This window comes from Pseudomonas sp. USHLN015, assembly GCF_037153275.1.
In the GTDB taxonomy this organism is placed as follows: Bacteria; Pseudomonadota; Gammaproteobacteria; order Pseudomonadales; family Pseudomonadaceae; genus Metapseudomonas; species Metapseudomonas tohonis.
The window spans coordinates 1-55,141 of the sequence record NZ_JBBCKP010000002.1 but is presented as its reverse complement, the minus strand read 5'-3'; the positions used below and the strand labels follow the sequence as shown (position 1 = coordinate 55,141).

Sequence of the window (55,141 nt, the reverse complement as noted above, 5' to 3'; positions counted from 1 at the left end):
CAACGGCCAGCTGCTGATCGGTGTCGATGTCGAGGAAGGCGATACCGAGTACGCCAACCTGCTGCTGCGCCCGCTGGCGACCAACCTGGTCAGCCTGCAGCTGGAGATGGAGCCGGCCGATGCCGGTGATGACGACGAGGACGGGCATGTGCATGGCCCGGACTGCAACCACGATCATTGAGGACGCGCGGATGTTGGCCCTTGGCAAACTGCTTGAACTGACCCTGGCCGGCCGCGAGCCGACCGAGAAAATTCAACTGACCGCCGAGGGCGCCCGCCTGCACTGGCTGGGCGAGGGGGCGCTTGAAGTCACCCCGCCCGTCCATGCCGACAATGGCATGGACCTGCTGCTCTCCGCCGGCATCCATGGCAACGAGACGGCGCCGATCGAGCTGCTCGACCGCCTGTTGCAGGGTGTCGCCCGGGGCGAGCTCAAGCCCCGCTCGCGCATTCTCTTCCTGCTCGGCAACCCCGAGGCCATGCGTCGCGGCGAACGCTATGTCGAGCAGGACATCAACCGCCTGTTCAATGGCCGCCACGAGCAGACCAGCGGTTTCGAGGCCATGCGCGCCAACGAGCTGGAGCGCCTGGCCGCGGCGTTCTTCATCAAGCCGGGCCGTACCCGCCTGCATTACGACCTGCACACCGCCATCCGGGGCTCGAAGATCGAGCAGTTCGCCCTCTACCCTTACAAGGAAGGGCGCGAGCATTCCCGTCGCGAGCTGGCGCGCCTGGGTGCCGCCGGCATCGAGGCGGTGCTGCTGCAGAACAAGACCGGCATCACCTTCAGCTCCTACACCTATGCCAGCCTGGACGCCGAGGCGTTCACCCTGGAGCTGGGTAAGGCGCGCCCGTTCGGCCAGAACGGCCAGGTCAACCTCGACCTGCTGGAGGCACGTCTGCGCCTGCTGGTGGAGGGCGCGGAACCGGAAGGCGAGGGCGAGGACCTCGGCCCATTGCAGCTGTTCGCCGTGTCCCGCGAGGTGATCAAGCACAGCGATGCCTTCCAGCTGCACCTGCCGACGGACATCGAGAACTTCAGCGAGCTGCCGGTCGGCTACCTGCTGGCTGACGACATCGCCGGCACCCGCTGGGTGATCGAGGAGGAGGGCGCGCGCATCATCTTCCCCAATCCGAAGGTGAAGAACGGCCTGCGCGCCGGCATCCTCATCGTTCCCGCCGAGGTCGACTGACGGGCGCCTGCTTCCCTCCCGTGCTGACACCCGGGCTACCGCTTCGCCGGCTCTTTCCGAGCTTCGACATTTGCCTACTTGCTCGCCTCGCCGCGCTCCTTTAGGGTCGTTCCCTTACCCAGCCAAGGAGCCCCGAGATGGCCGTCATAGACCTGCGCAGCGATACCGTCACCCAACCCACGCCCGGCATGCGCGATGCCATGCAGGCGGCGCCGCTGGGTGATGACGTCTATGGCGAAGACCCCACCGTCAACCGCCTGGAGGCCACGCTCGCCGAGCGCCTGGGCTTCGAGGCCGCGCTCTTCGTGCCCACCGGCACCATGAGCAACCTGCTGGGGCTGATGGCCCATTGCGAACGCGGCGACGAATACATCGTCGGCCAGCAGGCCCACACCTATAAGTACGAGGGCGGTGGTGCGGCGGTGCTCGGGTCGATCCAGCCGCAGCCCATCGATGGTGAAGCGGATGGCTCCCTCGACCTGGCGAAAGTCGAGGCGGCGATCAAGCAGGACGATTTCCACTTCGCCCGCACCCGCCTGCTGGCGCTGGAGAACACCATGCAGGGCAAGGTCCTGCCCCTGGAATACCTGGCGGCGGCCCGCGAGATGACCCGCCGTCGCGGCCTGGCGCTGCACCTGGACGGCGCCCGCCTGTACAACGCGGCGGTGAAGCAGGGCGTGGATGCCCGCGAGATCACCCGTCACTTCGATTCGGTTTCGGTGTGCCTGTCCAAGGGCCTGGGCGCCCCGATCGGCTCGGTGCTCTGTGGCAGCGCGGCACTGATCGCCAAGGCCCGGCGCCTGCGCAAGATGGTCGGTGGCGGCATGCGCCAGGCCGGGTTGCTGGCCGCAGCCGGCCTCTACGCCCTGGATCACCAGGTGCAGCGCCTGGCGGACGACCATGCCAACGCCGCGCGCCTGGGCGCCGGGTTGGCCGAACTGGGCTACGGCGTGGAGCCGGTGCAGAGCAACATGGTCTATGTTGATCTGGGCTCGCAGGCGCCGGCGCTCAAGGCGTTCATGGCCGAGCGGGGCATCGTCCTCAGTGCGGCGCCGCGCCTGCGCATGGTCACCCACCTGGACGTCGACGCCGCCGGCATCGAGCGGGTTATCGAGGCGTTCGCCGAGTTTCGTCGCAGCTGATTACCCGATAGCGTTCGATAGTCGCTTTCTATCGCATAAAGGCACTATCCCGCCGGCACAGGGCCTATATAATGCGGCCCTTTGCCGGCGATTCGTGGCCGCAGTTTCCGTGGAAGAACCTATGAAAAGCGCTCAAATCCGTGAAGCCTTCCTGAGCTTCTTCGAAGAGAAGGGGCACACCCGTGTGGCCTCCAGCTCCCTGATCCCGGGCAACGACCCGACCCTGCTGTTCACCAACGCCGGCATGAACCAGTTCAAGGACTGCTTCCTCGGCCTGGAAAAGCGCGCCTACACCCGTGCCACCACCAGCCAGAAGTGCGTACGCGCCGGCGGCAAGCACAACGACCTGGACAATGTCGGCTACACCGCGCGCCACCACACATTCTTCGAGATGCTGGGCAACTTCAGCTTCGGCGACTATTTCAAGCGTGACGCCATCACCTACGCCTGGGAATTTTTGACCTCGGACAAGTGGCTGAACCTGCCCAAGGAGAAGCTCTGGGTCACGGTCTACGCCAGCGACGACGAGGCCTACGACATCTGGACCCAGGAAGTCGGCGTCCCCGCCGAGCGCATGGTCCGCATCGGCGACAACAAGGGCGCGCCGTACGCCTCCGACAATTTCTGGGCGATGGGCGACACCGGCCCCTGCGGTCCCTGCACCGAGATCTTCTACGATCACGGCCCGGACATCTGGGGCGGCCCGCCCGGTTCCCCGGAAGAGGACGGCGACCGCTACATCGAGATCTGGAACAACGTCTTCATGCAGTTCAACCGCACTGCGGACGGCGTGATGCACCCGCTGCCGGCACCGAGCGTGGACACCGGCATGGGCCTGGAGCGCGTCAGCGCCGTGCTGCAGCACGTGAACTCGAACTACGAGATCGACCTGTTCCAGAGCCTGTTGAACGCTGCGGCCAAGGCCATCGGTTGCGCCAACGAAGGCCAGGCTTCGCTGAAGGTGGTCGCCGACCACATCCGTTCCTGCTCCTTCCTGATCGCCGACGGCGTACTGCCGTCCAACGAAGGCCGTGGCTACGTGCTGCGCCGCATCATCCGCCGCGCCTGCCGCCACGGTAACAAGCTGGGCGCGAAGGGTACCTTCTTCCACCAGATCGTCGCCGCGCTGGTTGGCGAGATGGGCGACGCCTTCCCCGAGCTCAAGCAGCAACAGGAACACATCGAGCGCGTGCTCAAGACCGAGGAAGAGCAGTTCGCCAAGACCCTGGAGAATGGCCTGAAGATCCTCGAGCAGGACCTGGCTCAACTGACCGGCGACGTCGTACCCGGCGGAGTGGTGTTCAAACTGTACGGGACTTATGGCTTCCCTTCGGACCTCACTGCGGACATCGCTCGCGAGCGCGGGCTGACGATTGACGAGGAAGAATTCAATCGTCTGATGCAGAAGGAGAAGGAACAGGGGCAGCAGAACTCCAACTTCGGCATGGACTACAACAGCCTGGTCAGGGTTGACGGCGATACCCGCTTCCTCGGCTATCAGGGCACCAGCGCCAGCGGCCAGATCGTTGCGCTGTTCAAGAACGGCCAGGCGGTCGACAGCCTGCAGGAAGGCGAGGAGGGCGTCGTCGTCCTCGACCAGACCCCGTTCTATGCCGAATCCGGTGGCCAGATCGGTGACTCCGGCTACCTCGAAGGCGCCGGCGTGCGCTTCGACGTGCGCGACACCACCAAGGCTGGCGGTGCCTTCCTGCATCACGGCGTGGTCGCCCAGGGCAGCCTGAGCATCGGTGCTTCGGTCAAGGCCGAAGTGGCAGGTGAAGTGCGCCAGGCCACCGCGCTCAACCACTCGGCCACCCACCTGCTGCACGCTGCGCTGCGCCAGGTGCTGGGCGAGCACGTACAACAGAAGGGCTCCCTGGTGGACAGCCAGCGCCTGCGTTTCGACTTCAGCCATTTCGAGGCGATCAAGCCCGAGCAACTGAAGGCGCTGGAAGACATCGTCAACGCCGAGATCCGCAAGAACAGCGCGGTCGATACCGAGGAAACCGATATCGAGACCGCCAAGGCCAAGGGCGCCATGGCGCTGTTCGGCGAGAAGTACGGTGACCAGGTGCGCGTGCTGAGCATGGGCGACGGCTTCTCCGTCGAGCTGTGCGGCGGTACCCACGTGTCCCGCACCGGCGACATCGGCCTGTTCAAGATCACCAGCGAAGGCGGCGTGGCCGCCGGCGTGCGTCGCATCGAGGCGGTGACCGGTGCGGCAGCGCTGGCCTACCTGAACGGCGCCGAGGAGCAGCTCAAGGAAGCGGCCGGCCTGGTCAAGGGCAGCCGCGACAACCTGCTGGACAAGCTCTCCGCCCTGCTGGAGCGCAACCGCCAGCTGGAGAAGGAGCTGGACCAGCTCAAGGCCAAGGCGGCCAGCGCTGCCGGCAACGACCTCGCGGCTTCGGCCGTCGACGTCAAGGGTGTGAAGGTCCTGGCTGCACGCCTGGACCTGGACGGCGACGCGCTGCTGGCGCTGGTCGACCAGTTGAAGAACAAGCTCGGCCGCGCGGTGATCCTGCTCGGCGGCGCGCTGGAGGGCAAGGTGACACTGGTCGCCGGTGTCACCCAGGACCTGACCGGCCAACTCAAGGCCGGCGATCTGATGAAGCAGGCCGCGGCTGCGGTCGGCGGCAAGGGTGGTGGTCGTCCTGACATGGCCCGTGGCGGCGGTACCGACGCCGCGGCCCTGGAGCAGGCCCTGGCCCTGGCCGTACCGTTCGTCGAGCAGGGTTTGTAAGACCCCGCCGCCAACGGCCCGCCCCACGCCCGGCGGGCCTTGGCAGTGTTCTGCGTTGATTGTTTAATGGGCGCCCTTCACGGGATTAGGCGGCTTTTGAAATGGCTTTGATCGTACAGAAGTTTGGGGGGACCTCGGTCGGCACCGTCGAGCGCATCGAGCAGGTGGCCGAGAAGGTCAAGAAATTCCGCGAAGGCGGCGACGACATCGTGGTGGTGGTTTCCGCCATGAGCGGCGAGACCAACCGTCTCATCGACCTGGCCAAGCAGATCAGCGATAAGCCGGTGCCGCGCGAACTGGACGTGATGGTTTCCACCGGCGAGCAGGTGACCATTGCCCTGCTGGCCATGGCGCTGATCAAGCGCGGTGTGCCGGCGGTTTCCTATACCGGCAACCAGGTGCGCATCCTCACCGACAGCGCGCACAACAAGGCCCGCATCCTGCAGATCGACGACCAGAAGATCCGCAGCGACCTCAAGGCGGGTCGCGTGGTCGTGGTCGCCGGCTTCCAGGGCGTGGACGAGCACGGCAACATCACCACCCTCGGCCGTGGCGGCTCCGACACCACCGGCGTGGCCCTGGCGGCGGCGCTGAAGGCCGATGAGTGCCAGATCTATACCGATGTAGATGGCGTCTACACCACCGATCCGCGCGTCGTGCCCCAGGCCAAGCGCTTGGACAAGATCACCTTCGAGGAGATGCTGGAAATGGCCAGCCTCGGTTCCAAGGTGCTGCAGATCCGTTCGGTGGAGTTCGCCGGCAAGTACAACGTCCCGCTGCGCGTGCTGCACAGCTTCCAGGAGGGTCCGGGCACCCTCATTACCCTTGATGAAGAGGAATCCATGGAACAGCCGATCATCTCCGGCATCGCCTTCAATCGCGACGAAGCCAAGCTGACCATCCGTGGCGTACCGGATACTCCCGGCGTTGCCTTCAAGATCCTCGGGCCGATCAGCGCCGCCAATATCGAAGTGGACATGATCGTGCAGAACGTCGCGCACGATAACACCACCGATTTCACCTTCACCGTGCACCGCAACGACTACCAGAACGCGCTGCAGGTGCTGGAGCAGACCGCTCGCGAGATCGGCGCCCGTGAAGTCAGCGGCGACACCAAGATCGCCAAGGTCTCCATCGTCGGTGTCGGCATGCGCTCCCACGCAGGCGTCGCCAGCCGCATGTTCGAAGCCCTGGCCAAGGAAACCATCAATATCCAGATGATCTCGACTTCCGAGATCAAGGTGTCCGTGGTGATCGAGGAGAAGTACCTCGAGCTGGCCGTGCGCGCCCTCCATACCGCCTTCGAGCTCGACGCACCCGCCCGACAGGGCGAGTGAGGCATATAACGAAAGGCGCGGCTCACCCCGCGCCTTTTGTCGTTTTTGGTCAGTACTGTTGGAACTTTCCTTTTGCCAGTGCTGGTCAATACTTGGGTGGAGGCCCCTTGATAACGCATGGGGTCGATACCATTTCTTTTTTGCAGACTGTTTTGTCCCTGAACATTAAATCCGTGAGGAGAAAGGAATGCTGATTCTGACTCGCCGGGTCGGAGAGACCCTGATGGTGGGTGACGACGTCACTGTCACCGTGTTAGGCGTGAAAGGTAATCAGGTGCGCATTGGCGTCAACGCCCCGAAGGAGGTAGCCGTGCACCGTGAAGAGATTTACCAGCGCATACAGAAAGAGAAAGACCAGGAACCAAGCCACTAATTTTTCTGCATTTTTTGCTTTGCAAACGGGGAAAACATGGATATCATGCGCCCCGTGTTGCGGAGAGGTGGCCGAGTGGCCGAAGGCGCTCCCCTGCTAAGGGAGTACACCTCAAAAGGGTGTCGGGGGTTCGAATCCCCCCTTCTCCGCCATTATTCAGCGTTATAGAGATGTCAGCGGTTAGTTCGGTAAGTTGTTGAAAATTATCGAAAAAGCAGTTGACGAAGGTTTGAGATTCTCTATAATGCGCGCCCTACACGCACTCATAGCTCAGCTGGATAGAGTACCCGGCTACGAACCGGGCGGTCGGAGGTTCGAATCCTCCTGAGTGCGCCATACAGGATGCGACGATCAAGGTCGGCGCATCGGGCAGTAAACCAGTGGTGACCTGGTCTAAAACCACCGAAACGCACTCATAGCTCAGCTGGATAGAGTACCCGGCTACGAACCGGGCGGTCGGAGGTTCGAATCCTCCTGAGTGCGCCATACAAGAGAAGGGCCTGCAGCAATGCAGGCCCTTTTTCTTTGTGTCTGAAAAAGGCTGGCCATGATCTGCGGTCGGGTCGGATGATCTGGCAGCTGCAAGCTGCAAGCTGCAAGCTGCAAGCTGCAAGCTGAAAGCTGAAAGCTGAAAGCTGAAAGCTGAAAGCTGAAAGCTGAAAGCTGAAAGCTGAAAGCCGAAAGCTGAAAGCCGAAAGCCGAAAGCCGAAAGCTACAAACCCTCCCTCCTCTTGGCCTCCAGGGCTCTCTGGGGCACGTTGCTGCGTGGGCTGATGGGGCAGGGCCCGGTAATGAAAAAAGCCCGGCATTCGCCGGGCTTTGCGTAAGAGGGAGGGGGGGCTCAGAGCAGCACGGAGTACCAGAACACCCGGCCGATGATGTTGATGTGCTCGTTGGCTTCGCTGGCCTCGTAGCGTTCGTCGGGGTGCTCGTCGCTGTTGAAGCTGCGCACGCGCAGGCCGCCCCCCGGGAGGCGGTAGAGCAGCTTCACGCGCAGCTGGCCGTCATGGTCGAAGGCGTACATGTCGCCATCCTTGATGGTGCGTGCGCTGGTGTCGACGCCCACGGTGCTGCCGTCGGGCAGGACGGGCTCCATGCTGTTGCCGTTTACCGTCACGCAAGCCGCGCTGGCGGCATCGATGTTCTTCTTGCGCAGCGAGTATTTGCCGAAGCGCAGCTTGCGGCCGGTGGTCTGCAACACGACCGTGCTGCCCTTGCCGCCGGACAGCTCCACCTCCTTGTAGAAGGGCAGCTCGATCTCGTCGGCATCCAGTGGCGTGTCGTCGTCCCAGGACTCCACGCCGCCGAACCAGTCCGCATTGCCAGGTTGTCGATTCATCCGGCCCTCCAGCATCTCTCCACGGCCTTCCGCGAGCCAGCGTGGGCTGACGCCGCAGATGGTGGCGATCTGGGTGGCGAAGCTGGTCGCGCGCGATTTGCCGCGTTCCAGGTCGGATATAGAGGTCTGTGTCATGCCGGCTGCGCTAGCGAGCTGTACCTGGCTCAGGTTGGCGTGCTTGCGGGCGGCCTTGATGCGGTCTTTGAGTTCCATGGGCGCAGAATAAGGGCGGGCCTATGTCAATGCAAGTGCATTAATATAGATACTCCTATATAATTGGCGCCAGGATTCGGCTGTCCCGCAGCGCCGCATCGAGTCCCATTGCGACTCGGGCAAGCGGCGGAGCGGGGCGGCTTTCATCGTTCAGCCGGCCAGGGGTCGGCCCATGGGAAGGGAAAATACAATGTTCCAGACTACAGAACAGGCGCTGGCGGTTGCTTACTGGATGGCTGAGCACAAGGCCGGCCCGCGTTCGTCGACGGCGATGGCCATCGACGTGCTGCGCGAACGTTTCGATACTAGCTTCGTCAGCAAGCTGCCCAGCGGCTTGAGCCCGCACGAGTGGCAGGCGCAGTCGGTGATGACCATCCGCTTCGCCCAGCGCCTGCTGGCCGAACACCCGCTGGAACTGGCGGTGGTGCAGGCCGAGTACGCGCATGGCCGCGATTTCGTGGTGGCGATCGCCGCCCTGCGTGACTGGCTTCGCCCGCAGGCGGACTCGGCCGAACAGCGTGCTGCCCTCGCACTGTTGATGCGCATGTTCCGCCGCCCGCCGCACAGCATTCGCGAGATCGAGCGGCTCACCGGCCTGTCCAAGAGCACCCTGCATCGCTGGGACCAGGACTGGCGCACCAAGGTCGCCGGCAAGCTGCGTGATGCCGTGGCGCGCCTAGAAGCACCCATGTCCAGCGCGGGGATCGTGGTTGCACATTGATGAGGAAAATTTTCTTTTAAAAAATGGCTTTTCCCATATTGACGATATGGGACGCTAAAGGTAAGATAGCTCCAAGATCGAAATCAAACCAACTGAAGCCCGCACATCGCGGGCTTCGGCGTTTCTGGGCCTGGCGAAAACCGCACGGCCTTCAAGAAAGGAGTCTCCCATGACCGAGCCAAGTATTGCGGTCGCCATGGCAGGCGGGGTGGCTGGCGCCGGTGTCGCGATGATCGTGCCCGGTGTCGATGGCAATGCACTGATCGGCGGCTTCGGCGGCGCGATCTTCTTCGTAGTGTTCGCCCGTGACTATCAACCGCTTACCCGTGTGGGCTACCTGCTGGTGTCCTGGGTCGGCGGTTACTACACCGCCGTCGAGGCGGTCAGTCGCGGTATTTCGCAGACCAGCGGGGCGGTCGCCTTCGTCGCCGCGACGCTCTGCGTGACGGCGGGCGTCGGCCTGCTGGAATGGATGCGCGGCGGTCAGCTGCCGTCCTGGTTGCGGACGATCCTGCGGCGCGGAGCGGGAGGCAAGGATGGATGATCCATTGGCCACCGGCACCCTCGTGGTCTGCGCGGCGATCTGCTTGCGACTGCTGACCTACCGGCGGCGTGGCTCACGCTTCCGCCCCGGCGTTTCACTCTGCGCCTACCTGTTGGCGCTCTGCACGGGCTGCCAGGCGCTGACCATCGCCATCGGGCGCTACCAGGGCGAGCACCTCTCGCCCTGGATGCTCGGCGTCCTGCTGATCCTGCTGTTCCTGGTGCTCCGGGCCCGCGGCAATCTCGCGCGGATCCTGCACCTGGGCTGATCGCCCTCAGTTTCCAACCTATCCACCGCGACCCGAGAGGCAGCGGCGCGCCTCCCTGCGCGTCGCTCGCCGGGTCGCGACCATCCACCAGGAGGACTCAATGACCATCACCGCCACGCGGCTGGATGTCGCCGCCCTGCGCGAGGCCTTGCGCGGCCTGCTCGAACTGCCGGTCGGCGCGCTGATCGCGGCGGACCAGGCAGCTGCACCGCCGTCCGGCCTCTACGCCAGCCTGCGTGAAACGCAGTCGGCGGAACAGGGCAAGTCCCGCCGCGAGTTCAACGGCAACAACGAACGGGAAACCGTCGTCACCAACTGCGAGACCACCTTCGGCCTCGTCGGCTTCGGTACCGGCGCCCTCGACCTGATCCACGACGCCCGCTCGGTGCTGCAGTCGAGCCTCGCCCAGGACCGCTTGCGGCGCCTCGGTGTCGCGCTGCTGCGCCTGGCGCCGATCGAAAACCTTTCCAGCGTCGAGGCGGGCGTCGCCCGGGAACAGGCGCGCCTCGACCTCGTCCTCGGCCACGACCACCGCGTGACCCTGGAACAGAAACACATCGCTTCCTCGGTGGTGACCGCCCACACCGATACGGGCCTCACCGCCACCCTTACAGTGAATCCAACGGAGACCTGATATGTCCCTTCCGCTTTCGCAGATCGTAAACGTACAACTCAACGTGCAGCCGGTATCCACCCCGCGCCGCGACTTCGGCCAACTGGCCCTGTTCACCCCCGAGGCCGGCAACGTCTTCATCGACGCGTCGACCCTGTACATCAGCTGCGCCGGCCAGGCCGAAGTGGAGGCCGCCTTCGGCAGCTCCTCGCAGACCGCCATCGCCGCCCGCGCCTTCTTCGCCCAGAGCCCGCGACCCAAGCAACTGCTGGTGGCGCGCTGGCTGAAGTCGACCCGCAACGTGCCGGCGGTCAAGGCCGCCATCAACGGCACCCCGCTGCTGGCCACCCTCGACCAGCTGAAGGCGGTGAGCGCCGGCCAGCTGTCCATCACCGTCGACGGTGTGCGCCAGGACGTCACCGGCCTGAACTTCAGCGCCGCCGCCGACTTCGCCGCCATCGCCGCGCTGATCGACGCCAAGCTGACCGCCCAGGCCGTCAGCTGCCGTTACGACGCCGTCGCCAACCGCTTCATCCTCGACGCCGATGTCGCCGGCGCCGCCAAGGCCATCGGCTTCGCCCAGGACCTCGGCGCCACCGGCACCTACCTCGGCGGCCTGCTGCGCCTGGAGAACGGCATGGCGCAGAAGATCGCCGGTGCCGATGCCCTGGTGCTCGCCGCGCAGTCCCTGCCGCAGGCCTTCGCCGCGCTGCTCGACGCCAACGCCGGCTGGTACGCCGCCACCGTCGCCGCGTCCCTGACCGACGACGAGATCGAGCAGGCCTCCGCCTGGGTACTGGCCGCCGACAAGAAGGTCTTCGGCGTCACCACACAGAACCCGAGCCACCTAGAGAACGTCGCCAGCAACCCCTTCAAGCGCCTGGTGGATCGCCAGAGCCATCGCACCGTAGCGGTCTTCGACAAGAACGACCCCTATGCGGTGAACAGCTGGCTGGCCCGTGCGCTGTCGGTGAACTTCGCCGCCAACAACTCCACCCTGACCATGAAGTTCAAGCAGCTGCCCGGCATCAGCGCCGACAACCTGACCCTCACCGAGGCCGACAAGTGCCGCAAGCTGGGCCTGAACTTCTACACCTACTTCGACGAGTCGGCGATGGTCGCCGAAGGCACCGTCATCGGCGGTCGCTTCTTCGATGAAGTGCACATCCTCGACTGGTACGTCGACGCCGTGCAGAAGGAGGTCTTCGCCACCCTGTACCGCTCCCCGGGCAAGGTGCCGCTGACCGACGCGGGCGTGGCCCGCCTGCTGGCATCCGTGCGCAAGGTCTGCCGCGAAGGCGTGAACAACGGCGCCTTCGCCCCCGGCGTATGGAACGGCGACCCCTTCGGCAACCTCGTCAGCGGCGAGCGCCTCGACGAAGGCTTCTACGTCTGGGCCGACAGCGTCGACAACCTGTCCACCTCCGACCGCGAGCAGCGCAAGGCGCCGCCGATCCAGGTGGCCCTGAAGATGGCCGGCGCCGTGCACTCGGTGGACGTGCTGGTCAACTTCGATCGCTGATCGCTTCGCCAACCCATTTTTCGGCCCCTTCGACGGGGCCTTTTCTTTTCCGGAGATTTTCCATGGCTATCTATGACCAGAACCAACTGTCCGTCCTGATCAACGGCTACGAGATCCGCGACTGGGCCACCGGCGCCGACGCCCTCAAGCTGGCCTTCAACAACGCCGCCGGCACCCTGAAGATGGGCAGCAACGGCAGCGGCGTGTTCGTCGCCAACAACGACCGCTCCGCGACCCTGACCCTGAAGCTCAAGCAGCATTCGGCGGACAACAAGTACCTCAACGGCCTGCGCGCCCTGCAGGACGGCAACCTCAAGGCCTTCGTCCCCCTGACCCTGGAGGTGCGCGACCTGCTCAACGAAGACCTGATCAGCGCCACCAAGGGCTTTTTCACCACGCGTCCCGAAGTGACCCGTGGCAGTGAAGCCAACGACACCCAGTGGGTCATCGTCTTCGAACGCGCCAACGTCAGCCTGGAACAAGGGGTCGCCTGAACATGAACGCCGAACATCGCATCAACCTGGATGGCATCACCTACCTCATGCGCCCGGCCAACGCCATGCCGGCCTGGAACGCCCTGAAGAAGGCTGCGCGCCTGCTGCAGGGCATCGAGATCAAGCGTGGCGAGGGCGGTGAGTCCCTGGCCATCGGCGCCATCCTCGCCAACCTGGGCGATCCGGTGGTGGCGGAAATCGAGGCGCTGGTGATCCAGCAGGTCAACGTGCAGCCCGCAGACGGTGCGGCCTTCCGCCTGGCCGACCGTGCCGACGCGCATTTCAACCAGCATCGCGGCCACCTGCTGCCGCTGCTGATCGAGGGGGTGAAATACCAGTTCGCCGATTTTTTCGCCGCCGCCGTACCCGCCCTGTCGGCGATTCTGCCGGGGCAGGCCAAGGCGGAGTGACCGACTGGTTCCTGTTCACTCCTGTCATGCGCCAGCTCTGCACCCTGCATGAGCTGCGCGCGCTCTACACCCTGGCCGACCTGTGCGACTTCCACGATGCGATAGCGGAGTGGGACGACGCACAGCGTCAGGCCCATGAGAGGCAGGCCAATGGCAAGTGATATCGAACAACTCAGCATGGAGTTCTCTCTGGGCTTGCAGCAGATCAGCAATTCGCTGAGGCAGGAGCTGTTGGTCATCAGCAATACGCTGATGCAAGAGATGAACTTCGTCACCAACCTGAAACAGAAGGTGGAGATCACCAGCAACGCGCTGACCACCAACACCCAGAACAACATTACCTACATCGACACCCTCACCCAGGTGCAGGCCAAGGTCGAAGAGGTTTCGGGCGGCACATCGAAGTTGGCGGGCGGTCTTTCCACCATGGCGTCCAAGCTCTTCGACTTCGTGTCCTCGTCCATGGATAGCCTGAGTGGCCTCAAGGCCGGCCCGGATGCACTGGGCGCGGTGACCGACGAGCAGGCCCAGGTGGCTGAGCGCTACAAGGGCGGCCTGGAGCGTCTCGACAAGGTGCTCGAAGCGGTCCGGGTCCGGGTCGCGCTCGGCGTGGCGCCGCAGCTCACACACCTGGCCGATCGCTTCCTGGCGCTGGTGGACGCCAACAAGGAACTGATTGCCGATGGCCTGCTGAAGACCATGACGCTGGTCGGCGAGGGCATCGACGCGGTGGTGAACTTCGCCCGCGGCGTGGATGCCGTGGTGCAGGCCACCGTCGGCTGGGAATCCGCCTTGACCCTGCTCGGCGCCGCGCTGGGCTGGGTCGGTCGCGCCAGCATCCTGGCCTTCGCCGCCAACCCCATCATGTGGGTCGCCGCCGCCCTGGTGGTGGTGATCGCCCTGGTGGATGACTTCATGACCTACCTCGACGGTGGCGAGTCGGCCCTCGGCGAGTTCTGGTCGCCATTCGCCAAGGGTTTGCGTGCCGTCAACGCGGTGCTGACCGAGTTCAAGGCGCAGTTCGCCGCGTTCTGGGCGGAAAACGGCGAGACCGTCATTGCCTTCGGCGAAGGCCTGATGACGGTGATCGGGGCCAGCATCAGCAATATGCTCAACCTCATCAGAGGGGTTATCGCCCTGTTCAACGGTGACTTCGCCGGCATGAAGAAGGCCTTCGATGGCTGGATCGAGGGTTTGAAGGTGCAGTTCGAGGTGATCGGTGGCGCGATCAAGAAGGTTGCTTCTGCCGTTGGCTTCGGTGGCTCGGAAGAGGAGCCGAAGGAGGGGGCGCCGGCCGAGAAGTCGGGTGGCCTCTTTTCCGGCATCACCGACTTCTTCAGCTCCGGTTCGGACAAGACCGGCGCGCCACAACTGGTTGCCGGTGTACAGGACGCTCAGAGCCGCGCAGCTCTGGGCGCTGGCGTGGGCGCGGTGCCGCTGACGGCCCCGGCGAGCAACAACAGCTACAACCAGACCGTCACCGTTCACGTGAGCGGAGATGACTCGCGTGCCATCGGCTTCGAGGTGGCCGAGCAGGTCGCACGCAACCAGCAACGCCTGACCACCCACAACAACAGCAGCGAAATTAGGCAGTGAGGTGAATCAATGGTCATGCTGATCAACCGTCGCATCGGAACCTTGAGGCTCGATGCGGTGATAAGCGAAACACATAAATCAGAACTCAAGATCACCGAGAACCCGGTGGAGAGCGGTGCCAACATCGCCGACCACGCCTACGTGCAACCCCGCAACCTGGTCATCAAGGGCATCGTGGTCGAGCACTACGACCCGCTGGCCAGTCTGGCCATCGACAGCATGCCGGGGGTACGCAATGGCAAAGGGTTTCTCGACAACATCCTGCCTGGCCTGCTCTCGCCCCGCACCCCGCAGGGCGAGAGCCGTGCCAAGCGCGAACTGAAAAGCTGGCTGGAACCCCTGGCGGATGCCACCAAGGCCCGGCCCCTGGCACCCTGGATGCTGGAGTCCCAGCCCTTGTCGCGCTTCGACAGCTCGCCCAGCCAGTCACGGCTGCAGCAGATCTACCAATGCCTGCTGGACACGCAGAAGGCCGGTGAGTTGCTGCAGGTGCAGACCGGCTTCTACCTGTACAAGAACATGCTGCTGAGCACCATTGCGGCCACACAGACACTCGACGGTGCCATCGAGCTGGACCTGACCCTGCGTGAGGTGCTGGTGGTGGAAACCCGTGTCATCAACGGCGTGGTCACACCGGCTGCCGGTACCGAGCGTTCCGGCCGCAGTGAAAAGCAGGGCGCCGCGAAGAAACCCCAGGGCAAGACCACGCCCAAGGCCGATGCGCGCAATGAGAGCTTTTTGCACGCGATGAAGAGGATCTTGCTATGAAGCGAATCCCCATCAGCAGCGAACCGCTCCAGGAGCAGAGCTTCGACTTCGCCGGGCGGCGCCTGCGCCTGACCCTGCGCTACAACAGCATCGGCGACCATTGGGCCCTCGATCTGCTGGACGAGTCCGACAACACCTGGCTGGCCCAGGGCCTGACCCTGGTGGTCGGCGTGCCGATGCTCTGGCGCACCACCCTCCCGTTCTTCCTCTGGCTCGACGATCTCAGTGGCGTCGGGCTCGATCCCATGGGCGGGAATGACATGGGCAGCCGCTGCCTGCTCTACATCGGCGAGAAGTCGGAGGTGCAGCCATGAGGCAGTTCGGCCGGCAATACCGCCTGGTACTGGGCAGCGAGGAGAACGGCCTGGTGATCGACAGCCTGCGGGTGGCGTTCGAATTCACCAAGGACATCGCCGAGACCCCCAACAAGGCCGAGATCCGCATCTGGAACCTCAACCGCGAGCACCGCGAATGGCTCTACGGCAGCGACTTCCACAAGGTCTGGATGTGGGCCGGCTACAGCGAACTGCGCCTGCTCTATGCCGGTGATATCACCGCCGTGGCGCTGGAGCGCAAGGAGCTGGACAACGTCATCGTCCTCACCTGCAACACCGGTGACACGGACATGCGCCAGGCACGGGTGAGTACCACCCTGGCCGCCGGCAGTACGGCGGACGACCACGTGAAGGTCGCCGTGGCCAGCATGACCGGCACGGCGCCCGGACAGATCGTCCTGCCCAGGCAGCGCCCGTTGCCCCGGGGCAAGGTGCTCTCCGGCCTGAGCCGCGACGTGCTGAGCGAAGTGGCGGCGGAGCAGGGCGCCGACTGGTCGATTCAGGATGGCGACCTGCTCCTGCTTCCCGCCGGCTACGTGCTCGACGACCAGGCCGTGTTCCTGTCCCAGGAGACCGGGTTGATCGGTGCGCCCAAGGAAATCAAGGGCGGCGGGCTGGAGCTGACCTGCCTGATCGACCCCGCCCCCCGGATCGGCGGCACGGTGCGGGTCAAATCCATCGAATCGCGCTACGACGGCGACTACAAGATCGTCGCCATCAACAGCAAGGGCGACGTGATGGAGAAGGACTGGTACTGCGTGCTGTCGGTGATCGGCGGCGAATTCCAGAAGAAGGACGCCGCCAAGACCGGCAAGGGAGGCAAGGGCAATGGGTAACTACGACTGGCAGACCCCGTCGATGGACAAGGCCAACCGCTCCACCATCGACGCCCGCCTCAAGCGCCTGCACACCGCGTTGCCCGGCCGCATCGTCGCCTTCGACGCTGCGCGCCAGGTGGCCAGCGTGCAACCGATGATCGAGCAGCAGCTCATGGATGGATCGCGCCAGGCATTGCCGCTGCTGCCGGACGTGCCGGTGCAATTTCCCCGGGGCGGCGGCTTCGTGCTGACCTTCCCGGTCAAGCCGGGCGATGAGTGCCTGCTGGTGTTCAACGAACGCTGCATCGATGGCTGGTGGCAGTCGGGCGGCTCCTCGGAGCCGCTGGACTATCGCCAGCACGACCTGTCCGACGCCGTGGCGATCATGGGCATCAGCTCGCTGCCCCAGGTCGTCCCGGCCTTCGCCACCGACGCGGTGGAATTGCGCCGGCTGGACGGCTCCGCCTACGTGCGCCTGGACGAGGGCGGCACCCTGACGCTGGACGGCGCCAAGGTGCTGATCAAGTGCCCGGTGGTGTTCGAGGCCGGCATGACCGGCAAGGGCGACGTGGTCTCCAACGGCATCAGCCTGGAGCGCCACCTGCACGGCCAGGTCATGGCCGGCCCCGCCGTCACCGGCGTGCCGCAATGAGGACATGACAATGAGAGTGAGACGAATAGACAAGGACGGCGACTGGACCTTCGGCCAGGGCCGCAACAACTACGCCGACGGCAGCGAATGCGTGGCGCAGCGCGTGTGTACGCGCCTGCGCTCCTTCAGCGGCGACTGGTTCCTCGACCTGGAGCACGGCCTGCCCTGGCTGCCCCGCATGGAGCGGCCGGCGGACCTGGCGCAGATCGAGGTGGACATCAAGCGCTGCATCCTGACCACCGAGGGCGTGAGCGAGATCCTGGACTTCCAGATCAGCGAAACGCCCGACGACAGGCGCCTCGGCATCGCCGTGACCCTGCGTGACAGCCAGGGCACCCGCCTGAGCGCCAGCGTCCAGCGCTGACCGGCCGCAGCCGCCGTCATACCGAAGCCCCACCTCGCGTGGGGCTTTTTCTTTGGAGAACCAACATGGGACAACTGACCAACAAGGGCTATGTCGGTGAACGCCTGGACAGCATCCTTGCGGATCTGGACCAGGGTTTCCGTGCCATCTATGGCAACGACATCGACCTTGCCCCCGACAGCCCGGACGGCCAGATGCTCGGGCTGATCGCCCAGATCCGCGCCGACCTGGAAGAGCTGGGCGAGGTCACCTACCGCGCCCTGGACCCGGACCACGCCAGCGGAGCCTGGCTGGAGCAGCGGGTCGCCTACGCCGGCCTGACCCGGCGCCAGGCACGCTACAGCTACCTGCGCGGCGCCGCCCTCACCGGTCGCGCCGGCGCCCTGATTCCCGCCGGCTCCGTGCTGCGGGACATCAACCGCGGCCGCTGGCTGCTGGTCGCCGACACCACCCTGGGCGCCGATGGTTCGGCACGCGCCGACCTGCGCAGCGAACTGCTCGGCGCCTTCAACCTGCCCGCCAACAGCGCACTCGCCATCGAGACGCTGGTGCTGGGCTGGGACACCACCACCAGCCTGGCCGCCGCCGAAGTGGGCGCGGAAGAGGAGACCGACCCGGAACTGCGGGCGCGCTTCTACCGCAGCCGCGCCCGCCCGGCGCAGAACAGCCTCGACGGCCTGGTGGCGGCCCTGCTGCAACTGGCCGACGTGCGCCAGGTTGTGGGGCTGGAGAACACCGGCTCCACCCCGGACGCGGACGGCGTGCCGGGCCACAGCCTCAACCTGATCGTCGATGGCGGCGAGGAGCAGGCCATCGCCCAGGCGATCTTCCTGCGCAAGCCCGCCGGCACCGGCCTCATGGGCCAGCAGTCGCGCACCGTGGTGGACGGGCAGGACGTGAACCGCCTGGTCCGCTTCGACCGCCCGGCGATGGTGGACTGCAAGGCCTTCGTCCAGCTGCGCCGGGACGCCGAATTCACCGCCATCGACGTCGCCGCGATCAAGGCCCAGCTGGCTCAACTGGACTTCCGCATCGGCCAGGACGTGCAGCTCTCCCGGCTCTACAGCCCGATCAACACGGTGCAGGGCTTCTGGGTCGAGCAGCTGAAGATCGGCCGTCGCGGCGGCGCCCTGGCGGCGGACAACATCGTCGTCGGCGTGCGTGAACGGGCCCGCTTCGCCCAGGCCGACATCGAAGTGGTGGTGCTATGAGCTACGACCGCCTGCTGATCTGGCAGTACCAGGGCAAGCCCCGGGCCGCCGCCACCGCCGAACTGCTCTCGCGACAGTTCGGCGATACCTGGCAAGGGCTGGCGGCGCTCCCCGAGGCACTGGACATCGACAACGCCGAAGGCGTGAACCTCGACCTGGTCGGCAAGCATGTCGGCCAGGGCCGGGTGCTCCCCGGCCTGGCCCCGCGCAGCCTGTTCGGCTTCCAGGACGTGGCCGGCGCCAAGGGCTTCGGCAAGGGCAAGTGGTACCGCATGGGCGACCCGCTCGGCGACTCGGCGGTGCTCGATGACGACGACTACCGCTTCCTCATCCGCTGCCGCATCGCCCGCAACTACCAGCTCGGCACCATCGAAGACATCAGCGCGGCGCTGCGCTTCATCTTCAGCAGCGAAACGGTGGTCTTCGACCAGTACGACATGAGCCTGACGGTGGTCATCCGCACCGACCAGGTCAGCGACTTCAAGCGCTATGCGCTGAACACCCTGGACATCCTGCCGCGCCCGGCCGGTGTCCGCATCCAGTTCTACGTCGCAGTGCCCCAGCGGGCATTCGGCTTCCGTGGCGCCCCGGGCGCCCTCGGCTTCAACCAAGGAAAATTCGCGAGGTTCCTATGACGCAATACACCCGTCCCGACGAACTGGTCTTCGCTTCCGGCGCCAAGCCGGGCGAGCTCCAGAGCTTCCCCGACATCCCCCGCGGCTGGGGGGTGACCTTCGACCAGACCACCGGCGTTCCGCCGATGGAATGGTTCAACGCCCTGTTCAAGCGCAGCGATGAAGCCGTGCGCTACCTGCTGCAACGCGGCATCGGCGAGTGGTCCACCACCGAGGACTACCCGATCGGCGCCCACGTGCAGGAGGGCGGCAAGGTGTGGAAGGCGAAGGCGGCGAACGTTGGTAAGCGGCCGTCCCTCGAATCTGGCGAGTGGATCGAGGCGGCGCTGACCAGTGATGCCGTGAATACTCTGATCCAGGAGCAGCTGGGGGGTATCGGCATCAAGGGGCGGGTGCGTGCGGCGAGTACCGCGAATCTCAACCTGAGCGGGTTGCAGGTGGTCGATGGGATCAATCTGGTGGCGGGTGACCGTGTGTTGGTGAAGAGCCAGACCGCTGGCAAGGACAACGGTATCTATGTCGCCACCACCGGCGCCTGGACCCGCTCCACCGACGCTGACACTGCTGCCGAAATGACGCCGGGCCTGATGGTGGCGGTGGAGCAGGGCAGCAGCCAGGCGGACAGCCTATGGCAGTTGGTCACCGATGGCCCGATCAGCCTCGGTACCACTGCGCTCGGCTTCGAGATGGTGTTCGGCCGCAACCTGGTCACCGCTGGCAGCTACGACATCGTCACGGTGAACAACCGTGGCCAGGTGGTCGGTGGCGCGCCGCGGCAGGTGGTCACGCTCAGTACGGACACCACCCTGGTTGCAAGCCAGATGAGTCTGGTAGTGATCGACGCCGGCGCTGCGGCGCGCACCATTACGCTGCCCGCTTCCAATCCTGCCCTGGGTGTCGTGGACGTGATCGTTCGCCGCCAGGACAACAGTGCCAACCGCTTGGTGGTGCAGGCCGCCAGTGGTGACCGGGTGCGTTTTCATACGCACCTCAACAGTGCCGGTTATCCCTTCTTCGTGCTGATGGGCGCGGGGGACTACTGGCATCTGCGCAGTGATGGCGCGGGTGGTTGGTATCCGTTGGATCGGTTGGATAACACACCGCTGGGGCGGCCGGTTTTCGACACCAGTACGGTGGTTTTACCTGGCGGCTATGGGCTCATGAACGGCAGCCTGGTAAGCCGGAGCCTTTGGCCATGGCTGTGGGACCATGCTCAGCAGTCGGGAATGCTGGTGACCGAGGCAGCTCGTACGGGGATGGAGGGTTGCTGGACCAGTGGGGATGGCACTAACAACCTTCGTATTCCGGAAGTACGTGGTGAGTTTCTTCGGGCGCTTGATGAGGGACGTGGAGTTGATGCGTCGCGAACTGCAGGCAACCTGCAGCTCGATGCCATTCGGAACATCACGGGTTGGGCGGGATCGACGGTCACCTACGGTTTCTCTGGCGCCTTCTATCCAGGTGCAGGTCGACCCGCCCTTGGAGGCGGAGGATCGGCGCTGTCGGATGCGATGTTTGACGCTTCTCGCGTGGTCCCGACTGCATCGGAGAATCGCCCCCGCAACGTTGCCTATCCGGCTCGAATCAAGATGATCTGAGGTTCTGGCCATGCTGTCGGCGCTGCGATGATGAGCTGCCTGAGGGGCTGACCCATGGGCCTCGGTCCAGCCCTTCGCTCTATGGCCATTGTTATGAGTTGGAGCTTGAGGAGGAGACGCCACTTGAGATGGCGCAGTATCAAGCGTTGCAACTCTATTGCTTTGCACTTCGCTGGTGGCTTTCAGAGTACTGGCTTACCCGTGAGCGAGCATAGGTCCCAGCTTCCGCTCTGGTTTATGTAGCTTGCGTTTCCGGCCCGTACCCTGCGGGCCGTTTTCTTTTCTGACTGACTCGTTTTTGGCATGCATCGAGAGCTTGGCGTTCGTTGATTCGTTTTCGGTGGGGTGCCTAACCACCTTTATTTCTGGGCGGTCGACTGAACCTGCGAAAGGGGAGGCACCGCTCAACCACCTGGTAACCGCCGGTGGTTTTCTAGCAAACGAATCGAACGAGGTTTTATCCATGACTCAATATAATCGCCCTAACGAGACGGTCTTTGCTTCTGGTGCAAAGCCGGGAGAGCTGGAAAGTTTTCCCGACCTTACCCGAGGCTGGGGTATCACCTTCGATCAAACCGATGGTATCCCTCCGATGGAGTGGTTCAACACGCTGTTCAAGCGCGGCGATGAAGGCCTGCGCTATCTGTTGCAGCACGGTATTGCCGAGTGGTCGGTCACCGAGGACTACCCCGTGGACGCTCACGCCCAGGAAGGCGGCAAGGTCTGGAAGGCGAAGGTAAGCAACCAGGGGAAGCGGCCGTCCCTCAACCCCACTGAGTGGGTCGAGACGGCGCTGACCCGAGACTCTCTGAAATCGTTCGTCCAGGAGCAGTTGGGTGGTGGCACCATCAACTTCGGCCAGTGGCAGTGGAGCAGCGTCACCTCGGGTGGTGTGGCCAACGGTTACCTGGCGCTGAACGCCACAAACCCGGCCGATGCCACTTCGTTGCTGATCGCCAAGACCAGTGCCGAAGGCCTCGACTACAGCCGCAGCGTGGCTCTTCTACGAGCTGGCGACACCCTCTGCATCCAGAGCCGTCCGGGTGGCACTGTCGCTCACCGCTTCCGCGTCACAGGGGACTTGGTGGACAGCGGCTCCTATCGCTCGGTGCCGGTGGTCTACGTCAGTGGAGCGGGTGGTACGCCGACGGCCAATACGCCGCTCCAGGTACTGATGACGCCGGCTGGCGGTACTGTTCCAGCGGCCAGCACGACCGATTCGCAAACCGATTTCAACGCAGTGCTTGAACCGGGTTGGTATCCCCGGCTGCTCGGGGGCGCTGCTGGCTCGAGGAACGCCAACCACCCTGATGGTCAGACAGCCATGCAGAAGGGCAGCGGTACGACCAATTACTACTGGTTGCTGGTGGTTCGCTACTCCTCAAACCTGATCCAGGTTGCACTGCCCTATGTGAGTGGCGCCGACACTTCGTTGGTGACGATGAAGTTTCGTCTTCTGGGTGGTGGCATCTGGTCTCCCTGGCGTTCGATTCTGCATGCAGACAACACGCAGGGAACGGGTTTGCCCGCCGCTTCGGTGATGTGGTGGTCCTTCCGCAGTTCCATTCCTGCTGGCTGGGCGCCGGCAGATGGTCAACTGCTGAGTCGGGCTCTGTATCCCGATGTCTGGGCGACGGTGAGCGAAGGAAAAGTGCCTAAAACAACCGAAGCACTTTGGAGCAGTGATCCATCTCAGCGGGGCATGTTCACGGAAGGCGATGGCAGTACAACGTTCCGTATGCCGGACTACAACGGCAAGGCGGCGGGGTCGCTCGGTGCTCTGTTTATGCGCGGTGATGGTGCGCTCTCGGCGGGTAGCGCTGGCACAATACAAAGAGATGCTCTTCAAAACATTGTCGGCGAATTTTCTCGTGGCGGTATGCCTAGCGCATCTGGGGCTTTCGAAAACGGCTACATGTTTGGTGGCGTAGGTCAGGACGCGCAGCCGAACTATACGGTTACATTCGACGCTTCTCGTGTGGCACGTACCTCGACGGAAACCCGTCCTCTTAACGTGACGGGCTGCTGGATCATCAGGATGGGCGGTGGTATCGCCAATCCAGGCACTATCGACGCTGCAGCGCTGTCCACAACCTACGCGTCCCTGGTAACGCGTGTGGAGGCTCTTGAGGCACGCCCACGAACTCTGGGCGATGGCCAGTCTTGGCAGGACGTAACTGCGAGCCGTTCTGCTGGCGTCACGTACACGAATACCAGCGGGCGACCCAAGTTCGTAAGTGTGTTCGCCGCAAACGGCGCAGCTACACGTGGCCTTCACGTAGGCGGGCTATTGGTTGCGCAGCTGACGCCTATATCAAGTGGAACTCTTTCTTCCACCGTGTACGCCATCGTTCCGAATGGTGTTAGTTATTCGCTAACAGCAGGCGCGAGTATCTCTACCTGGATGGAACTGGGCTAATGAAGTATTTGCGGGGCTCTCAGGGTTGCATACGAAATGCTGGCTCTGATGTAGCACCCAGATGCTGATTCGGGGGGGCGCTGTTTTAGCGACTGATGTAGTGACTGTTTCCGGCCCGCTTTCTGCGGGCCGTTCTTTTCACTGACCGATTCGTTGTCGGCTTGTATTGAGAATATGGAGTTCGTCGATTCGTTTTCGGTGGGGTGACTGACCACCTTTATTTCCGGGCGGCAGACCGAACCCGCAAGAGGGGAGGCACCGCTCAACCACCCGGCCAATCGCCGGGTGGTTTTCTAGCAAACGAATCGAACGAGGTTTTATCCATGACTCAATACAATCGCCCCAACGAGACGGTATTCGCCTCGGGGGCCAAGCCTGGGGAGTTGGAAAACTTCCCTGATATCGCCCGTGGCTGGGGCATTGCTTTCGACCAGACTGACGGCATTCCGCCGATGGAGTGGTTCAATTCGCTGTTCAAACGCAGTGATGAAGCTGTGCGCTATTTGCTGCAGCGTGGCGTGCCTGAGTGGTCCCCCACGGAAGATTATCCTGTTGGCGCTTATGTTCAGGAGAGCGGAAAACTCTGGCGAAGTATTACTGCCAATACCGGGAAGCGACCGATCTCCTATGCCGCTCTTTGGGAGGCCTTGAAGGTCACCAAGAGTGAGTTGGATGATGCCTATGCTTCTCTGGCTCATGCCCACAGTTTCAGCGCCATTATCAACAAGCCAACGTCTGTTGATGGGTATGGCATTCAGGACGGTGTGACGTTCAAGAGCATCGGGCTGCCTTTTCACGCCCTGTCGCTTCCGGTGGTTGCAACTGATGATGGCCGTGTCTCGCTTACTGCACAGGCCGTAGCGGGGGCGGGGGGCAAGGTTACGATACCGGCAGGACTTTCCTTGAGCCTCGCTGCAGAGGTCGAAAGCACTAAAACCGGTATCCCAAGGACGTTCTTGACAGCTGCCTGGGGCAGCGCCGACCTTGCAATCAACTCGGAGTATTTCCTGCGAGCGCAGGTTATCAACGGTGTCCTGTCGATCTACGTCCAGAAGGGCAAGTTAAGTGATACGACTCCTGTTTCCCTGAAGGGATCTGTGAACGGCGAGTCCGGTGGTGGCTTCCCTTCCACGGTGCTGGATATCTGCTTGGCGCGAATTATCACTGGCGCTGCAGGAAGCTCCCCAGTCGTACAGCGGATCTATCACCGACGTAGCCATATCTGGACTGTTTCACTCAACGGTACGGGTACGTTGTATCTGCCTATGGACCCTCATGTCAGGGCTGCATCTGGAAGTCTCAGTTGCCTGATGCCTCCGGAAAGCGGTTTGGCACATGTCCTTTTCTCAGGGACTGGCTGGATGGGGGCCTCTTCCGCTTATTGTGTTCCTGGGAGTACTGCAGTGGTTACCGAGAGTTTCTGGAACGGCTATACCCCCATGATCATTTCCAGTAACAACGCAGTGGGTGATGTTTTTCAAACATCGATCAATGCTGGATTCGACCATGCTAGTGCACGATCTATGTGGCAGTCCTATCAGGTAGAACATACCTATGGTGCTCAGGTGGCATCCAGCGATGAGCTTCTACTTGGTATGGGGATTAAAGCCATACAAAATTCGGATTATGAGAATGGCATATCGATCAGCTATTCCAATTGCACAAATGCTGTTTTCACCTGGAGTGTTTACAAATGAAGGTGATTGAAGGACTTCATGTTTATGGTGATGAGTTACGTATACCGAGTCCATCCGAGTGCCACAGTTGGCAAGACGGGGAATGGGTACTTGATGACGCGCTGGTTGTAGCCGCCAAAGAAAGACGCTTGAGCAAGCTCTGTGAGGCGATAGATCGTGCTGGTAACTCGGTACTGGAGAGCTTGGTCGGTAGCCCTTTACGTTTGGTCGAATATGAGGTCGCCGCAACGGAGGCGCGAGCATTCAAGTTGGCCGGCTACCCGATCGATGCCGTACCTCGCTCGGTTAGCGCGTGGTCAATTGGAGGGCGTCATCCCGAGCAGGCGGCAAACGAAATCATCGCGAAGGCACAGCGAAGTGAGGTGGCTATTCATGCCCTGCGTGAGATCAGGCTTGTGTGTAAGTCGAAGGTGCGTCAGGCAATGGCAGATGGCCGTGAGGATGAAGCGAGGCTCCATGTGAAGCAGGCCATTGAAGACATGGCCCGACTGTGAGGTTGGATTGGTGCGCCTATGACTGTGAATGCACTTGATCAATTGAATGAAGCCTTTAATGCACTGAATACAAACGCCCGCCCTGAAGCGGGCGTTTTCATTTCTGTACTAACCCCGGCACTGTCCCGCTTCTCTATCTCAACCCCCATTCGCCAATCCGCCTTCCTGGCCCAGTGCGCCCACGAGTCCGCTGGATTCTCCCGTCTTGCGGAGAACCTCAACTACAGTGCCGCAGGCCTGGCGGCCACCTGGCCAGGGCGGTTCCGGGGTGTCGATGGGCAACCCAATGCATTGGCGCTGGCCTACCAGCGGCGGCCGGTGGTGATCGCCAATCATGTCTATGCCAATCGCATGGGCAATGGTTCGGAGGAGTCGGGTGATGGTTGGCGTTATCGGGGCAGGGGGCTGTTGCAGATCACCGGGCGTGGCATGTATCAGCGTTGCGGGGAGGCCTTGGGCCTGCCGCTGCTGGAGCAACCGGATCTACTGCTGCAACCGGAGCCGGCGGTGTTGTGCGCTGCCTGGTTCTGGCAATCCAATGGCCTGAATGCTCTGGCCGATGCCGGCGACTTGGAAGGCATCACCCGCCGAATCAACGGCGGGCTGAACGGCTTGGCCGAGCGCAAGGCGCTTTGGCTCAAGGCCAGGGAGGCACTGGAATGAGCCCGATCGCTCTCTGGAAATGGCTGGCGTTGTGGTTGATGGCGATGTTGCTCGTCGGGCTGGGGGCCTGGGGTGCCGCTCGTATCTATCGTCCGCAGCTGGAGGAGCTGGGCCGGCAGTTGGCCGAGTCCCGTAGCGGCGCCGAGGCCAGCTTGCTAGCGCTGCAACAGCAGAATGCCGCTGTAGCCAAGCTTGAAGCCCGAGCGGCGGAAAGGGCTCGTCAGGTCGAGCAGTTGCAGGTCCGGGCCGCCCAGGTGGCACGACAGGACTACGCAGCGGCGGCCCGGGTGATGCTGGAGTCGCCGCAGGTGGGTGTCGATGCCTGTGAGTCGGCGCGGCGGGCTTTTGCCGATGAACTGAAACGGGAGCGCGGGCAATGAGGTTTGCCGGGTTGTCAGTGCTCGTCGTGTTGTCTGGTTGTGCCTCCGATGAGCCTCGCGTTGCCGGTCTCGTCGAGGTGAAGGTGCCGGTGATGGTCGCCTGTGCATTCACGCTCCCTGCTGTCCCTGCCTTTGCGGTCGACTCGCTGGCGCTGGATGCGCCGATCGACCAACAGATGAAGGTCCTGCGTGCTGAACGGCTGCAACGCATCGGTTACGAGCGTGAGCTGCTGGCCGCACTCGGGGCTTGCCGCTGAGCCCGACAGGGCTCGTTTTCCCTTCCTTTCGGGCGCTGTTTCAGCGCCCGCCTTTAACGCAGTCATGCTCGTCGAACGTGACGAGCTGGCTGCGTCCTTTTCCCTTCTTCGCGACATAGTGATAGCGGGTCTGTCCGTTGCTATGGCTGATCTTGTCCGGCTTGCCCAGCATGCTGTCCACGTCGCTCCGGGTCATGCCCGTCCTCACCTGTTTGCGCACCATCGCCTGGCGCCGTTCCTGGCCGACGATGCGGTTGCCGCAGCCATCCTGTCTCTCCCCCACTACTTCTATTTCCCTGGGCTTCTCGGCCTGTTCCTTCCGTGTGCTTCGCGTGATCCGTTCCACCTTCGCCGGTGGCAACAGCGCCTGGCTGTCCTGCATGGATTCGATTCGTTCCCGCACTTCCACCAGTTCGTCATCGGGGCAACCCAACTGGGTGAAGGTGACGTGCCCGTGTGCGTCCTCGCAGCGGTAGATGGAGGCCGCCAGCGGCGGGCTTTCGAGGGCGATATAGAGCAGAAGCGGCAGTGTGCAGAGCGGGGTGCGCATGGCGATGTCCTCCGTGACGGTAGCCTCCGAAGGTATCTGCTTTAATTTCTTCCTAACGGTGTCTCCATAGCGGGCACCGGCGTCGAATGGAAGGTGAAAGCGATCTCAGCTTTGCATTGCAAGCGATTGTTCTAGCCACGATTTTGTAACGCGCAAAATGACCGTCCGGTGTTATCATTGCGCAGTCAGCCTCGCCGAGGCTTTTGGACACCCCTCATGGACTTACCCAGTAGTTACTCAACACCGCATTTGCACGATCGCGTATTGACTGATTGACCCTCCTTGGCGTGCGCCGCCACTGGGGGTGGAGCGCGCTATGACCGAAGTAGAAGTAAGAAAGTCGCAAGAAAGCCTGCAGGACCGCCTCGCTCAGGTGGTCGATCTGCTGCATCGGCACAAGCTGGTCGAAGACCTGACCCACCGTCAGGAAGGCCAGCACCAGGATCTCGTCGAGAACCTCGTCCATCGCCAGAACCTCGCCGAGCTGCAACGCAAGCTCGATGAGCTGCACCCGGCCGACATCGCCCACATCCTCGAAGCCCTGCCGCTCGACGATCGCCTGACCGTCTGGCAACTGGTCAAGGCCGAGCGCGACGGCGACATCCTCCTTGAAGTCTCGGACGCGGTCCGCGAGAACCTGATCGCCGACATGGACGATCACGAGCTGCTCGCCGCCGCCAAGGAGATGGACGCGGACGAGCTGGCCGACCTCGCGCCCGAGCTGCCTCGCGACGTGATCCACGAGCTGATGGAGACGCTGGACGCCCAGCAGCGCGAGCGCGTGCGTTCCGCCCTGTCCTATGAAGAGGACCAGGTGGGTGCGCTGATGGACTTCGAGATGGTCACCATCCGTGAGGACGTGACCCTGGAAGTGGTGCTGCGCTACCTGCGTCGCCTCAAGGAGTTGCCGGGCCATACCGACAAGCTCTTCGTGGTGGATTACGACGGCATCCTCAAGGGTGTGCTGCCGATCAAGCGCCTGTTGGTGAATGACCCCGACAAGCAGGTCGCCGAGGTGATGGCCAGCGATCCGGTGAGCTTCCACCCGGACGAGGATGCCTACGACGCCGCCCAGGCGTTCGAGCGTTACGACCTGATTTCTGCGCCGGTGGTGGACAAGAACGGCAAGCTGATCGGCCGCCTGACCATCGACGAGATCGTCGACCTGATCCGTGAGGAGAGCGAGACGGAAGTCCTGAACATGGCCGGTCTGCGCGAGGAGGAAGACATCTTCGCCTCGGTGTGGAAATCGGTCGGCAACCGCTGGGCCTGGCTGGCCGTCAACCTGGTCACCGCCTTCATCGCTTCGCGGGTGATCGGCCTGTTCGAAGGCTCGATCGAGAAGCTTGTGGCATTGGCGGCACTGATGCCCATCGTGGCGGGCATCGGCGGCAACTCCGGCAACCAGACCATCACCATGATCGTCCGCGCCATGGCGCTGGACCAGGTCAGCACTGGCAACACCTCGCGCCTGATGCGCAAGGAACTGGCCGTGGCGTTGGTCAACGGCCTGGTGTGGGGAGGAGTGATCGGCCTGGTCGCCTACTACCTCTATGACAGCTGGTCCCTGGGGGCGGTGATGACTGGAGCGATGACGCTCAACCTGCTGCTTGCCGCCCTGATGGGCGTGCTGATCCCGATGACCCTGGTTCGCCTGGGGCGGGACCCTGCCATGGGGTCCAGCGTGATGATCACCGCCATGACCGACAGTGGCGGCTTCTTCATCTTCCTGGGGCTCGCGACCGTCTTCCTGCTCTAGAGCTCGTTGTCATGCCCAAGGCCCCGCATCCGCGGGGCCTTTTGCTTTCCGGCGGGTGAACGCCAAATCGCGGGCAAGAAAAAGCCGCCTCAGGGGGCGGCTCTCAATCGACGTGCTGCGAACTCAGGCTTCTTCGGCGGCGAGTTCGGCATCGTGGGCAATCAACGCAACCAGCGCATTCTGCTGGCGACGGGAAAGCTGGCGGAAGCGTTGCAGCAGTTCGCGCTCGTGCAACGACAGCTCTGGGCTGTCCAAGCGCATGGACAAACCTTCGTCCAGAGCGCCTTCCTGGAGCATGCTCTGCTCGAGGCGGGCGATGATCTCGGAGTTCATGCTGCGGTGATGGTTACGCGCCACATCGGCGATGCGCTCGCGCATGCCTTCGGGCAGACGGACGACGAATTTGTCAGCTGTGCGGCTGGAGTAAATAGCCTGTTTCATAGGGCGCATACATTTAAACCGGTTAGTTCAGGGAGCGATGCTGGCAATGAGCTATGTGATTGTCACCGGTTTGACCATCTTTAGCATCAGTCGTTCAACCATTCATCGCGATTGGCGTCATTATGACCTTGCAGTCACCTAAACGGTTCCTTGACGTCAAATCTGTGTCGCATTGTGCGCTGGGTAGCGGCTTTTTGCCAGCACCAGTTGTCCGAAATGCGAGTGAATATGCAAAAGGCTCCCATATGAATGCGGTAGGAGGGAAAAATTCCCCTCTCCGTTGCAGAAGGTTGCCGATTTCGTGCGCGACGGCACATCCAGCGCTCTGGGCCGGGCTTCTGGCACGCCAGGATTCGTTGTGCAAAGCGTAGCGCGCCTCCATAAAGCCAGCACTGGCGATTCGCTACTGTGCGACGTCCGGTAGGTGTTGCCGGGGCATTGGGGTGCTCCAAACTGCAATGCTTTCCGGGTAATGTGGCGTCCGCCGTGCAACAGGCGGTCGCAGCGGATGAACTTCCAGGTAAGCAGATGAAAGGCAGGCTGATCTATCTCATCGGACCCTCAGGCTCAGGCAAGGACAGCCTGCTCGATGCCGCCCGCGAGCCGCTCTCCAAGAGTGGCTGCCACATCGTGCGGCGCGTGATCACCCGCTCGGCGGAGGCGGTGGGCGAGGCGGCCGAGGCGGTGAGCCCCGAGCGTTTCGCGGAGATGGAGCGGAGCGGCGCCTTCGCCATGAGCTGGCACGCCAACGGGCTGTCGTATGGCATCCCGGCGCAGATAGATGAGTGGCTGGCAGCGGGGGAGGACGTCCTGGTCAATGGCTCCAGGGGTTATCTGGGGGAGGCCCTGAAGCGCTATCCGGACCTGCAGGCCATCCTGTTGACGGTGAAGATGGACGTCCTGCGCCGGCGCCTGCAGGCCCGGGGGCGCGAGCCCGCCGAGGAGATAGAGGCGCGCCTGGCACGCAACGCCCGCTTCACCGAGTCCCTGCGGGAGGAGGGTGGTGCCGCCCTGTCGATCCTCGACAACTCCGGCCCCCTCGAGCAGACTCTGCAACGCCTGCTGCAACTGCTCGACCAGCCTCGGTCCTGAATCAGCGCAATACCGGGTCGAACTTCACCCGCTTGCCCACCATCAGTGCCACCAGCAGCAGCACCCCGCTGGCGCCCAGCGCCACCTTCACGGCTGCGGCCGGCCACGTGGCCTGCCAGGGTTCGAGCCACAGGGTCAGGGTGAGCAGCAGGCTGATGATCAGGAACAGCACGGCTGACTTCGACATCTCTATCTCCTTGCCGACATAGGGATATTTAAAAGAAAGGGTCGTAGTAACTGGTGATGCGCTCGTCCCGATCACGCTCTGCTTGCTGTTCTTCCGCCAGACCCTGATCGGTGATGCGATCGATCACCCAAAGCGCTCCGCAGGTCCCCGCCGCCAGCAGCAGGATCAACCCCGGAAACACCATCCCCCACGCGGTCATGTCCATGCCGGGCGCTCAGAACGACAGGCGTTGGGCGGGGCGAGGTTGCCACTCGCTGCTCTGCAGCTGGCGCACCTTCGGCTTCTGGTCGCCGGACTGGGTGGCGTATTCGAATTGCACCGGCGTCGGGTTGATACGCTCGACCAGATGTTTCACGGCCTGTTGCTGCTGGTTGCTCTGAAGGGCGGCGAAGGCGCTGGCTGCCAGGAGCGTCAATACGGTTGCTGCGAGGAGCGTGATGACACTGTTCATGATCGGGGCTCGCATCCAGAATTCTCATGACTGGAATAGAGCAGGTGTCATGCCAAGCTCGAATATTTAAAAATCCTTTTAAAATCAATTAGTTGTATATGGTCGACAGGGTGCTTTCCGTGCACTTTGCAAGGCGCCCGATTTTTGTCCATTGCAAATTGCACGGGTGCCGGACGGCAGGGGCTGCGCCGCTTCGCTTGGTCCGGCACCAAGCGCTCTGGAATGGGGGCGCGAGCGTTCAGTCCAGCGGCAGCTCGGTCGTGCGCTTCACCTCGCTCATGGCGATGTTCGAATGCGCTTCCAGCACGTGCGGGCGCTGCAGCAGCTGGTCCCGCAGGAAGCGCTCGTAGCTGCCGATATCCCGCGCCACCACCTTCAGCAGGTAATCCGAACCACCGGCCATGGTGTAGCACTCAAGCACCTCCGGGTAGCCGACGATGGCTTCCTCGAACTCGGTCAGGTTGTTGCGCCCGTGGGCCGAGAGCTTGATGTTGACGAACACGGTGATGGAGAACCCCAGCAACCTGGGGTTGAGCAGCGCGACCTTGCGCTCGATCAGCCCGTCCTCCTGCATGCGGTTGATGCGGCGCCAGCAGGGCGACTGGGACAGCTCCACCTTCTCGGCCACTTCGGCAGCCGACAGATCGGCATTGTGTTGCAGCAGGCGGAGGATCTTGCGATCGATAGGGCTCAGAGGGTTGTGCATGAATAAGTCCGCAATCTTGTTCTTGTTGGAAGGATCATGCGCAGTATTGGCATTCGGGCCCGAAAATAGAAAGAAAAAAGCAGAACCCTTCAGTCAGATTATTGAGCATGCGTCCCGGGCGGTGATCCTGCCGCGGGACAGGAGGATGGCGCTAACCGTAGCCATCCTGGTCGCCATAAAAATAAAAGGAGCGCCCGCATGTCTCTGGCCGAGATCCGCCTGGATGACAAATACCGGCTTGCAACCGGTCATCTGTACCTCACCGGCACCCAGGCGCTCACCCGCCTGCCGATGCTGCAGAAGCAACGCGATGCGGCCCATGGCCTGAACACCGCCTGCTTCATCTCCGGCTATCGTGGTTCGCCCCTCGGCAACCTCGACAAGAGCCTCTGGGAGGCCAAGTCCTTCCTCCAGGAAAACCACATCCATTTCCAGCCGGGCGTCAACGAAGAGCTCGCCGCCACCGCCGTGTGGGGCAGCCAGCAGACCAGCCTGTTCCCCGGCGCGCGCTACGACGGCGTGTTCTCCATGTGGTACGGCAAGGGCCCGGGCGTGGACCGCTGCGGCGACGTCTTCAAGCACGGCAACTCCGCCGGCGTGTCCCCCCATGGTGGCGTGCTGCTGCTGGCCGGCGACGACCACGGCTGCAAGTCCTCCAGCATCGCCAACCAGAGCGAGCACGCCTTCATCGCCGCCTCCATCCCCGTGCTCAACCCGGCCAACGTCCAGGAAATCCTCGACTACGGCATCATCGGCTGGGAACTCTCGCGCTACAGCGGCTGCTGGGTGGCGCTCAAGACCATCGCCGAGAACGTCGACTCCTCCAGCGTGGTGGACGTCGACCCGCTGCGCATCGACGTGAAGATCCCGACCGACTTCGTCCTTCCCGAGGACGGCGTGCACATCCGCTGGCCCGACCCGCCGCTGGCCCAGGAAAAACGCCTCAACACCTACAAGATCTACGCCGCCCGCGCCTTCGCCCTGGCCAACGACCTCAACCAGGTCAAGCTCGACTCGCCCAACCCGCGCCTGGGCATCATCACCACCGGCAAGTCCTACCTAGACGTGCGCCAGGCCCTGGTGGACCTCGGCCTGGACGACGAACTCTGCGCCAGGGTCGGCCTGCGCGTGCTGAAGATCGGCATGAGCTGGCCGCTCGAGCCGGTCTCCGTGCACCAGTTCGCCGAAGGCCTGGACGAAATCCTCGTGGTCGAGGAGAAGCGCAGCATCATCGAGGACCAGCTCACCGGCCAGCTCTACAACTGGCCGGTGGACAAGCGTCCGCGCGTGGTCGGCGAATTCGACGAGGAGGGCAACTCCCTCCTGCCCAACCTCAGCGAGCTGACCCCCGCGATGATCGCCCGCGTCATCGCCAGGCGCCTGGCGCCCATCTACTCCAGCGAGCAGATCGAATCGCGCCTGGCCTTCCTCGCCGCCAAGGAAAAGGCCCTCGCGGAACCCAAGCACAAGACCGTGCGCACCCCGCACTTCTGCTCCGGCTGCCCGCACAACACCTCCACCAAGCTGCCCGAAGGCAGCCGCGCCCAGGGTGGCATCGGCTGCCACTACATGACCCAGTGGATGGACCGCAACACCGACACCTTCACCCAGATGGGCGGGGAGGGCGCCACCTGGATCGGCCAGGCCCCCTTCACCGACACCCCGCACATCTTCCAGAACCTCGGCGACGGCACCTACTTCCACTCCGGCCAGCTGGCCCTGCGCGCCGCCGTGGCCGCCGGGGTCAACATCACTTACAAGATCCTCTACAACGACGCCGTGGCCATGACCGGCGGCCAGCCCATCGACGGCGAACTGCGGGTCGACCAGCTCAGCCAGCAGGTCTTCGCAGAAGGCGTCAAACGCATCGCCCTGGTCACCGACGAACCCGAGAAGTACCCCACCCGCGCCACCTTCGCGCCCATCGTCACCTTCCACCACCGCCGCGAGCTGGACGCCGTGCAGCGCGAGCTGCGCGAGTTCAAGGGCGTCTCGGTGATCATCTACGACCAGACCTGCGCCACCGAGAAACGCCGCCGTCGCAAGCGCGGCAAGCTCGTCGACCCGGCCAAGCGTGCCTTCATCAACCCCGCCGTGTGCGAGGGTTGCGGCGACTGCAGCGTCAAGTCCAACTGCCTCTCCGTGCTGCCGCTGGAGACCGAGCTGGGGCGCAAGCGCGAGATCGACCAGAACGCCTGCAACAAGGACTTCTCCTGCCTCGAAGGCTTCTGCCCCAGCTTCGTCACCGTCCACGGCGGCGAGCTGCGCAAGCCCGAGGCGGTCGGCAGCGGCGCCCTGTTCGCCGTGCTGCCCGAGCCGCGCCAGCCGAGCCTCGAGCGCCCCTGGAACATCCTCCTGCCCGGCGTCGGTGGCAGTGGCGTGACCACCGTCGGCGCCCTGCTGGGCATGGCCGCCCACATCGAAGGCAAGGGCTGCAGCGTGCTCGACCAGGCCGGCCTGGCGCAGAAGTTCGGTCCGGTGATCACCCACATCCGCATCGCCGCCAGGCAGGACGACATCTACGCCGTGCGCATCGCCGCCGGCGAGACCGACCTGCTGCTCGGCTGCGACCTGGTGGTCGCCGCCAGCGAAGAGGCCCTGGCCAAGCTCAACGAGCGCATCGCCACCGCCGTGGTCAACAGCCACGAGGCCGCCACCGCCGAGTTCACCCGCAACCCGGACGCCCAGGTCCCCGGCCAGGCCATGCAACAGGCGCTGGTGGAGGCCGTCGGTGCCGACAAGACCCACTTCATCGACGCTACCCGCCTGGCCACCCGCCTGCTCGGCGACAGCATCGCCACCAACCTCTTCATGCTCGGCTACGCCTACCAGCGCGGGCTCGTGCCGGTTTCCGCCGAAGCCATCGAGAAGGCCATCCAGCTCAACGGCGTGGCGGTGAAGCTAAACTGCGAAGCCTTCCTCTGGGGTCGCCGCGCCGCCCACGACCTGGCGGCGGTGGAGAAGCTCGCCGCGCCGGAAGTGGCCGAAGCCAAGCCCTGCGAGAGCCTCGAGGAGATCATCCGCTTCCGCGTCGACTTCCTCACCGCTTACCAGGACGCCGGCTACGCCAAGCGCTACAGCGACCTGGTCGAGCGCGTGCGCCGGGTCGATGAAAGCGCCGGCAAGGAACTCACCGAAGCCGTCGCCCGCTACTACTTCAAGGTCCTCGCCTACAAGGACGAGTACGAAGTGGCGCGCCTCTACAGCGACGGCGAGTTCCGCAAGCGCCTGCGCGCCCAGTTCAGCGGCGACTACCGCCTGCAGTTCCACCTGGCGCCGTCCTGGCTGGCCAAGCGCGACCCCGCCACCGGGCAACCGCGCAAGCGCAGCTTCGGCCCGTGGATGCTCAAGGCCTTCGGCCTGCTGGCCACGTTCAGGTTCCTGCGTGGCAGCGCGCTGGATCCCTTCGCCTACAGCGAGGAACGGCGCCTGGAGCGCGAGCTGATCGTCCGCTACGAAGACAACGTCGAAGCCGTGCTCGCCCACCTGCGTGGCGACAACTACCGCGTCGCCGTGGCCATCGCCGAACTGCCGGAGCAGATCCGTGGCTACGGCCACGTCAAGGAGAAGACCCTGGCCAAGGTCCGCGAGCACGAGGCGCAACTGCGCGCCCAGCTGCTGGCTACCGAGATCAAGGTCGTGCGCCTGTTCGACTCCGCCGCCTGACACCTTCCCATCGCCGGCCTTCCCATGGGGGAAGGCCGGCGTTCACCCAGACAAACGCATGCAGAGGTAAACCATGTCCGTCTTCTCCCACGTCGAATTCGATGGCCACGAACAGGTCGTCTTCGGTCACGACAAGGCATCCGGCCTCAAGGCCATCATCGCCATCCACAACACCCACCTCGGCCCCGCCCTCGGTGGCTGCCGCATGTGGAACTACGCCAACGACGAGCAGGCCCTGCGTGACGTGCTGCGCCTGTCCCGCGGCATGACCTACAAGTCCGCCCTCGCCAACCTGCCCCTCGGCGGCGGCAAGGCCGTGATCATCGGCGACCCGCACACGGGCAAGAGCGAAACGCTGTTCCAGGCCATGGGGGACTTCGTCGACAGCCTCGGCGGGCGCTACATCACCGCCGCCGACTCCGGCACCGGCCCGGCCGAGATGCAGATCATGGCCGAGCGCAGCCGCCACGTGGCCGGCGCCAACCAGCGCGAAGCCTTCGATGGCGGCGTGCGCAGCGGCGACCCGTCGCCGTCCACCGCCTACGGGGTATTTATCGGCATCCAGGTGGCGGTCAAGCATCGCCTGCGCCGCGACGACCTCAAGGGCCTGCGCGTCGCCATCCAGGGCGTCGGCCAGGTCGGCTTTCACCTCGCCAGCCTGCTGCGCCAGGCCGGCGCCGAGCTGTGGGTGACCGACATCGTCGAAGCCAACGTGCGCCGTGCCGTCGAGCAACTGGGGGCCAAGGCCGTCGGGCAGCACGAGATCTATGGGCTGGACGTCGATGTCTTCGCGCCCTGCGCCATGGGCGGCATCATCAATCCGCAGAGCCTGGAAGCGCTGCGCGTGCCGATCATCGCCGGCGCCGCCAACAACCAGCTGGCCGACGCGCAACTGGCCGAGGAGCTAAAGCGCAACGGCTGCCTCTACGCGCCGGACTACGCCATCAACGCCGGCGGCATCATCGACGTCTACTTCGAGCGCAGCGGCGGCAGCGCGGCCGAGCTGAAGGCGCACATCGAAGGCATCGGCAACACCCTGCGGCAGATCTTCACCCGCGCCGACCAGGAAGGACGCACCACCACCGATGTCGCCGACCGCCTCGCCGAAGAGCGTTTCGGGCGCGTGTAAAGGCGCGTGGCTTCACGGGAATGTCGGCTCCGGCGAGCGTCATTCCCGTGAACGCGGACCCCGCCAGAAAAACTCAGATATCCAGGTACAGGCTGATCCCGTGGGGCTTGTAGCCCAGCGACTCATAGAAGCGATGGGCCGCCTCGCGGCTCTGCCCGCTGGACAGCACCAGCTTGTAGCAACCCCAGGCACGGCCGCGTTCGGCGGCCTTGTCCATCAGCGCCTGGCCGATGCCCAGGCCGCGCGCGTCCTTGTCCACCACCACGTCCTCGACGATCGCCGAGCGCGCGAAGTGGTGCGCCAGGTGCTCCACCAGGATCACCGTGCAGGTGCCCAGCAGGCGCCCGTCACGCTCCGCCACCACCACCTCGCGGCCACTGGGCAGCTCCGCGAGGCGCAAGGCCAGCAGCGCGTGGTCGGGCCGCGGCTCATCCTCGCCCAGCTGGTGCAGCAGGGCGGCCAGCGCCGGTGCATCCGCCGGGCTGGCGGCGCGCAGGGTCACGGTGGTGAAGGGGGAGTCGGGCAGGAGCTGCGGGAGTGGCTGGGGCATGGCGAAGATCCCTCTGATTTTTGCGGAAGTATGGTGCAGTGCCGTGGCAGTGGCATGACAAAACGCGCAAGCGCCGTTAACATGCCGCCCGTTCGCATCGACAGCCCGTCGTGCGTGCCGTCTCAGTAGCTCAATTGGATAGAGCATCCCCCTCCTAAGGGGAAGGTTGGTGGTTCGAGCCCACTCTGGGACACCATGAATACCGAAGCCCCGCACAGCGCAAGCTGGCGGGGCTTTTTCATGGCCGCAGGGCTCAGGCCTCGCCGCCGTCATTGGGCAAGGTCAGGTAGATCAGCACCGCCAGCAGGGTGATGAAGAAACGGAAGGCGTCCGGCACGCCGTTCCACTGCTCCGACATCCACATGCCGAACCATTCCCCGCCCACCGACATGAACGCCACCTGCCAGGTGAGGAAGCCCAGCGTCAGGCCGGCGACGGCCCAGCGCTTGGACGCGCGGAAACCGGCGGCATCGGCCTTGCGCGCCCGCAGCAGGTGCAGGCCGCCGACCCAGCAGAGCAGGGCGGTGGTGGTTTCCAGGGCGATGATGCCGAGGTAGCCGGCGTGGTGGACCCAGGGCGTCTCGATGGCGCGGTACATCAGCTGGTTGCCGGGGAAGGTGGTGTCCATGAGGAACACGTGGTGGACGAAGGCGAAGTTGGTGCCGTAGTCGGTGACGTTGTTGAAGGCCACCAGCGAGGCGAAGAAGGCCATGGCCAGCACCATGAGGGCTTTGGAAAGGCGGATCGTGATCATCGTAGTGTTTCCTGCAAATGGCGAACCGGATCGCGTGCGCAGCCGTCCCGCCCGGCACGCAGCGGGCAGGGCGAGGCCGGGCCGCGCGCGGCGACGGGCTCTGGTCGGGGTCGTATGCCTGGGCGGGCCAGGCGAAGGGGCGCATGGGGGCGCCGAGGTGCGGAGATCGGGACTGGAGGACCTGAGGCCGGCGCCGTACCGGGAAGCACGGCAACCCGGCTGGATGGAACGCCGCACGGGAAGGAGCGCGGATTCTCGATGCATCCGCATGCTGCGGTCAATCGATCGGGGGCGGTTCGGCTGAACGAAAGAACCATTGCCGCGAGGGCTGGTCTTGAGGATGCTGAGCGAAACTTTCCATGGTGCCCGGATGACGCCCGTTCCCGACCCCGCCAGCCGCTCCCTGCTCCTCGACAACGGCCTCGCCGTGCTGCTGCGCCACGTGCCCGGCGCGCAGCGGGCGGCGGCGGCGCTGCGGGTGGCCGCCGGCAGCCATGACGAGCCACGCGAATGGCCCGGGCTTGCGCATTTTCTCGAACACCTGCTGTTCCTCGGTGGCGTGCGCTACCCCGACCAGCAGCGGCTCATGCCCTTCGTCCAGGCTTGCGGCGGGCGCCTCAATGCCAGCACCCTGGCCCGCCACACCGACTTCTTCTTCGAGCTGCCGCCCGCGCGCCTGGAGGCCGGCCTGGCGCGGCTCGTGGACATGCTCGGCACGCCGCAACTGGCGATCGACGCGCAGCTGCGCGAGCGCGAGGTGCTGCAGGCCGAGTACCTGGCGCGCGCCCGCGACACCTGGACCCTGGCCCAGTCCGCGCTCGCGGCGGCGCTGGCGCCGGGGCACCCGCTGGCCGACTTCCATGCCGGCGACCGCGACAGCCTGGCGGTGGAGGACCCGGCGTTCCAGGCCGGACTGGCCGCCTTCCACCAGGCCCACTACCAGGGCGCGCGCATGCGCCTGGTGCTGCTCGGGCCTCAATCACTGGACGAGCTCGCGGGGCTCGCGCAGCGCCTCGCGGGTTCGCTGCCCGGCGGTGCGCCTGCCGCCCCGCCCCCGGCGCCCGCATTGCTGCCGCTGGTCAGCCACAGCCTGCGCATGTGCCTGCCCGGCGCGGCGCGCAGCTGGCTGGCTTTCGCCCTGGAGGGCCAGCCGGCCGCCTTGCCCCAGGCGCTGGAGGTGCTGCGCGAACTGCTGCAGGACGAGGCCGAGGGCAGCCTGCAGGCCTGGCTCGTCGAGCAGGGCCTGTGCGATGGATTGCAACTGCTCGTGCCCCATCTCGACCAGGGCCAGGCGCTGCTGGTGCTGGACCTGGCCCTCGCCGACGCCCGTCCTGAAAGCCGCGCGCGCCTGGAAGCGGCGCTGTTCCACTGGCTGGCGGCCCTGCGCGAGCAGGAGCCCTGGCGCGACCTCCTGGCCCGCCACCAGGCCAGTGCCGGCCATGCCCGTCCGGCGCCGCTGGAACAGGCGCGCAGCCTGCTGGAGCGTGGCTGGGACCCGCCAGCGCCGCTGGATGCGCGCGATTTCGCCCGCCTGCTCGCGCAGCTCACGCCGCCCCGGCTGATCCGCCTGTTCGCCAGCGAGGCGGCGGTCGCCGGCCGCGTGCAGGTGGCCGGCTTCCCTCTAGAGCTGGAAGAGGAGAACATCCCCCCCTGGCCGGCCATCGACGTCCGCTGGCGCTTCGCCGGTGCGCCCATGTTCAGCCCGTTCCAGGGCCCGGCTGCACGGGCGGCAGCAGATGACGTGCCGCTATTGCACCACTGGGGCGAGCCCGATCGCGCGGCGCTGTTCCTGCGCTGGCGCCTGCCGGCCGAGCCTGTCGACGGCGGCTTCTACCAGGCCTTGCAGCGTGCGTTGCGGGCGACCCAGAGCCGTGCCCAGCAGCAGGGCGTCGCCATCGATTTCAGCGAACAGGGCCGCGACTGGCGGCTGAGCCTGCGCGGTGCCGCCGGATTGCTGCCGCCGGTGCTCGACGCGGTACTCAAGACCCTGTTCGAACCGCCCCTGGCCGCCTGTGAACAGGGGCGGCGCCTGCACCGCGCCTGGCTCAACCGCGAGGCCGGCGAGCTGCCGATCCGCCAGTTGTTGCGCGGGTTACCGGATCGCCTGGATGCCGTCGCGCAGCCCCGTCCGGATGACGAGCCGGTCTCCCCCGCACGCCTGGGCCACTTCTGGGCGCGCACCGCCTGGGAGGTCATGGCGGTGGGCCTCGACGAGCACCCGCGCCAGGTCCTGGCCGGCGTCTTGCGCGGTGTGCCCGGGCGGCGCCTCGACGGCCATGCCCCGGCGGCCCCCATCGCCACGCGGCGTTGGTACCCGGTGGCGGTGCAGGGCGATGCCGCCCTGCTGCTGTTCTGCCCGCTGCCCGATCGCCAGGCGCAGACCGAAGCCACCTGGCAGTGGCTGGCGCGCTGCCTGGAGGCGGGCTTCTACCAGCGCCTGCGCAGCGAATTGCAGCTGGGCTACGCCGTGTTCTCCGGCTTCCGCCTGATCAACGGCCGCGCCGGCCTGCTGTTCGGCGTGCAGTCGCCCAGCGCCACCGTGGCGCAGGTCCTCGGGCACATCGAGGCGTTCCTCGCCGGCCTGGACGAGGCGCTGAAGGACGGCGAGGCCCCGCGCCAGGCCCTGCTGGCACAGCTGCGCAGCGGCGACGAGGACGCGGCCGAGCGTGCCTGGAACCTGCACCTGGCCGGACGCGCCCCCGACTGGCCCGACCGCGTCGCCGATGCCCTCGAACAGGCCGGCCGCGATGACCTGCTCGCCGCCCTGGAGGCCCTGCAGCAGGCCCGTGGCGGCTGGCTGGCGCTCGCCAACGCTGCGCGCCCCGACTCGCGCTGGCACTGATACCTCCTCCTTTCGCGCCCTCGCCACAGCCTCCCAATCCCCTACCAAGGCAGCGGTACGACCCCCTTCCCAGGTCGTGCCGCCTGCCTCGTCCGTCCGTTGCGACTTGCGCCCCGCTACTGCCGAGGGGGGCGGCCCGCATCTTCCCGCCAAGGTCGTACAGGGCCCGCCAAAGCATCGGCGAAACAGCGCCAAGGCCGCATATGGCGGGCGTTCCGGCGTTTCGATAATCGCCTCCGTCACGGCTCGAGCGAGTCGTCCCACCCAGCGGAGAGCGCCATGTACAACAACAAGAACGTCACCATCGGATTCCTGCCCCTCGCCCTCACCACCGGCCTGGCCCTGGCCGTCATGGAACAGGCCAAGGCCGAGATCGTCCTCTACGACAAGGACGACACCACCTTCTCCACCGACGGCTACGTCAACGCCTTCTACGTCAACAGCGACGTCGACCGCGAAGGCGAGCAGTTCGACCGTCGCCAGTCGCGGGTGAAGATGGGCTTTTTGCCCAACTGGATCGGCTTCAACATGGGCAAGCAGGTGGATGACCTCAAGCTCGGTGCCCGCGCCTCCTTCTGGGTGACCATCAACGACAGCGAGACCAACGGCACCGACACCGCCATCGACGTCCGCCAGTTCTACGGCACCGTCGGCAGCGACTGGGGCGAGGTGCTGGTGGGCAAGGACTTCGGCCTGTTCGCCCGCTCCAACATCCTCCTCGACGAGATGCTCGCCGGCTACGGCCAGGTCAGCGACACCCTCGGCCTGGTGGACGGCGGCGGCGTCTCCTTCGGCAACATCGGCAGCGGCTACCCCTATCCGTTCCCCACCTCGCAGATCACCTACCGCAGCCCCAAGAGCGACGGCCTGCGCCTGGCGGTCGGCATCATGGACCCGGTGGACACCAACGACGACAGCCCCACCGGCAAGGCCTACCAGGAGAACCCGCGCTTCGAATCCGAACTCACCTACGAGTTCGAACTGGGCGGCGCGCAGATCTACTCCTGGCTCAACGGCGGCTACCAGACCTCGGACAACACCGACCCGGCGGTCGACAGCGTCACCTCCAAGGGCCTGGGCTACGGCGTGCAGGCGAAGATGGGCGCCTTCTCGGTGGTCGCCTCCGGCTTCCAGGCCAAGGGCATCAACCCCTTCTTCACCAACAACGCCGGCGAGGCGACCCTGCGTGAAGTCGACAGCGACGGCTACCTGCTGCAGGGCTCCTACCGCTTCGGCAAGAACCGCCTGGCGCTGTCCTACGGCAAGACCAAGGACGACGGCAACGGCGCGGTGAACACCGGTGCCGACTACGAGACCCGCGGCATCGCCCTGTTCCACGACGTCAACGACAACCTCAAGCTGGTCGCCGAATACAACCAGTTCGAGATCGACGGCCACGCCGGCTCCGCACAGAACGAAGACACCGACACCGTCGCCCTCGGCGTGGTGCTCAACTGGTAACGCTCCACCCCGTCTTGCTCCCTTGTGTTTGGCGGGAAGGCGCATGCCTCCCGCCTTTTTTGCGTCTTGTGGGGAGCGGTTTCGCCAATGAATTCGCTCCTGCCCTGGCGGGCAGCAGAAAGCGTCATGCCACCGATGGACGCGACCGCTGCGTAGGGTGGAGGTCGCTTTTTACCTCCACCAGGCGGAGCCGGGCCGTGGCACCTCCTGATGCCTGATGCACCTCCGAAGGCGCCCACCCTGCGAAGAGCTCGCAGCCCCGCGTAGGGTGTGCCGCGCGCACCTCGAAGATCCCGCGCACACCCATCCAGGGCCGAATGAGTGCGGCCGGGCCGCTCCCCGAGGCCGAACGCAATCGTCAGTGCTGCCTCATCCCTTCGGACGAGCCCGCCGCTACCCAAGAAGGATGGGGCGGCCCCGGACCGCTCCGTAGAATCCCCAGCAACTGCAGGCCCATTCGCGAGGCGCACCATGCAACAGCATCAGGACGAGGGCGTGGTCACCGCCATGTCCAGCGCCACCGACGCCGAGGCCGTGGCCCAGGACCTGGCGCGCCAGCTGATCCACCCGCACCTGGGCTTCGTGCTGTTCTTCTGCTCGGCGGAATACGACCTGCCGGCCCTGGGCGCGGCGCTGGAGCAGTATTTCGGCGGCATCGAGCTGGTGGGCTGCACCAGCGCCGGCGAAATCACCCCCAATGGCTACGGGCGCGGCTGCGTCAGCGCGGTGGGCTTCGACTACCGCAGCTTCTCCATCGGCAGCGCGCTGATCGACGAGATGGAGCGTTTCAGCCTGATCGACGCCCAGCAACTGGTGGAACGCCTGGTCAGTGACTGCCGCAGCAACTCCCTGGCGCCGATCAAGGACCACAGCTTCGCCCTGACCCTGCTGGACGGCCTCTCCAGCCGCGAGGAAGTGGTGCTCGCCGCCCTCGGCGCCGCCTTCGGCAGCATCCCGCACTTCGGCGGCTCGGCCGGTGACGACAACCACCTGACCCACACCCACGTCTACCACGGTGGTCAGTTCCACACCGGCGCGGCGGTGGTGGTGCTGGTCAACACCCAGCTGGATTTCGAGGTCTTCAGCACCCACCACATCCTGCCCAGCGACGAGAAGCTGGTGGTCACCCGCGCCGACAGCGCCAGCCGCCGCGTCTTCGAACTCAATGCCGAGCCCGCCGCCCAGGAGTACGCCCAGTGGATCGGCGTGCCGCTGGAGGCCCTGGACCACCGCCTGTTCGCCGCCCACCCGCTGGCCGTGCGGGTCAACGACCAGTACTACGTGCGCTCCATCCAGCGGGTCAACGACGACCTCAGCCTCAGCTTCTACTGCGCCGTGGAGAACGGCATCGTCCTCACCGGCATGCGCCCGGGGCCGCTTTTGCCCAACCTGCAGGCCCTGTTCCAGCGCCTGGAGCAGCGCCTCGGCCCGCCGCTGCTGACCATCGGCTGCGACTGCTTCCTGCGCCGCCTGGAAATCGAGAGCGATGGCGGCGTCGAGCAGACCGGCGAATTCCTCCGTCGCCAGCGCGTGATCGGCTTCAACACCTACGGGGAACAGTTCAATGGCATGCACATCAACCAGACCTTCACCGGTGTCGCCATCGGACGCCGCCCAGGCGATGCAGGTCGCTGACTACGAAGCGCGCATCGCCCGGCTGGAGGGCGAAAACCACAAGCTCAAGCGCATCAACGCCGCGCTGATCGAGCGGGTCGAATCCAGCGCCGCCCGCCGCGACGACGCCTACGCCGCCTTCCAGCACTCGGTGGTGCTGGCCGAGCAGGTGCGCGAGCGCACCGACGCGCTGAATCAGGCGATGTCCGAACTCAAGGCCAGCAACCAGCTGCTCAGCGACGCCCGGCTGCGCGCCGAGACGGCCCACCAGCACCTGGTGGACGCCATCGAAAGCATTTCCGACGCCTTCGTGCTGTTCGACAGGGAGCAGCGTATCGTCCTGTTCAACAGTCGCTTCAAGTCCTTCTGGGCCAACAGCCGCGCGCGCATCATCAGCGGCACCCGGCTCTCGGAGATCAAGCGCCTGGCCGAAAGCACCGGGCTGATCGTCGAAGAGCAGCGCAGCAGCGACAACGAGCACAGCCTCTACCGCCTGCAGGACGGGCGCTGGGTGCAGGTCAGCGAACGGCCCACCCGCGAGGGCGGGCTGGTGATCCTCTACACCGACATCACCGACCTGAAGATCAGCGAAACCATGCGCCGCGAGCAGGCCCTGGCGCAGAAATCGCGCCTGCTGCAGCGCGCCGTGGACAACCTGTCCCAGGGCATGGCCATGGTCGGCGCCGAAGGCACCCTGGAGCTGTGGAACCACCGCTTCCTCGAGCTCTGCGGGCTGGCGCCGATCCAGGCGCACCGGTCCTTCGCCGAAGTCATGGCCGACAGCGAGCTGGCGCTGCTCACCCCGCAGACCCGCGACGCCAACGGCCGCCCCGTGCGCGAGCTGGAACAGCGCCTGTTCGACGGCCGCATGCTCGAAGTGCGCACCCACGCGCTGCCCACCGGCGGCTTCGTCAACACCTTCACCGACATCACCGAGCGCTACCGCCACGCCGAGGCACTGGCCGAGAGCGAACGCTGGATCCGCCTGATCACCGACCACGTGCCGGCGCTGATCGCCTACCTCAACGCCGAGCTGGTCTACGAGTTCACCAACAAGGTCTACGAGGAGTGGTACCGCTGGCCGCGCGGCGGCATGCTCGGCCAGCGCCTGCGCGAGGTGCACAGCGAGGAACACTGGCGGCGCCTGGAGCCCTATGTGGAGCGGGCGCTCTCCGGCGAAAGCGTCACCTTCGAAGTGGCCGAGACCAACCTCAACGGCCAGGAGCGCTACATGCTGCGCTCCTACGTGCCCAACCGCCTGGCAAGCGGCGAGGTGGTCGGCATCTTCGTGCTGATCCGCGACATCACCGAGCGCCGGCGCACGGCCGAGGCCCTGCACCTGGCCTACCAGAACCTGGAGCAGCGGGTGCGCGAACGCACCGCCGAACTCACCCAGCTCAACGAGCAACTGCTGCGCGAGATCGGCGAGCGCAGCCAGGTGGAACTGCGCCTGCGCGAGGCCAAGCGCGAGGCCGAGCAGGCCAACCTGTCGAAGACCAAGTTCCTCGCTGCCGTCAGCCACGACCTGCTGCAACCCCTGAACGCCGCCCGGCTGTTCACCAGCGCCCTGCAGGAGCAGCGCGAGCAGGCGGTGAGCACGGCGCTGGTGCGCAACATCAGCAACTCGCTGGATGACGTGGAAAGCCTGCTGGGCACCCTGGTGGACATCTCCAAGCTCGACGCCGGTGTGATCAAGCCCGACATCGCGCCCTTCGCCGTCAGCGAGCTGCTCGACAACCTCGCCGTGGAATTCCGCCAGGCGGCCGCCAGCGAGGGGCTGAGCCTGCACTTCGTGCCCAGCTCGGCGCTGGTGCGCAGCGACATCCAGCTGCTGGCGCGCATCCTGCGCAACCTGCTCAGCAACGCCATCCGCTACACCCCCAGCGGCCGCGTGCTGCTGGGCTGCCGGCGGCACCGGCAAAGCCTGTCGATCGAGGTCTGGGACAGCGGCATCGGCATCGCCGACGACAAGCTCAAGGAGATCTTCCAGGAGTTCAAGCGCGGCGACTCGCAGCGGCCCAAGCAGGACCGGGGCCTGGGTCTGGGCCTGGCCATCGTCGACAAGATCGCCGGCATGCTCGGCCACCGCATCCAGGTGCGCTCGCGCCTCGGCCAGGGCTCACGCTTCTGCGTCGAGGTGCCCCTGGCCAAGCGCGCACCCAAGGCGCGGGTGGAAGCGAGCACCCCCGAAATGCTCGTGGAGCGCCTGCGTGGCTCGCGGGTGTGGGTGCTGGACAACGACGCGGCCATCTGCGCCGGCATGCGCACCCTGCTCGAAGGCTGGGGCTGCCAGGTGGTCACCGCGCTCTCGGAAGAAGACCTCGCCCGCCAGGTGGACAACTACCACGCCGACGCCGACCTGCTGATCGCCGACTACCACCTCGACAACGGCCACAACGGCGTCGACGCCGTCGCCAGCATCAACGCCCGCCGCGGCACCGCCTTGCCCGCCCTGATGATCACCGCCAACTACAGCAACGAACTGCGCCAGCAGATGCGCGAACTCGGCCACACCCTGATGCACAAACCCGTCCGCCCGATGAAGCTCAAGGCCGCGATGAACCACCTGATCGAGCGGGGTGGGTGAGGGGCACACTGCCAACCCTCGCGCGTCGATCCGCTCTTGTAGGGTGTGCTGCGCGCACCGATCCCGCGCTGGGCCTGTCCGGCGCACACCCACAGCCTCCTGCTGCCCTGACCATCGAGGTGCGTACGGCACATCCTACGGCCGAGCATCGGGCCGATCCCGCGCATCAATCTGCTCTTGTAGGGTGTGCTGCGCGCACCGATTCCGCGCTCGGCCTGTCCGGCGATCTCCGAAAGGCTCCGTGCCGATCCGACCTTCTGAGGTGCGCACGGCACACCCTACGACCGAGCCGCGTGCATCGGGCCGATCCCGCGCATCCATCTGCTCTTGTAGGGTGTGCTGCGCGCACCGATCCCGCGCTCGGCACGTCCGGCGATCTCCGACAGGCTCCGTGCCGATCCGACCTTTTGAGGTGCGCACGGCACACCCTACGACGCTAGCCGCGAGCATCGGGCCGATCCCGCGCATCCATCTGCTCTTGTAGGGTGTGCTGCGCGCACCGATCCCGCGCTCGGCCTGTCCGGCGATCTCCGAAAGGCTCCGTGCTACTCGCCAAAATCCCCATCCTGCTCTCCGGCATCTCCCCAACCCGTCGGGTAGAGGCCTTCGCGCACCAGGCGGTGGAAGCTGGACCAGGGCCAGTCGGCCACCCGGGTGACCAGGCCGTGCTTCACCGGGTTCCAGTGCAGGTAATCCATATGCCGTCGGTAGTCGTCCGCATCGCGTATGCCGTGTTCCCAGAAGCGTCGTTGCCAGAACCCGGACTCACGTCGTGCGACCCGGCTATTCGAAGTGGGTGGCAGGTGAACCGATTGGCTGACCTTGCGCTTGATGATCGACCAGCGCCGCGCGAAGTCGGTATCACCGGGCGGCAGCTCCCAGAGGCAATGCAGGTGATCCGGCAGCAGCACCCAGCCGTGGATGCGGAACGGCTGTTCGAGCCGCACCGCCTGGATCGCATTGCGCAACGCGTGGCGTACCGAGGGCTCGGTCAGGAGCGGCCGGCGCTTTGCGGTGACGAGTGTGAAGAAGTAGTACGAGCCGGCTCGCTGCGAGCGGAGGTAGCGCGACATTCCCGGGATTCCCTGCAAGCGTCGAAGCTCGGCAGGGTAGGGCGGCGCGGGGCGCGGTGGGGCGCGCCGGCCCGGGTGAAAGCTCCGGCTGCGCTGTCGGCCGGACGACCCCTAGCGCCGCAAGTACGCCGCGAAGTCGATATCCCCCGCGCAGAGGATCGCCTGCACGCGGTTGTGCACGTTGAGCTTGCGCAGGATAGCGGAGACGTGGGCCTTGACCGTGGTTTCGGCGATGTCGAGGTTGTAGGCGATCTGCTTGTTCGACTCGCCCTTGGTCATGCGCTCGAGCACCAGCAGTTGCTTGCGGGTCAGCGCCTGGAGCAGTTCCGGGGGGATGCCGTGCTCGTCCTGGTGGTTGCGCCGGGGCGAGCTCTTCTGGGTGCGGATGATGTCCGAGGGCAGGTAGACGTTGCCGTTGAGGATCTGCTCGATGGCCTCGGTCATCTGCGCCCGTGGCGAGGACTTGGTGATGAAACCCACCGCGCCGTAGGTGATCGCCTGCAGGACGATCTGCTTGTCCTGCTCGGCGGAGACGATCACCACCGGGATGGTCGGCGCCTCGTTGCGCAGGTTGATCAGGCCGTTGAGGCCGTGCATGCCGGGCATGTTCAGGTCGAGCAGGATGAGGTCGAGGTCGTCGTGTTCCTGGGTCAAGCCCAGGGCGCTGTCGAGGTCGGCGGTCTCCATCACTTCGCTGTCGGGGAAGCCGTCGCTGATGACGTTGTGGATGGCCTCGCGGAACAGGGGGTGATCGTCGGCGATCAGGATCTTGTACATGGCCATTCACCTCATTGTTCTGATTATGGAGGGGCTGTCGGGCGCGGATTCAGGGCAGGGGCACGGGCTCGGCGGGTTGCAGCGGCAGGCCGGCCTGTTCCCAGGCGTCGATGCCGTCACGGTACCAGTAGAGATTGCGGTAGCCCAGCGCGTGCGCACGCCGTTGCGCGTTCCAGCTCAACCAGCAGTCGGAACGGCAGTAGAAGACCAGCGGCCACTGCAGGTCACCCTGGCTGGCCTTGCGCAGGTTGTCGGCGAAGTAGGCCAGCCAGCGGGCATCCAGCTCGCCGTTGCCGGTGTTGGCCAGCCACAGGCTGCCGGGCAGGTTGGCGTGGGGTTCGTCGGCGATGAAGCGGCCTTCGAGGAACTGGCGGCGGTAGACGTCGATGAGCTTCGTGCGCGGGTCGCGTGCCAGCAGCTCGCGCAGGCCGGGGGTGTCGAGGGTGCGGGCGTGGTCGGCCTCGGCGGGCGTGGGGCTGCGGTAGCGGTCGGTGCGGTAGCCGTCGGCGGAGAACAGCGATGGCTCGGCGTCGGCCCGGACGGCGGCCGGGAACAGGAGGGGCAGGCACAGCAGTGAGGCGATGAGGACTCGCATGGCAGGCATCTCTTTATTCTTATGGCCCGCATTACAAGCCAGCCGCGCGCCTTTGGAAATCCTACGTTGGAGAGGGAAACCCGTACCAAAGTAGTAGTTTCCCCGCCTCAGCCGGCCCGGCGCAGCGCCGCGTGCTGTGGGTTGAAGCTGACCACCGCCGCCACCGCGAAGACCAGCGTCAGTCCCAGGCAGACGCCCAGGGCCAGCGGATTGAGCCGCTCGTAAAGAGCGAAGCGCACCAGCTCCACCGCGTGGCTGAAGGGGTTGGCCGCGCACAGCCAGTACAGCCACTCGCTGGCCTCGCGCATTTTCCACAAGGGGTAGAGCGCCGAGGAGAGGAAGAACAGCGGGAAGATCACGAAATTCATCACCCCGGCGAAGTTCTCCAGCTGGCGGATGAAGTTCGACAGCAGGAGCCCCAGGGCACTGAGCAGCAGCGCCGCCAGCAGCAGCGCGGGCAGGGCGGCGAGCAGGCCCCAGGCCGGTGGCTGCACGCCGTAGAGCCAGGCGATGGCGAGGAAGGCATACACCTGCAGCAGCGACACCAGCGCCGTGGCCAGCAGCTTGGCACCCAGCAGGAAGGGGCGCGGCAGGGGGCTGGTGAGCAATACGCGCATGCTGCCCATCTCGCGGTCGTAGACCATCGACAGCGAGCCCTGCATGCCGTTGAACAGCAGGATCATGCAGGCCAGCCCCGGGACGATGTAGGTCTCGTAGGTGATGTAGGTGGCGTACGGGTCGATGATGGCGATGCCCAGCGCCGCGCGGAACCCGGCGGCGAACACCAGCAGCCACAGCAGCGGCCGCACCAGGGCGCTGAGAAAGCGTGAGCGCTGCAGCACGAAGCGCAACCATTCGCGCCCGACGATGCCGCGCAGGCACTGCCAGTAGGCATTGGCGTTCATGCCCGCGCCCTCGGCCGGGTGAGCTCGCCGAAGGCACCGGCCAGGCCGCAGCCATGCGCCGCACTCAGCTCGCCGGCGGTGCCCGAGGCCACCAGGCGGCCCTGGTCGAGCACCAGCAGGGCGTCCTCGCCGCGTACTTCGTCCAGCAGGTGGGTGGTCCACAGCACGCTCAGGCCTTCGTCGTCGCACAGCTGGCGCACGTGGTGGTTGAGGGCCTGGCGGCTGGCCGGGTCGAGGCCGACGCTGGCCTCGTCGAGCAGCAGCAGGCGAGGGCGGTGGAGCAGGGCACGGGCGATCTCCACGCGCCGGCGGTGGCCGCCGTTGAGGGCACGCACGCTGTCGCGGCGGCGTTCGCCCAGGCCCTGGCGCGCCAGCTCCTGGTCGATGCGCGCTGCTGCCAGCTGGCGCGGCATGCCGTGCAGGGCGGCGTGGTAGCGCAGGTTCTGCTCCACCGAGAGGTCGAGGTCCAGGGTGCTCTGCTGGAACACCACGCCGAGCTGGCGCAGGGCCAGGCGCGGCTGCCGGCGCAGGGAGTGGCCGGCGACGCGGATGTCGCCGCGCTGCAGGTCGTAGAGGCGGCTGAGCAGCGCCACCAGGGTGGACTTGCCGGCGCCGTTGGGCCCCAGCAGCGCGGTGAAGCGGCCCGGCTCCAGGGCGAAGCTCACGCCGTCCAGCGCGCGCCGCGGGCCGTAGTCGAAGCCCAGGCCTTCCACGTCCAGGGCGTTCATGGGGCGACCACCACGCCCCAGGGGTAGCGGCCGACCTTGATCGACCGGGTCACCTTGAGGCTGTCGACGTCGATCACCGAGACGTCGCCGCTGATGCCGTTTGTGGCCAGCAGGGTCTTCTCGTCGGGGCTGAAGGCCAGGTGCCAGACGCGCCGGCCCACCAGCAGGTAGTCGAGCACCTCCAGGGTCCTGGCATCCACCACCGCCACATGGTTGGCCGGGCCCAGGGCGACGAAGGCGTAGCGGCCGTCGCGGGTCAGCTTGACCCCCACCGGTTGCACCTTGTCCGGGTGCACGCCCTTGATCTGGAAGCGCAGGGTCTTCTGGATGCTGCGCGTGGCCACGTCGACCACGGTGACGGTGCCGCCGATCTCCGCCGAGGCCCACAGGCGCTTGCCATCGTGGTCGAACTCCACGTGGCGCGGGCGCTGGTCCACCAGGGTGTTGTCCACCAGCGTCTGGGTCGAGGTGTCGATCCAGTGCAGCATGTTGGTGGTCTCGCTGGTGTTGATCGCCCACTTGCCGTCCGGGCTCACCGCCATGCCCTCGGGCTCCACGCCGACGTCGATCTGCGCCAGCACCTGGCTGCTCTGGGTGTCGACCACCGTGACCAGCGCATCGTCCTCGTTGGAGATGTACAGCCAGCGGTCGTTGGGGTGCAGGGCGAACTGCTCGGGGTCGGCGCCGGAGGGCAGCTCCTTGATGATCTGCCGCGTGGCCAGGTCCATCACCTGCACGGTGTCCGAATCGCTGGCGCAGATGTACAGCAGCCTGTTGTCGCTGGACAGCGCCAGGCCGCGCGGGCGCTTGCCCACCGGCAGGCTGGCGGTGACCGTCAGCGTGTCCATGTCGATCACGCTGATGGCGTTGTCCTTCTCGTTGGACACATAAGCGGTGGCGGCGAAGGTGGCGCCGCTGGCCAGCAGCAGCGCGACGCCGAGCAGTGTAAGGGGGAGGCGGGGCATGGCGGGGTCCTTGTTCTTGGCGTTCATGGCGTGGCTTCCAGGGCAGCCTCGGCCAGGCGGCAGCGGCTCTCCGGCGCGTCGTGGCCGAGGGTGTCGAGTTCGCTGAAGGGGTGGAGGAAACCGTCCTGGGGCGAGGTGCTGATCAGCGCGCGTGGCTGGATCAGCTCGATGGGCTGGCGCAACTGGCCGTCCCAGGGCCGGTAGCTCAGCTTGCGGCCCTTGAAGCCGTCCAGGGGCAGGTCCGGCGACAGCTCCAGGGTGCGGATCGCGGCGGCGTCGGTGGCGCCCAGGCGGGTCACCGCGCTGGCGATGCTGCGCACGGCCACCCAGGCGGCGAAGTCGCGGTCGTTCATCCAGCGCCCGGTGAGGGCCTCGAAGCGCTTCTGCAATTGCGCCGCGCCGTAGGTTTCCACCGTCTTGTGCCAGCCCGTGGGCACCAGGCCCTGGGTGCCGGCCACCGGGCGCGGCAGCCAGGTGTTGTAGGGCAGGTATTCGCCGAAGTCGCCGCGCTCGTCGGCCACCAGTACGCCGTCATAGTCGTCGGCCTGGGTGAACAGCGGCATGTCGGCCTGGGCGCTGCGGCGCTGCTCGTTGTCGAAGGTCCAGGGCTTCTCGCCGATGATCTTCAGGCCGAAGCGCCCGGCGGCGCGGCGCAGGGCGGCGGCGTAGGCCTGGTCCTCGGGGCGCTGGCCGACCACCAGCAGCCAGCGCTTCCACTGGCGCAGGGCGAGGAACTGCACCAGGGCGTCGGCGAGCATGGCGCGGCTGGGCAGGCTGTGCAGCACGTTGGGCAGGCAGGCGTCGGTGCGCAGCGCGTCGTCGGCGGCGCCGGCGTTGAACAGCAGGCTGTCCGGCAGCGCCGCCGACAGCTGGCGCAGCAGTGGCGCCGGTGCGTTGACCACGAACAGGCGCAGGCCCTCGGCATGTTGCTGGCGGGCGGCCTCCAGCAGCCCGGCTTCGGTCTCGGCGTTGGCCGCCAGCAACTGGTAGCGCTGCTTGAGGAAGCGCCCGGTGCTGTTGTTGTCGGTGGTCGCCAGCTCGGCGCCGCGCAGGCCGGCGTCGCGGGGCTCGGGGATGACGTTGGAGAGCAGCGGCCCCGGGTCGGGGCTGTAGCCGAGATAGCCGATGCGCACCTCCAGCGGCTGGCGCGCCTCGGCGGCGACGGCGTGGTTGGCCAGCAGCGCGGCGGCGGCCAGGGCCAGCAGGTAGGTCAGGGCATAGGGCGCAAGGTGACGCATGGCGGGGGCTCCCGTTCTTGTAGCGCCAGCCTAGGGCCGCCCCGAGCCCTGGGAAATATGCAGAAAGTAGCGCCGGGGCAGTACCAAGGTAGTAACCCGGCCGCCCGCCCCAGGCCCTAGCATGGAGGCACAAGAACGAGACCGGGAGGCCCGGCCATGCGTGTGCTCAAGACCCTGCTGCTGCCCGTGCTGCTGATCCTCAGCCTGATCGGCGTGGATGGCTTTCGCCCATCCCCCTCCCCGCGACCGGCGGCTGCGACAGGCGCCGGGCGATGAGCACCCTCGGCCGCATCAACCTGCTGGTGGTGCTGTTCTTCGCCGCGGTGACCCTGGTCTGCACCGGGGTGCTGCTGCGCCAGGCCAGCCAGGACGTGCAACGCGAGATGATCGCCGCGCGCGCGGTGGTCGAGTACCTGCACGAGGCCGCCCGGCGCGACCCCAGGGCGCTGGAGTCGGCGCTGGCGCGGGGCCTGCGCCATGTGCGCATCCACTGGCAGGGCGAGACGCCCCCGCAACCGCGCGGCCTGGACGCCTGGCTCGGTGCGCGGCTGTTCCCGCCCGCCGAGCAGTACGGCGAGCCGCTGCAGCTGGACGATGGCCGCCGTGTGCTGATCAGCGTCGACCCGGCGGACGAGATGGACGAAGTCGAGGATTCCCTCATCCAGCTGCTGGTGCTGTTCGGCCTGGCCCTGGGCCTCAGCCTGCTGGCCATCCGCGTCGCGGTACGCCGGGGCCTGCGGGTGCTGGACGAACTGCGCGCCGGCTTCGACGAGATCGCCCGTGGCCGCCTGGCGGTGCGCCTTGACCAGCATTCGCTGCACGAGGCACGCCTGCTGGCCGGCCACTTCAACGAGATGGCCAGCACCCTGGAGCAGGTGCGCAACGACAACGCCGAACTGACCCGCGCCCTGCTGGCGCTGCAGGAGCACGAGCGCAAGCACCTGGCCCTCGCCCTGCACGACGACATCGGCCAGTACCTCGCCGGCATCCGCGCGCAACTGCTGCTGTTGCGCTCCATGACCGGCCAGGCGCCGGGCGCCGGTGCCACCCTGCGCAGCCTGGAGGACAACTGCCAGCGCATGCAGGACAGCTTCCGCGCGCTGGTGCGCGACCTCTATCCGGTGGTCCTGGAGCGCCTGCAACTGGGCGAGGCCGTCGCGCTGCTCACCGAGCAGTGGCGCAGCGCCCAGGGCGTCGACTGCACCTTGCACCTGGGCGAGGACCTGCCGGTGCTGCCCGCCGCCGACCAGGCCCATCTCTACCGCCTGTTGCAGGAAGCCTTGACCAACGTCGCCCGCCACGCCGACGCCAGTGCGGTGAGCGTGCGCCTGGAGCGCCGTGGCCGGCGCCTGCGCCTGCTGGTGGGCGACAACGGCCGGGGCGCCGTGCAGCCGCCACGGCCCGGCATCGGCCTGCGTTCCATGCTGGAGCGGGCGCGCTGCCTGGGCGGCGACCTGCGCCTGCGCACCCGTGCCGGCAGTGGCTGGCTGGTACGCCTGAGCATTCCCCTGGGCGAAGCCTGAACAACCTGGAGAACCTGCGATGAAGATCCTGCTGGTGGACGACCATTCCGTGGTGCGCCAGGGCTACGCCAGCCTGCTGCGCGGCCTGCTGCCCGAGGTGGAGGTGAGCGAGGCGGCCAGCGGCGAGCAGGCCCTGCAACTGGTGCAGGACAGCATCCCCAACCTGGTGGTGATGGACCTCTCGCTGCCGGGCATCAGCGGCCTGGAGACCACCCGCCGGCTGCGCCAGCGCCTGCCGCAGCTGCGCGTGCTGTTCTTCAGCATGCACGACGAGCTGCCCCTGGTACGCCAGGCCCTGGACGCCGGTGCCGCCGGCTACATCACCAAGAACTCCGCGCCCGAGGTGCTGGTGGAAGCGGTGCGGCGCATCCTCGCCGGGCACGCCTACATCGAGCAGCCCCTGGCCACCCAGCTCGCCTGCCACCCGGCGCACCAGGCCGGCGACCCGCGTCTTTCCGGCATGACCCAGCGCGAGCTGGAGATCTTCACCATGCTCGCCCGCGGCATGCCCGCACGCAGCATCGCCGAGCACCTGTGCATCAGCGCCAAGACGGTGTCCAACTACCTGACGATGCTGAAGAACAAGCTGCAGGTCAGCTCCCAGGCGGAACTGGTGCACCTGGCCATCGATACCGGGGTGTTGCGGGTGGGGTGAGGGGGCAGGGCGCCCTGCAGTTTCACCGGTGTAGGGGCGAATTCATCGGCTCTGGGTGCCCTGTCACCACCGCGTGGTTTTCGCTTCGCTCTAC

Annotated in this window: 55 protein-coding genes and 4 tRNA genes (1 of these 59 cut by a window edge); 43 read left to right on the top strand and 16 right to left on the bottom strand. The window is 65.7% G+C overall.

All coding sequences use genetic code 11. The features are described from left to right. The 9 genes from WFQ67_RS03295 to WFQ67_RS03255 all read left to right on the top strand — a co-directional run. Positions 1-181 carry the 3' portion of a hypothetical protein gene (locus WFQ67_RS03295; RefSeq protein WP_021218473.1) on the top strand. Its footprint begins 116 nt before the window's first position, so 181 of the gene's 297 nt are visible here — the last part of the coding sequence; its start codon lies off the left edge, out of view; the stop codon is at positions 179-181. Between the two features lie 10 nt (positions 182-191). Further along, a complete protein-coding gene (astE, locus tag WFQ67_RS03290) occupies positions 192-1,193 on the top strand; it encodes a succinylglutamate desuccinylase (RefSeq protein ID WP_213625671.1) in 1,002 nt (333 codons plus the stop codon). 137 nt (positions 1,194-1,330) lie between these two features. Further along, on the top strand, positions 1,331-2,335 hold the full coding sequence (gene ltaE, locus WFQ67_RS03285; protein ID WP_337056164.1) for a low-specificity L-threonine aldolase: 1,005 nt from the start codon (positions 1,331-1,333) through the stop codon (positions 2,333-2,335). A gap of 121 nt (positions 2,336-2,456) precedes the next feature. Then, complete coding sequence (alaS, locus tag WFQ67_RS03280) at positions 2,457-5,078, top strand: alanine--tRNA ligase (protein ID WP_337056163.1); 2,622 nt, start codon at positions 2,457-2,459, stop codon at positions 5,076-5,078. A gap of 101 nt (positions 5,079-5,179) precedes the next feature. Next, the gene (locus WFQ67_RS03275; protein WP_111261886.1) at positions 5,180-6,415 is read left to right on the top strand and encodes an aspartate kinase; all 1,236 of its coding nucleotides are present in this window, start codon (positions 5,180-5,182) and stop codon (positions 6,413-6,415) included. 187 nt (positions 6,416-6,602) lie between these two features. Beyond that, entirely contained in the window at positions 6,603-6,788 is a 186-nt protein-coding gene (gene csrA / locus WFQ67_RS03270; protein ID WP_003283978.1) for a carbon storage regulator CsrA, read from the top strand. A 61-nt stretch (positions 6,789-6,849) separates the two neighbouring features. Beyond that, a tRNA-Ser gene (locus tag WFQ67_RS03265) sits at positions 6,850-6,940 on the top strand. Positions 6,941-7,047: 107 nt separating this feature from the next. Beyond that, positions 7,048-7,124 (top strand) — tRNA-Arg (locus WFQ67_RS03260). Between the two features lie 73 nt (positions 7,125-7,197). Then, a tRNA-Arg gene (locus WFQ67_RS03255) sits at positions 7,198-7,274 on the top strand. 355 nt (positions 7,275-7,629) lie between these two features. Here the strand turns inward: WFQ67_RS03255 and WFQ67_RS03250 are convergent. Then, a complete protein-coding gene (locus tag WFQ67_RS03250) occupies positions 7,630-8,340 on the bottom strand; it encodes an XRE family transcriptional regulator (RefSeq protein WP_271103539.1) in 711 nt (236 codons plus the stop codon). 190 nt (positions 8,341-8,530) lie between these two features. Here WFQ67_RS03250 and WFQ67_RS03245 point away from each other — a divergent pair, with 190 nt between their 5' ends. From WFQ67_RS03245 to WFQ67_RS03135, 23 genes are all read left to right on the top strand, one after another. Beyond that, positions 8,531-9,061, top strand: a complete 531-nt coding sequence (locus WFQ67_RS03245; protein ID WP_337056162.1) for a hypothetical protein — start codon at positions 8,531-8,533, stop codon at positions 9,059-9,061. Positions 9,062-9,230: 169 nt separating this feature from the next. Continuing rightward, complete coding sequence (locus tag WFQ67_RS03240) at positions 9,231-9,605, top strand: putative holin (protein ID WP_111261889.1); 375 nt, start codon at positions 9,231-9,233, stop codon at positions 9,603-9,605. Then, positions 9,598-9,873 carry a phage holin family protein gene (locus WFQ67_RS03235; protein WP_213625667.1) on the top strand — a complete coding sequence of 92 codons (276 nt, stop codon included), beginning with the start codon at positions 9,598-9,600 and terminating at the stop codon, positions 9,871-9,873. The genes WFQ67_RS03240 and WFQ67_RS03235 overlap by 8 nt, the downstream gene beginning before the upstream one ends. Positions 9,874-9,973: 100 nt before the next feature. Next, positions 9,974-10,507, top strand: coding sequence for a phage neck terminator protein (locus tag WFQ67_RS03230; RefSeq protein ID WP_337056161.1), 534 nt, complete (start codon positions 9,974-9,976; stop codon positions 10,505-10,507). A gap of 1 nt (position 10,508) precedes the next feature. Continuing rightward, on the top strand, positions 10,509-12,008 hold the full coding sequence (locus WFQ67_RS03225; RefSeq protein WP_337056160.1) for a DUF3383 domain-containing protein: 1,500 nt from the start codon (positions 10,509-10,511) through the stop codon (positions 12,006-12,008). 62 nt (positions 12,009-12,070) lie between these two features. Beyond that, complete coding sequence (locus WFQ67_RS03220) at positions 12,071-12,502, top strand: phage structural protein (RefSeq protein ID WP_213625664.1); 432 nt, start codon at positions 12,071-12,073, stop codon at positions 12,500-12,502. A gap of 2 nt (positions 12,503-12,504) precedes the next feature. After that, positions 12,505-12,912 carry a phage tail assembly chaperone gene (locus WFQ67_RS03215; RefSeq protein ID WP_337056159.1) on the top strand — a complete coding sequence of 136 codons (408 nt, stop codon included), beginning with the start codon at positions 12,505-12,507 and terminating at the stop codon, positions 12,910-12,912. Beyond that, complete coding sequence (locus tag WFQ67_RS03210; protein WP_173171722.1) at positions 12,909-13,073, top strand: hypothetical protein; 165 nt, start codon at positions 12,909-12,911, stop codon at positions 13,071-13,073. The genes WFQ67_RS03215 and WFQ67_RS03210 overlap by 4 nt, the downstream gene beginning before the upstream one ends. 16 nt (positions 13,074-13,089) lie before the next feature. Next, positions 13,090-14,508, top strand: a complete 1,419-nt coding sequence (locus WFQ67_RS03205) for a hypothetical protein (RefSeq protein WP_213625663.1) — start codon at positions 13,090-13,092, stop codon at positions 14,506-14,508. 15 nt (positions 14,509-14,523) lie between these two features. Further along, positions 14,524-15,276 carry a phage baseplate protein gene (locus tag WFQ67_RS03200; RefSeq protein WP_213625662.1) on the top strand — a complete coding sequence of 251 codons (753 nt, stop codon included), beginning with the start codon at positions 14,524-14,526 and terminating at the stop codon, positions 15,274-15,276. Continuing rightward, on the top strand, positions 15,273-15,590 hold the full coding sequence (locus WFQ67_RS03195) for a phage baseplate plug family protein (protein ID WP_173172336.1): 318 nt from the start codon (positions 15,273-15,275) through the stop codon (positions 15,588-15,590). The genes WFQ67_RS03200 and WFQ67_RS03195 overlap by 4 nt, the downstream gene beginning before the upstream one ends. Further along, a complete protein-coding gene (locus tag WFQ67_RS03190; protein WP_213625661.1) occupies positions 15,587-16,447 on the top strand; it encodes a phage protein in 861 nt (286 codons plus the stop codon). The genes WFQ67_RS03195 and WFQ67_RS03190 overlap by 4 nt, the downstream gene beginning before the upstream one ends. Then, positions 16,440-17,081 (top strand): Gp138 family membrane-puncturing spike protein, encoded by a 642-nt coding sequence (locus WFQ67_RS03185; RefSeq protein ID WP_173172340.1) that lies wholly within the window; start codon positions 16,440-16,442, stop codon positions 17,079-17,081. The genes WFQ67_RS03190 and WFQ67_RS03185 overlap by 8 nt, the downstream gene beginning before the upstream one ends. 10 nt (positions 17,082-17,091) lie before the next feature. Continuing rightward, positions 17,092-17,445, top strand: a complete 354-nt coding sequence (locus WFQ67_RS03180) for a hypothetical protein (RefSeq protein ID WP_213625660.1) — start codon at positions 17,092-17,094, stop codon at positions 17,443-17,445. 65 nt (positions 17,446-17,510) lie between these two features. Continuing rightward, positions 17,511-18,656 carry a baseplate J/gp47 family protein gene (locus tag WFQ67_RS03175; protein ID WP_337056158.1) on the top strand — a complete coding sequence of 382 codons (1,146 nt, stop codon included), beginning with the start codon at positions 17,511-17,513 and terminating at the stop codon, positions 18,654-18,656. Further along, complete coding sequence (locus WFQ67_RS03170; RefSeq protein WP_213625658.1) at positions 18,653-19,291, top strand: DUF2612 domain-containing protein; 639 nt, start codon at positions 18,653-18,655, stop codon at positions 19,289-19,291. The genes WFQ67_RS03175 and WFQ67_RS03170 overlap by 4 nt, the downstream gene beginning before the upstream one ends. Then, positions 19,288-20,889 carry a hypothetical protein gene (locus WFQ67_RS03165; protein ID WP_337056157.1) on the top strand — a complete coding sequence of 534 codons (1,602 nt, stop codon included), beginning with the start codon at positions 19,288-19,290 and terminating at the stop codon, positions 20,887-20,889. Before WFQ67_RS03170 ends, WFQ67_RS03165 begins: the two co-directional genes overlap by 4 nt. A 316-nt stretch (positions 20,890-21,205) precedes the next feature. Next, entirely contained in the window at positions 21,206-23,308 is a 2,103-nt protein-coding gene (locus WFQ67_RS03160; RefSeq protein WP_337056156.1) for a hypothetical protein, read from the top strand. Between the two features lie 323 nt (positions 23,309-23,631). Beyond that, the gene (locus tag WFQ67_RS03155; RefSeq protein ID WP_337056155.1) at positions 23,632-25,005 is read left to right on the top strand and encodes a hypothetical protein; all 1,374 of its coding nucleotides are present in this window, start codon (positions 23,632-23,634) and stop codon (positions 25,003-25,005) included. Next, entirely contained in the window at positions 25,002-25,499 is a 498-nt protein-coding gene (locus tag WFQ67_RS03150) for a phage tail protein (RefSeq protein WP_337056154.1), read from the top strand. Before WFQ67_RS03155 ends, WFQ67_RS03150 begins: the two co-directional genes overlap by 4 nt. An 18-nt stretch (positions 25,500-25,517) precedes the next feature. Further along, positions 25,518-26,162 carry a glycoside hydrolase family 19 protein gene (locus WFQ67_RS03145; RefSeq protein WP_337056153.1) on the top strand — a complete coding sequence of 215 codons (645 nt, stop codon included), beginning with the start codon at positions 25,518-25,520 and terminating at the stop codon, positions 26,160-26,162. Further along, positions 26,159-26,542 carry a hypothetical protein gene (locus tag WFQ67_RS03140; protein WP_337056152.1) on the top strand — a complete coding sequence of 128 codons (384 nt, stop codon included), beginning with the start codon at positions 26,159-26,161 and terminating at the stop codon, positions 26,540-26,542. The genes WFQ67_RS03145 and WFQ67_RS03140 overlap by 4 nt, the downstream gene beginning before the upstream one ends. Next, positions 26,539-26,799, top strand: coding sequence for a hypothetical protein (locus WFQ67_RS03135; protein WP_337056151.1), 261 nt, complete (start codon positions 26,539-26,541; stop codon positions 26,797-26,799). Before WFQ67_RS03140 ends, WFQ67_RS03135 begins: the two co-directional genes overlap by 4 nt. A 40-nt stretch (positions 26,800-26,839) precedes the next feature. On the opposite strand, the gene WFQ67_RS03130 is transcribed toward WFQ67_RS03135, so the two are convergent. Continuing rightward, a complete protein-coding gene (locus WFQ67_RS03130) occupies positions 26,840-27,349 on the bottom strand; it encodes a DUF4124 domain-containing protein (RefSeq protein ID WP_337056150.1) in 510 nt (169 codons plus the stop codon). Between the two features lie 316 nt (positions 27,350-27,665). Between WFQ67_RS03130 and mgtE the strand changes: the two genes are divergently transcribed. Then, complete coding sequence (mgtE, locus tag WFQ67_RS03125; protein ID WP_173172367.1) at positions 27,666-29,108, top strand: magnesium transporter; 1,443 nt, start codon at positions 27,666-27,668, stop codon at positions 29,106-29,108. A gap of 123 nt (positions 29,109-29,231) precedes the next feature. On the opposite strand, the gene WFQ67_RS03120 is transcribed toward mgtE, so the two are convergent. After that, the gene (locus WFQ67_RS03120; protein WP_031287390.1) at positions 29,232-29,558 is read right to left on the bottom strand and encodes an Arc family DNA-binding protein; all 327 of its coding nucleotides are present in this window, start codon (positions 29,556-29,558) and stop codon (positions 29,232-29,234) included. A 519-nt stretch (positions 29,559-30,077) separates the two neighbouring features. Between WFQ67_RS03120 and phnN the strand changes: the two genes are divergently transcribed. Further along, positions 30,078-30,641 (top strand): phosphonate metabolism protein/1,5-bisphosphokinase (PRPP-forming) PhnN, encoded by a 564-nt coding sequence (phnN, locus tag WFQ67_RS03115; protein ID WP_337056149.1) that lies wholly within the window; start codon positions 30,078-30,080, stop codon positions 30,639-30,641. A 1-nt stretch (position 30,642) separates the two neighbouring features. Here phnN and WFQ67_RS03110 read toward each other — a convergent pair whose 3' ends face one another. The 4 genes from WFQ67_RS03110 to WFQ67_RS03095 all read right to left on the bottom strand — a co-directional run bounded on the left by WFQ67_RS03110 (position 30,643) and on the right by WFQ67_RS03095 (position 31,985). Next, positions 30,643-30,828, bottom strand: coding sequence for a PA3371 family protein (locus WFQ67_RS03110; protein WP_213625650.1), 186 nt, complete (start codon positions 30,826-30,828; stop codon positions 30,643-30,645). 28 nt (positions 30,829-30,856) lie between these two features. After that, the gene (locus WFQ67_RS03105; RefSeq protein ID WP_213625649.1) at positions 30,857-31,033 is read right to left on the bottom strand and encodes a hypothetical protein; all 177 of its coding nucleotides are present in this window, start codon (positions 31,031-31,033) and stop codon (positions 30,857-30,859) included. A gap of 9 nt (positions 31,034-31,042) precedes the next feature. Further along, a complete protein-coding gene (locus WFQ67_RS03100) occupies positions 31,043-31,279 on the bottom strand; it encodes a hypothetical protein (protein ID WP_146603018.1) in 237 nt (78 codons plus the stop codon). A 238-nt stretch (positions 31,280-31,517) separates the two neighbouring features. Continuing rightward, positions 31,518-31,985: an Lrp/AsnC family transcriptional regulator gene (locus WFQ67_RS03095; RefSeq protein WP_173172375.1), complete on the bottom strand. Its 468-nt coding sequence runs from the start codon at positions 31,983-31,985 to the stop codon at positions 31,518-31,520. Positions 31,986-32,183: 198 nt separating this feature from the next. Here WFQ67_RS03095 and WFQ67_RS03090 point away from each other — a divergent pair, with 198 nt between their 5' ends. Beyond that, positions 32,184-35,651, top strand: a complete 3,468-nt coding sequence (locus tag WFQ67_RS03090; protein WP_337056148.1) for an indolepyruvate ferredoxin oxidoreductase family protein — start codon at positions 32,184-32,186, stop codon at positions 35,649-35,651. 73 nt (positions 35,652-35,724) lie between these two features. Then, positions 35,725-36,780, top strand: a complete 1,056-nt coding sequence (locus tag WFQ67_RS03085) for a Glu/Leu/Phe/Val family dehydrogenase (protein ID WP_337056147.1) — start codon at positions 35,725-35,727, stop codon at positions 36,778-36,780. Positions 36,781-36,853: 73 nt separating this feature from the next. Here WFQ67_RS03085 and WFQ67_RS03080 read toward each other — a convergent pair whose 3' ends face one another. Continuing rightward, positions 36,854-37,330 (bottom strand): GNAT family N-acetyltransferase, encoded by a 477-nt coding sequence (locus WFQ67_RS03080; protein WP_337056146.1) that lies wholly within the window; start codon positions 37,328-37,330, stop codon positions 36,854-36,856. Between the two features lie 119 nt (positions 37,331-37,449). Here WFQ67_RS03080 and WFQ67_RS03075 point away from each other — a divergent pair. After that, positions 37,450-37,526: transfer RNA gene (locus WFQ67_RS03075), tRNA-Arg, on the top strand. Between the two features lie 57 nt (positions 37,527-37,583). On the opposite strand, the gene WFQ67_RS03070 is transcribed toward WFQ67_RS03075, so the two are convergent. Further along, positions 37,584-38,081 carry a DUF2165 family protein gene (locus WFQ67_RS03070; RefSeq protein WP_213630636.1) on the bottom strand — a complete coding sequence of 166 codons (498 nt, stop codon included), beginning with the start codon at positions 38,079-38,081 and terminating at the stop codon, positions 37,584-37,586. A 373-nt stretch (positions 38,082-38,454) separates the two neighbouring features. Between WFQ67_RS03070 and pqqF the strand changes: the two genes are divergently transcribed. The 4 genes from pqqF to nahK all read left to right on the top strand — a co-directional run bounded on the left by pqqF (position 38,455) and on the right by nahK (position 46,588). Then, positions 38,455-40,926: a pyrroloquinoline quinone biosynthesis protein PqqF gene (gene pqqF / locus WFQ67_RS03065; protein WP_337056145.1), complete on the top strand. Its 2,472-nt coding sequence runs from the start codon at positions 38,455-38,457 to the stop codon at positions 40,924-40,926. Between the two features lie 279 nt (positions 40,927-41,205). Then, positions 41,206-42,387 (top strand): porin, encoded by a 1,182-nt coding sequence (locus tag WFQ67_RS03060; protein WP_173172385.1) that lies wholly within the window; start codon positions 41,206-41,208, stop codon positions 42,385-42,387. 471 nt (positions 42,388-42,858) lie between these two features. Further along, complete coding sequence (nosP, locus tag WFQ67_RS03055; protein WP_213625643.1) at positions 42,859-44,022, top strand: nitric oxide-sensing protein NosP; 1,164 nt, start codon at positions 42,859-42,861, stop codon at positions 44,020-44,022. Then, complete coding sequence (gene nahK / locus WFQ67_RS03050) at positions 43,952-46,588, top strand: hybrid sensor histidine kinase/response regulator NahK/ErcS' (RefSeq protein WP_337056144.1); 2,637 nt, start codon at positions 43,952-43,954, stop codon at positions 46,586-46,588. The genes nosP and nahK overlap by 71 nt, the downstream gene beginning before the upstream one ends. A gap of 545 nt (positions 46,589-47,133) precedes the next feature. Here nahK and WFQ67_RS03045 read toward each other — a convergent pair. From WFQ67_RS03045 to WFQ67_RS03015, 7 genes are all read right to left on the bottom strand, one after another. Then, positions 47,134-47,661, bottom strand: a complete 528-nt coding sequence (locus WFQ67_RS03045) for an REP-associated tyrosine transposase (protein WP_337056143.1) — start codon at positions 47,659-47,661, stop codon at positions 47,134-47,136. A 111-nt stretch (positions 47,662-47,772) separates the two neighbouring features. Beyond that, the gene (gene agmR, locus WFQ67_RS03040; protein WP_173172393.1) at positions 47,773-48,438 is read right to left on the bottom strand and encodes a response regulator AgmR; all 666 of its coding nucleotides are present in this window, start codon (positions 48,436-48,438) and stop codon (positions 47,773-47,775) included. A 49-nt stretch (positions 48,439-48,487) separates the two neighbouring features. After that, positions 48,488-49,033 carry a PQQ-dependent catabolism-associated CXXCW motif protein gene (locus WFQ67_RS03035; RefSeq protein WP_244862920.1) on the bottom strand — a complete coding sequence of 182 codons (546 nt, stop codon included), beginning with the start codon at positions 49,031-49,033 and terminating at the stop codon, positions 48,488-48,490. A gap of 107 nt (positions 49,034-49,140) precedes the next feature. Beyond that, the gene (locus WFQ67_RS03030) at positions 49,141-49,938 is read right to left on the bottom strand and encodes an ABC transporter permease (RefSeq protein WP_213625639.1); all 798 of its coding nucleotides are present in this window, start codon (positions 49,936-49,938) and stop codon (positions 49,141-49,143) included. Then, positions 49,935-50,666, bottom strand: a complete 732-nt coding sequence (locus tag WFQ67_RS03025; RefSeq protein WP_337056142.1) for an ABC transporter ATP-binding protein — start codon at positions 50,664-50,666, stop codon at positions 49,935-49,937. The genes WFQ67_RS03030 and WFQ67_RS03025 overlap by 4 nt, the downstream gene beginning before the upstream one ends. Beyond that, positions 50,663-51,631 (bottom strand): YVTN family beta-propeller repeat protein, encoded by a 969-nt coding sequence (locus WFQ67_RS03020; RefSeq protein ID WP_337056396.1) that lies wholly within the window; start codon positions 51,629-51,631, stop codon positions 50,663-50,665. Before WFQ67_RS03020 ends, WFQ67_RS03025 begins: the two co-directional genes overlap by 4 nt. Before the next feature lie 23 nt (positions 51,632-51,654). Beyond that, entirely contained in the window at positions 51,655-52,869 is a 1,215-nt protein-coding gene (locus WFQ67_RS03015) for an ABC transporter substrate-binding protein (RefSeq protein ID WP_337056141.1), read from the bottom strand. A 272-nt stretch (positions 52,870-53,141) separates the two neighbouring features. On the opposite strand from WFQ67_RS03015, the gene WFQ67_RS03010 reads away from it, so the two are divergent. Beyond that, a complete protein-coding gene (locus WFQ67_RS03010) occupies positions 53,142-54,392 on the top strand; it encodes a HAMP domain-containing sensor histidine kinase (RefSeq protein WP_213625636.1) in 1,251 nt (416 codons plus the stop codon). A 19-nt stretch (positions 54,393-54,411) separates the two neighbouring features. Beyond that, positions 54,412-55,047 (top strand): response regulator, encoded by a 636-nt coding sequence (locus WFQ67_RS03005; RefSeq protein WP_173172407.1) that lies wholly within the window; start codon positions 54,412-54,414, stop codon positions 55,045-55,047. Positions 55,048-55,141: the final 94 nt, after the last annotated feature.

Coding starts and splice junctions, on each gene's coding strand:
- astE (WP_213625671.1), top strand. CDS start 192: ATGTTGGCCCTTGGCAAACTGCTTGAACTGACCCTGGCCGGCCGCGAG.
- ltaE (WP_337056164.1), top strand. CDS start 1,331: ATGGCCGTCATAGACCTGCGCAGCGATACCGTCACCCAACCCACGCCC.
- alaS (WP_337056163.1), top strand. CDS start 2,457: ATGAAAAGCGCTCAAATCCGTGAAGCCTTCCTGAGCTTCTTCGAAGAG.
- WFQ67_RS03275 (WP_111261886.1), top strand. CDS start 5,180: ATGGCTTTGATCGTACAGAAGTTTGGGGGGACCTCGGTCGGCACCGTC.
- csrA (WP_003283978.1), top strand. CDS start 6,603: ATGCTGATTCTGACTCGCCGGGTCGGAGAGACCCTGATGGTGGGTGAC.
- WFQ67_RS03250 (WP_271103539.1), bottom strand. CDS start 8,340: ATGGAACTCAAAGACCGCATCAAGGCCGCCCGCAAGCACGCCAACCTG.
- WFQ67_RS03245 (WP_337056162.1), top strand. CDS start 8,531: ATGTTCCAGACTACAGAACAGGCGCTGGCGGTTGCTTACTGGATGGCT.
- WFQ67_RS03240 (WP_111261889.1), top strand. CDS start 9,231: ATGACCGAGCCAAGTATTGCGGTCGCCATGGCAGGCGGGGTGGCTGGC.
- WFQ67_RS03235 (WP_213625667.1), top strand. CDS start 9,598: ATGGATGATCCATTGGCCACCGGCACCCTCGTGGTCTGCGCGGCGATC.
- WFQ67_RS03230 (WP_337056161.1), top strand. CDS start 9,974: ATGACCATCACCGCCACGCGGCTGGATGTCGCCGCCCTGCGCGAGGCC.
- WFQ67_RS03225 (WP_337056160.1), top strand. CDS start 10,509: ATGTCCCTTCCGCTTTCGCAGATCGTAAACGTACAACTCAACGTGCAG.
- WFQ67_RS03220 (WP_213625664.1), top strand. CDS start 12,071: ATGGCTATCTATGACCAGAACCAACTGTCCGTCCTGATCAACGGCTAC.
- WFQ67_RS03215 (WP_337056159.1), top strand. CDS start 12,505: ATGAACGCCGAACATCGCATCAACCTGGATGGCATCACCTACCTCATG.
- WFQ67_RS03205 (WP_213625663.1), top strand. CDS start 13,090: ATGGAGTTCTCTCTGGGCTTGCAGCAGATCAGCAATTCGCTGAGGCAG.
- WFQ67_RS03200 (WP_213625662.1), top strand. CDS start 14,524: ATGCTGATCAACCGTCGCATCGGAACCTTGAGGCTCGATGCGGTGATA.
- WFQ67_RS03195 (WP_173172336.1), top strand. CDS start 15,273: ATGAAGCGAATCCCCATCAGCAGCGAACCGCTCCAGGAGCAGAGCTTC.
- WFQ67_RS03190 (WP_213625661.1), top strand. CDS start 15,587: ATGAGGCAGTTCGGCCGGCAATACCGCCTGGTACTGGGCAGCGAGGAG.
- WFQ67_RS03185 (WP_173172340.1), top strand. CDS start 16,440: ATGGGTAACTACGACTGGCAGACCCCGTCGATGGACAAGGCCAACCGC.
- WFQ67_RS03180 (WP_213625660.1), top strand. CDS start 17,092: ATGAGAGTGAGACGAATAGACAAGGACGGCGACTGGACCTTCGGCCAG.
- WFQ67_RS03175 (WP_337056158.1), top strand. CDS start 17,511: ATGGGACAACTGACCAACAAGGGCTATGTCGGTGAACGCCTGGACAGC.
- WFQ67_RS03170 (WP_213625658.1), top strand. CDS start 18,653: ATGAGCTACGACCGCCTGCTGATCTGGCAGTACCAGGGCAAGCCCCGG.
- WFQ67_RS03165 (WP_337056157.1), top strand. CDS start 19,288: ATGACGCAATACACCCGTCCCGACGAACTGGTCTTCGCTTCCGGCGCC.
- WFQ67_RS03155 (WP_337056155.1), top strand. CDS start 23,632: ATGACTCAATACAATCGCCCCAACGAGACGGTATTCGCCTCGGGGGCC.
- WFQ67_RS03150 (WP_337056154.1), top strand. CDS start 25,002: ATGAAGGTGATTGAAGGACTTCATGTTTATGGTGATGAGTTACGTATA.
- WFQ67_RS03145 (WP_337056153.1), top strand. CDS start 25,518: ATGACTGTGAATGCACTTGATCAATTGAATGAAGCCTTTAATGCACTG.
- WFQ67_RS03140 (WP_337056152.1), top strand. CDS start 26,159: ATGAGCCCGATCGCTCTCTGGAAATGGCTGGCGTTGTGGTTGATGGCG.
- WFQ67_RS03135 (WP_337056151.1), top strand. CDS start 26,539: ATGAGGTTTGCCGGGTTGTCAGTGCTCGTCGTGTTGTCTGGTTGTGCC.
- WFQ67_RS03130 (WP_337056150.1), bottom strand. CDS start 27,349: ATGCGCACCCCGCTCTGCACACTGCCGCTTCTGCTCTATATCGCCCTC.
- mgtE (WP_173172367.1), top strand. CDS start 27,666: ATGACCGAAGTAGAAGTAAGAAAGTCGCAAGAAAGCCTGCAGGACCGC.
- WFQ67_RS03120 (WP_031287390.1), bottom strand. CDS start 29,558: ATGCGCCCTATGAAACAGGCTATTTACTCCAGCCGCACAGCTGACAAA.
- phnN (WP_337056149.1), top strand. CDS start 30,078: ATGAAAGGCAGGCTGATCTATCTCATCGGACCCTCAGGCTCAGGCAAG.
- WFQ67_RS03110 (WP_213625650.1), bottom strand. CDS start 30,828: ATGTCGAAGTCAGCCGTGCTGTTCCTGATCATCAGCCTGCTGCTCACC.
- WFQ67_RS03105 (WP_213625649.1), bottom strand. CDS start 31,033: ATGGACATGACCGCGTGGGGGATGGTGTTTCCGGGGTTGATCCTGCTG.
- WFQ67_RS03100 (WP_146603018.1), bottom strand. CDS start 31,279: ATGAACAGTGTCATCACGCTCCTCGCAGCAACCGTATTGACGCTCCTG.
- WFQ67_RS03095 (WP_173172375.1), bottom strand. CDS start 31,985: ATGCACAACCCTCTGAGCCCTATCGATCGCAAGATCCTCCGCCTGCTG.
- WFQ67_RS03090 (WP_337056148.1), top strand. CDS start 32,184: ATGTCTCTGGCCGAGATCCGCCTGGATGACAAATACCGGCTTGCAACC.
- WFQ67_RS03085 (WP_337056147.1), top strand. CDS start 35,725: ATGTCCGTCTTCTCCCACGTCGAATTCGATGGCCACGAACAGGTCGTC.
- WFQ67_RS03080 (WP_337056146.1), bottom strand. CDS start 37,330: ATGCCCCAGCCACTCCCGCAGCTCCTGCCCGACTCCCCCTTCACCACC.
- pqqF (WP_337056145.1), top strand. CDS start 38,455: ATGACGCCCGTTCCCGACCCCGCCAGCCGCTCCCTGCTCCTCGACAAC.
- WFQ67_RS03060 (WP_173172385.1), top strand. CDS start 41,206: ATGTACAACAACAAGAACGTCACCATCGGATTCCTGCCCCTCGCCCTC.
- nosP (WP_213625643.1), top strand. CDS start 42,859: ATGCAACAGCATCAGGACGAGGGCGTGGTCACCGCCATGTCCAGCGCC.
- nahK (WP_337056144.1), top strand. CDS start 43,952: ATGGCATGCACATCAACCAGACCTTCACCGGTGTCGCCATCGGACGCC.
- WFQ67_RS03045 (WP_337056143.1), bottom strand. CDS start 47,661: ATGTCGCGCTACCTCCGCTCGCAGCGAGCCGGCTCGTACTACTTCTTC.
- agmR (WP_173172393.1), bottom strand. CDS start 48,438: ATGTACAAGATCCTGATCGCCGACGATCACCCCCTGTTCCGCGAGGCC.
- WFQ67_RS03035 (WP_244862920.1), bottom strand. CDS start 49,033: ATGCGAGTCCTCATCGCCTCACTGCTGTGCCTGCCCCTCCTGTTCCCG.
- WFQ67_RS03030 (WP_213625639.1), bottom strand. CDS start 49,938: ATGAACGCCAATGCCTACTGGCAGTGCCTGCGCGGCATCGTCGGGCGC.
- WFQ67_RS03025 (WP_337056142.1), bottom strand. CDS start 50,666: ATGAACGCCCTGGACGTGGAAGGCCTGGGCTTCGACTACGGCCCGCGG.
- WFQ67_RS03020 (WP_337056396.1), bottom strand. CDS start 51,631: ATGCCCCGCCTCCCCCTTACACTGCTCGGCGTCGCGCTGCTGCTGGCC.
- WFQ67_RS03015 (WP_337056141.1), bottom strand. CDS start 52,869: ATGCGTCACCTTGCGCCCTATGCCCTGACCTACCTGCTGGCCCTGGCC.
- WFQ67_RS03010 (WP_213625636.1), top strand. CDS start 53,142: ATGAGCACCCTCGGCCGCATCAACCTGCTGGTGGTGCTGTTCTTCGCC.
- WFQ67_RS03005 (WP_173172407.1), top strand. CDS start 54,412: ATGAAGATCCTGCTGGTGGACGACCATTCCGTGGTGCGCCAGGGCTAC.